The organism is uncultured Porphyromonas sp., from assembly GCF_938023125.1.
Lineage (GTDB): Bacteria > Bacteroidota > Bacteroidia > Bacteroidales > Porphyromonadaceae > Porphyromonas.
Genome location: NZ_CALHDW010000015.1, coordinates 1 through 57,671, shown reverse-complemented (window position 1 = coordinate 57,671; position 57,671 = coordinate 1). Strand labels below are relative to the sequence as shown.

Genomic DNA, 57,671 nt, shown 5'->3' with positions numbered 1-57,671 from the left:
TCCTTGCTAGTACTCTACACGGCCCTCTCCCTCATACCCTAAACAGAAAAGGGAAAAGGATGAAGAATTTGAGGGTTAGCCTAGAGAAAACCCCTTTACCCTGGAGAGCGGTATGAAAAACTACTCCAAGGTAAAGGGGCTCTCAATCTAGACGATGCCATATGGGCACGAAAGAGATTACATATAATACTTCTCAGCTCCCTCGCCCTCTATAGGTACATCCCACGATTCTTTATAGAGATCCTCTATATCCTCTCGGGACATTCCGTACTCGGCAGCGAGGTCATTAAGATATTCCTCCAACGTTTTAGGATCATCAGAGGGGCGCTTTGTCACCACTCGAATGGGGATCGTCAGCTCAAAAACCGAGAGTGCAGAAAAAGCCTCCTCCCAAGCATACGCAGAGCGGTAAGAGCCATTGGGTTTCTTCTTTTTAGGAGTTGCAAAGCGCACCATACGGAGGTGGAGATCGTAAGAGAGATGCTTATCACGGAGCCCGATAAAAGGATTACTCTCTTTGAGAGACTCCGGATCATCAAAGTAGCCCTTTAGTCCCAACTGCTTACGAGAGAGCTCTACCTTATAGTCTTCACCGGGATGGCGATACCCGAACATACGATCTTCCGGATGAGTATCGCGATAGACAAACTTCGCTCCCACCTTTTCGAAAGTCGTATTCACGAGAGGCCCCTCAACCTTACTCCCCGGGATATATTTACGGATATTGTCTACCGTGATGAAGAGTTGGAAGAGATCCTCAGCCCCCTCCTTCACAAACATATTATTGACACGCTTACCCTCCTTATCGTAGCAAGTAAGCTCCAGGGACCAAATCACGTTCGACTTCCAACGGACGGGGTTGTTTCCTCCTGCTATGCTATAGCTCTTGCCATCGGCATTGAGTTTGAAATCAATCTTTTGTACCCCCTTGTCGGGGAAATCAATATTGAGATAGGAAGGATCCCCATGGAACTCTGCCCCATGCAAGTGACCACAATGCATCTCAATGCTGATCTTATCGGGCAAAACAAAGCTCGACATATTGGGCTTAGGATCGTTGCTACAACTAGAGATCCCTAGAGAGAAAGCTACCGACAATAAAAGAGTCGCAAAAACAGATCTCCTCATATTGCGTTTCTATCACTTAGTTATTGTAGGTCTATTGGGATGTACAACTCAAGATCGCGTGTACCCATAGTGCGAGCAGGTTGATCGAAGGGATAAAAAGAGTTTGTCGTTCGGTTAATCTTAGTCGAGGGAGGCAATACGTGTACCAGCACCACGTTCAAGAAAAAGTGATTCGGAGTGGCATCGGGATGTACATAGAAGGCACCCTCTAGCCCAATCGGGTTACGCTTCCCCTCAAGTTGTAGCGTCTCGGCATACTTATAAGTAATGGTACTTGGTATCGTGTTATAGGTTTTCTTTGCTTCGTCTTTAAGCTCTCTACTTATAAAAAAGAACTGGTGTAGAGCTGCCTGCTCTGGGGTAATGTATTGAGCATTGATATCGGAGCCGGAGGCATTACGCAGCACAATTTCTAAGTGATACCATTGCCCTCGCTTTAGTGCAAGAGGGGTATGATTTGCCTTCTCATTGGAGAAACTCCATGTAAAAGACGCACCCTTATTCGTAATCTTATCCACAAAGAGGCCCGTTGTATCTGACACCTCACAAGGGGTAAAGACAAAATCGGTACTATAGGGCACCTCATGCCCACGCTCCTTTGCCTGATTTATCGGCTTCTCCGGGGTAATTTTTCCACAAGAACCAAGGGAAAACAGGAGCACAAATAGGGCAGTAGCGAAAGTCGTACAGAGCAGTTTTTTCATTGTCGTATATCTATTTGTTTTGTTATTCTAGAAGTAGTAACCTAGGACAAGTTGCACATCTCGCCCCTTCTCATGGGCAAAGTAGCGAAACCTATTCGTGTACTCTTTGTAGAGGGCATTGAGCAGATTCTCCGCACGCAACGATACCTTCCACGATCTACCTTGACTCATAGTGTGGGTATACTCTGCCGATGCGCCCAATAAATGATAGGCATCAGGCGTCGTGGGTAAGAAGTCTATTGAGGGATCAAACCTCCGTTGTTTTGTCACAAAAACCCAATCCAGACCAAACGAAAGTTGGTCGTGGGGGAAGAGATCGTGGCTCTCCCATTGGATAGACTGGCGGTAGCGATCGGAGGGGATATAGGGTAAATATCCCCCAGATTTGCGTTCTATAGTGCGAATCCACTGCCCTTCAAAAGTATATTCCCAACCCTCAAATGGGCGCAACCTCAGTTGCACATCCCCACCCCAAAAGCGAGCATCAACTTGTCGATAGCGGAAGATGGGAAAAACCCCGGCTACCAACTCCTTCACGGCAATGCCACCCGTATTGGGGTCGTGCTCGGGGCTTGCAAAAATATAGTTGCCAATGGATTGCAAAAAAGCGGTTGCAGAGGCATGTATCCAAGAGTTGGCATAGCGAAGTTCGTTATTCCACTTCCAAGAAGCCTCCGGCTGCAGAGTAGCATCCCCCTCCTCATACGCTGCCGCTCCGTGATGCAAACCTTTGCTGTAGAGCTCATTGACATCGGGGGCTCTCCAAGCCAAACCAAGATTGGAAGAAAAGGTAATTCCCTCTAGAGGACGTACAAGACCCGAGAGCGAAAACGACGGACTATTATAGTGATGCTCCCCTCCATACTCCTCGCCCGAGAGCCCATAGCCTAGGGCATTGAGGTACTTATAGTCGTAACGAGCCCCAAGAGCTACCTCGTAACAGGGGCGCACCCATTTGGTAATGCCATAGCCCCCAAATGTAAGACCGGCGTAATTGGGGATAAGGGGCACTGTACCGGTATTGGTCGTTTTATTCTGTTGCAATTGAGCACTAGAGCCAACGACAAAACGCAAGGGTTGCTCTTTAGAAGATTCCCAAATAGCTTGTGCTCCATGACTTGCTAGTAGAAGCCCCAAAGCAGGTTTATGCGCCAGAGATCCCACTCGTATCTCAAACTCCTGTCGATCATCGTTCTGAAAGTCATATTGCATCCGCAATAGACCACCCTGCTTTAGTTTGTACACCCCCGAGAAACGCACAAGCCAATGCTGTACCTCTTGCTTGGGAGCTGCAATTTTATAGCTGCGCGGGGCGAAGACTTGAGGCTCTCCCAACTCAAATCGCTCCAAGAGATCTTCGAGAGTACCGATGTGCGAACCCGTAAAAATACCGAGTCGAGAAGAATAGTAACTCACGAATAAATCCGCAGAAAAACGAGGACGATCAACGCCAAGCACTCCCGTAAAGCTACCTTCTCTAGCTCCTGTATTATTGAGCACATACTTTGCTGTTTCATAATCTCCGGCTACCGAATAAGCGGCTTGCGTTCGCCAGGTCAATCCCCGAAGAGCCGCTACGCTCCCCGAGAGATCACCATTAACCTCAGCCCCACGGTCGTTAGAAGTTGCAGAGAGTGAGAGTCGCCCCTTCAGAGGATCTCCCCATTTGGGCAGAGGAGCTGTCTCCAATAGAATAACCCCTCCTATGGCTCCTGCCCCATAGCGAATAGACTCAGCTCCCTTGATAACTTCAACACTCGTTGCCGTAGAGATATCCACCTCAGGAGCATGGTCGGCCCCCCATTGCTGACCTTCTTGCCGTACTCCATTATTTATAAGAAGGATGCGACTGCTGTGCATCCCCTGTATTACGGGCTTCATGATAGTTGCTCCACTGCTGATACTACTCATGCCCGGCACCTCCTGCAAGACCTTGGCTAGAGAACTCTTGGCCTCACTACGCAAAGCATTCTCCCCGAGGCGTACAGCAATGGTAGTAGACTCGCTACGCGGCTTATCGCCCAAGACCACCACTTCATCGAGCCGTACAGGTGCAAGATGTACATGTAGCCCTTTGGCATTCGGCTTAATAATGCTCTTATACTCATTGTAGCCAACCATACGAACCAACACCTCGCAACGCTCCTTTTGAGGAAAGGGGAAGGCAACTTTGCCCTCTCCATTTGTAAGGGCGTGCTGCTCCCCTAGCTGCACCAAAGCCCCGGGGATAGGATCTTCGGTTCCCTCCTCCACTACTACAACGGTAAAAGAGGAGGTTTTATCCCCTCTTTGTGCCCACAACAGAGAGGGAACAGCGAGAAAGAGAAGTGTAAAGAGGAGAAGGCGAGACCTCACCAAAAACGAATTGGGAATAGAGATAACGCCCTTTGCTATAGAGAATATCTTGATAAATTCCATCCTATGGGTTACCCTGTTTTATCGGCTTAACTTCAACTAACTTGAACAAAGTCCAACTCAAAAACCAAGTGCAAAGATAAAATTTTATTTTGGAGATTCCGGTATCAAGTGCAACGGTATCAGGGCAACCGCATCAAAAATAGGGCTATCTTTGCAGTATGGCTGTACAAGATTATTTTTCTAAGGTAGAAGATACACGTATTGTGGGTCGTTGCAAGCATAAGTTAAGCAATATTCTAGTTATTGCCCTTGCGAGCTATCTATGAGGAGATGAGGATTATGAGTCCATGCATGAACTTTGCTTAGAGCATGGAGAATCTCTCCGCCCACTGGTTGAGTTAGCCAAAGGATGTCCGAGCGTAGACACCTTCGAAAGATTGCTCCAACGTATTGAGCCTCAGTCTCTCTATGCTTGTCTTCAAGTTTATGGAAAAGAGCTGATTCCCAACTTAGAAGGTAACCATATCGCCATTGGCTGCAAACGTCTGAAAGGCTCGAAAATGCATTTATTCTCTACCTTTGCGGATGCTTCAGTACCGAAAAGATTGACAAAAGATGACTTGTTATGGAAAAAGAAATCCCCATACAAGGGGCTTATAATGGCTCTCTACAGCTAAAATACTTCCCTGCCATCAATTATTCTCTGGTGCAAAATGGGATTGAGCATTGTACCATCTGCACAATAAAAAACCAGGGAAGCGAAGATTGGGAAAACCTACGTATCACCTACGAAGGCAACAGCATACAATCGGGAGAAATAAACATAGCAAGGCTCGCTGCTGGAGAGACTGCAGAAGAAGAAATCAACCTCGATCTAAATCTTGAGGAACTACTACACCTAGAAGAAGCAAAGGAAACCTCTCTAGAAATAGCCCTATACATTGGAAACGAATGTGCTGTAGAGCATCCCTTTAAGCTCCATATCATGGCGTATGACCAGTGGCTTGGCACCTCTTGCATACCCGAAACTATCGCCTCTTTTGTCACTCCCTCTTCTTCTCTCATTGAGCCCATAAAACTTGAGGCAGCACGTTTCTTACAAAAATGGAGCAAAGACTCAGCCATCACCGGGTACCTAACAAAGAATCCCAATCAGGTGCGGCGGCAGGTAGCTGCCATCTACGAGGCTCTCCGATCGCTCGGTATTGTCTACTCTGTTTCACCTACGTCTTTTGAGGTGTTAGGACAACGTATCCGGCTCCCCTACAAGGTAATGCAAATCAAGATCGGCAACTGTATTGAGTTGTCTCTATTGATGGCCTCATGTCTAGAGGCCTGCGGCATACGCCCTTTCATCGTATTTCTAGCAGGACATGCCATGGTAGGAGCTTGGCTCTCAGATGAGGTACAATCGCCACTTATCTCAGACGATTTATCCTTTTTGCTCAAAGGCTGTGCCTCTGGGATCAATGATCTTGTTGTATTGGAGGCTACAGCAATTAGCTCCTCGCAAAACGTAGGTTTTGAAGACGCCGTAGATCATGCGATCAGCACCCTACACGATGGAGGCTCTTTTGAGTTCTTTGTAGATATATTCCGTTGCAGACTCAACAACATACTCCCTCTCCCCACCTACAACAATCAGGGAGAAGTAGTTACCGACTATGTAGGCATCAAACACAAGCACTCTACCCACTTCCTCTACAACCTCGAGCACTACACAGTAGACCCTAATGCTGCATCGCCCCAAAACCTTACACGACAACAAGTATGGGAAAGGAAACTACTCGACACCACTCTTCGCAATAACCTCATCAACCTAAGCTTCGGCAAACGCACCATCCCACTCCTTTCCATTCGTATTGACCTTTGGGAAGATAAATTACAAGCCGGAAAGTACTTCGATATTCTACCCCACCCACAAGTGGAGAATCTTGCTCCAATCCTCTTGGCAGACCTTGAGAGCAATAAACTTTATGCAGACCTCTCCGAGGGGGAAGTTAATGTGCGACTCAAGGAGCTATATCGTGCCTCTCGTACCGCGCTCGAAGAGAACGGCGCCAATGCGCTTTTCATTGCATTTGGCGTTATGGAGTGGTACGAAACCCCTGAAAGTACCAAGCCTCGCTTTGCTCCTTTGCTACTAGTTCCTATTGACATGGTGCGCTCGGGGCGTGGTTATCGCATCCGTATGCGAGACGAAGAGCCCATCCTCAATACTACCCTTGTGGAGCTACTGAAGCAAAACTTCTCCCTCCATATGCTCGAGTTAGATCCACTACCTCAAGACCAATTTGGGGTAGATGTGGTCAAAACGCTCTCCCTTGCTCGCGCTTATATTCGCCAAAAAACTCGTTGGAACGTACACGAGAATGCCCTCATCGGGTACTTCTCTTTTAATAAGTTTGTGATGTGGAATGATATCCACTCCAACTCAGAACTCCTTGCCGAGCACCCTATCGTAAAGGGTCTTTTGCAAAATCATCTTGAAGCCCATGAGGAGACTCCTCCTATTGACGCTCGCAGTGTAGACAAAAGTGTGGCTCCACAGCACTATGCCCTCCCCGTAGAGGTAGATAGCTCACAGCTCGAGGCGATTGTCAATTCAGGACTCGGAAAAAGTTTTATTCTCCATGGTCCCCCAGGCACAGGCAAGTCTCAAACGATTACCAACATGATTGCCAATGCACTCTACCAAGGCAAGAGAGTGCTTTTTGTAGCAGAGAAAATGGCCGCTCTATCTGTGGTACAAAGCCGACTAGAAAAGATTGGTCTTGCGCCATTTTGTCTTGAGCTTCACTCCAACAAAGCTACCAAAACACACTTTTTGGAACAGCTGCAAAAGACCCTAGAGCTCGTGCAAATACAATCTCCTCAAGAGTATGAGGAGACCGCTACACAGCTGTTCTCTCGACGCAAAGAGCTGATCCGACATATAGAGTCTCTACACAAAACTAGAGGTAATGGCTACTCTCTCTACAATGCCATTGTCGCCTTTTCGGAGAATCCTTCTGAGCCTCTTGAAATTCCAAGCGAGGTAGTCACTACCTTAAACAAGGTGCAATTAGAGAATTGGCAAGCAGCTCTTATACGCCTAGATGCCGTGCTCTCCGTCTCGGGTCATCCAGCGCATCATCCCCTCAAACAGCTTATTCTCAACGAAGCTGCTGCGGAGAATCTCCCTCTTGTACGCCAAACACTCACAGAGTACAGCGCAACACTCTCCTCTCTGGAGAGCTGTATCGTGCACTTTGAAGGGCTAACCTACCTCCCCACTCAAACCTCATTTTTAGGGGTTACAGCCCTAGCACTCCTTGCAGAAGCTATGCAAGGTATTAGGTACTACTCCGCAGATCTGGCACAAATAGTGCAAGAAAGCCATAAACTCCAAGCACTACGCTTTGCTCTAAATCACGGAGAAAAGACTCAAGAGCTAGCCCAAAACTTGCAAAAAGAATATAGTCCGCAAGTACTCTCTCTCAATGCAAACGAATTGCAAGAGGAGTGGAAAGGAATACAGGCAAAATGGCTGTTGCCCAGGCTCTTTGCGACCAAATCATTCTTGCGAAAAATGCGAGTATATCGGAGAGACTTCGAGGAGCAACATATTCCTTCGCTTGTGAATCAACTCTCGCAATACAGAGAAGAATTGTCCGCATCACAACTCTTTACTACCCCTTTAGAACCTATTTTTGGCACTATTGGGCATGAAAAGGCAGAAGACTGGGCTGCTATGCAGCAAGCATCAGAGAGTGCCGAGAGGTTGTATCAAGCCCTTCTCTCCTATGCTCCAGCACTAGGCCTAGAGACGTCTTCTGTACTTTCCTTAGCAAATACACAACTAGTACCACTTCTCTCCCATCCCTCCACCGAGTTATCTTCACTCCTAGGGGAGATTGTATCTCTGTATACAAAAGCCAAAGAACTAAGATCGCATGTGGATGCATTCTTCGTACAAGAAAGACTCACAACAGCTCCCCTCTCCCAAGAGATACACGAGATGGAGCAATACCTCCTGCATTACAACGAAATAAAAGATTGGGCACTCTGGTGCAGGGAGCGCCAGCGACTTTCTTCTCTGGGGCTAGGCTTTGCCATCGAAGCTCTTGAGGCAGACGAATCTCTCAACGGACAACGACTCGCAGAGAAGGTGACCAAGGGAGCTCTCAAACAACTCGCAGAAGACATCATTGATCAAGAAGAATCGCTTAGACACTTCAGTGGAGCCATTTTTGAGGATTCAATCAAAAACTACAAACAACTCTCCAGAGAGTTTCAAGAACTTACTCAAAAAGAGCTCTACTGCCGCCTAGCTCACCCCATTGCCAAGCTCTCGGGTGCTGCGGGGAGCAGTAGCGAGGTAGGTATCCTCAAGCGCAATATTGGCAATCATGGACGAGGGACATCCATCAGAAAAATCATTGATCAGATCCCTCACCTCCTACCTAGACTTTGCCCGTGCATGCTTATGAGTCCACTATCTGTAGCCCAATACATTGACCTCAAAGGGGAGAAATTCGATCTTGTTATCTTCGACGAAGCCTCCCAAATGCCAACTAGTGAGGCTGTAGGTGCTATAGCTAGAGGGAAAAGCCTTGTAGTGGTAGGCGATCCCAAACAGATGCCTCCAACAAGTTTCTTTGCACGCAATCAAGTAGATGACGAAGAGGCTGAGGTGGATGACATGGAGAGTATCCTCGATGATTGTATCGCCCTATCCCTCCCCTCTCGCTACCTAACATGGCACTACAGAAGCAAGCACGAGAGCCTTATCGCCTTCAGCAATCGTCTCTACTACGAGGGCAAACTCTATACCTTTCCTTCCGTAGACGACAAAACGTCTAAGGTACAATTTATCCCCATAGAGGGTGTGTATGCTAGAGGTACTACCCGAAGCAACGAAAAAGAGGCTCGTGCTGTGGTAGAAGAAGTAGTGCGTAGACTCCGGAGCAACGAGGAGAAAAGTCTTGGGATTATCGCCTTTAGTCAAGTGCAACAAAACCTAATAGAAGACCTTCTCACCGAACAACTCTACAAAGATCCAGCGCTAGAGGAAAAAGCCTTCCACTCTACAGAGCCTATCTTTATAAAGAATCTAGAAAATGTGCAGGGTGATGAACGAGATGTTATTCTCTTCTCTGTAGGTTACGGACCAGACAAGGAAGGAAAAGTTTCTCTCAACTTTGGTCCTCTCAATAAGCGTGGAGGCGAGAGGCGCCTCAATGTGGCTGTGTCTCGTGCTCGCTACGAAATGATGATCTTCTCATCTCTAAGACCCGAGCAAATTGACCTAAATCGCACAAAAGCAGAAGGGGTGATTGGGCTGAAACGCTTCCTCGAGTTTGCCGGCGGAAGCCCCCTTCCCATTTGCAATCAGACCGAGAATGCACTGCATACTCCCTCTCCACTCCTTGCCCAACTCGCCCAAAAGCTACGCGAGCGAGGCTATACGGTAAATCTACAAATAGGACGTTCTGGATTTCGAATAGACCTCGCCATTGTGCACCCCCAGTTTCCTGACAAGTATATTTTGGGCATTCTTAGCGATGGTGCAGGTTACTATGCAACCAAAACGACCCGAGACCGAGAGATCGTACAACCCTCTGTTCTCTCAATGCTTCACTGGCATATTATGCGAGTATGGACGGTAGATCTATTTGAGCATCCCGAGAGAGTACTCACACGCATCGAAGATCGCATCCAATCCATCCTGTCGGGGAGCGAAGAGGAACAGGCTATACAGACCCTTAAGTCTCCCCTCCCAAAGCAAATTATTACCCCTCCTAAAGAAGAAATTATCGCCTGGAATCACTCCAGAGAAATACCCTATCAGAGTGCAGAAGTAACACCCCCCAATGGGTCTCTTTCCCTAGATACTCTATTACAATCAGGCTCCATTGTTTATCAAGAATTGCACAACATCATTGAGGTAGAACAGCCTATCTGCCTTACCCTTTTGTACAAGAGAATAGCACAAATATGGGGTATCCAAGTATCGGGGAGAATGCAGAAAATGATCCAACAACTCCTCTCCAATGGATTCTTCTTAGACCCAAGATCCTCGGAAAACGAGTACGTGTATTGGCTCAACGAAACCTCTCTCGAGAGTTATATTACCTATCGAGTAGGGAGCGAACGAGAGATTACTGACATTCCCACCCCCGAGATTGCCAATGCTATGCACGCTATTCTAGAGCAACATATGGCCATGCCTCAAGAGGAACTCAAACGTATGACTGGTAAGACTTTGGGCTTTGCTCGCATGGGCAGCCGTATAGATGAGGCCGGAGATAGGGCATTGAAGCTTCTCCTTGCCCAGGGTAAGGCAACGTGCAATGGTACGACCATTTCTCTAAGCTAGCGGAGAAGTCTTGCTTTTACTCCCCTGCTACTCCTTGGGCTGTTGGTGTAAATTCCAGTAGTAAGTGCAACGCAAAGATACACAATTGATCGACTTCTCAAAAGCAAGGAAAGTCCTATTCTTTCATCGCCAAGACCATTGGAGTTGCCAAAAGTACCGTCTCCAGAGAGGTTGCTCAGTGGAGTCCTTTCCCTACTTTTATCAAGCGTTGCACTTGACTCTGATTTCTACACCAGGAAGTCTTCCCCAACATTTATTTTCGCAATCATAGTAAGACTCCCCTAAGTAATGCAAACCATCAGGAGAAACTTCTCTGCCACCACCCAAGAGTTCTTGATATTCTGCGAAGATAAGTTCTTCTTGTTTATGTATCCACTCCATTGATATAAATTATTAATAACCACGAAGGTAGTTACTCTTAATGGAAAACGTTCAGAATCTTCTTAGCATTTGACTTTTGCAGATTCCAATCTCTAGTCCTAAAATCAAAGGTGTTTTTGCGATACTCGAAAAGCATTTTCGGGAACAGGGGATGGCTATTCATCCACAGCGAGTACAAGAGCCGTCAGGCTCTCGGGAGCTGTAAGAGCCAATGTGTCCGCAGCCGCCACCAGGGTTGCTCCCGTAGTAAGCACATCATCAACGAGCAGAAGGCGGCTCCCCTCCGCCGGCACATCACGCGACAGAGAGAATGCCCCTACCATTGAGCGCAAGCGATCCTCACGCCCCAGCATCGTTTGGCTGTGCCTCCCATTCCGTCTGAGAGTCTCTGTTGCAACGGGTATTCCACTTGCCATACTTACCCCTCGAGCTATAGCTTCCGCTTGATTGTAGCCCCTCCGGGCCTCCCTTTTGGGATGTGTAGCAATGGGAATCAATAGGTCATAATGCGCTGGAGAAAGGGCAAAACGATGAGCTAAAACACGCCCAAGGGTAATCCCAAGGGCCCTATTTCTTTGGTACTTGATACTATGTACCACCTCTTGTACCGCATTGTTGCGGCTGAATTGGTAGCCGGCTAGGAGTTGATCAAAAGGAAAAGCTCCCCCTTCTAATCGGTCGGCAGCATGTAATAATTTATCATGATAGAGAGGAAGCGAGAGAAGGCAATCCGGACAAATTCCCTCCATCTCGGGAGCAAGAAGATGGTGGCACACCGGGCAATACTGGGGATAAACGATCTCCAAACAAGCCTTGAGATAGGTCTGCCAACGCCTAGGAGGTACATAACGATAGGTACGGATAGACACAGCTCTTGACTAAAACTCTTTGAGGATAGAGAGTATCTCATCGAGATCAAACCCCCGATTCATTGCCCAAGTAATTACTTTGCGTTGTATTTCATCCGGAGTAGGATCGTCAAGCGAGAGTAGCTTTTTAGTAAGCATCTCTCTCAGCAGACGCGGAGCATCCTCCTCATCCATTACCTCTCGCACGATACGCTCCACAGCACCCTCGGGCAAGTCTCTCTGTAATAACTCTTGCTTAATCTTGAAGGGGCCCCACCCCGAGAAGCGCAACTTATCGGAGGCAAAAGCATGAATAAAACGCTCTTCGTTGATAAAATTATCGGCTTTGAGTTTTTCGATAATAAAGCTATGATCTTCGGCATCAATGCCATGACGCCAAAGCCATTGTGCTACTTCTGCAGGGCAACGTTCTGCACTAGAGCAATAAGAAGAAACCTTGCGGTATAGATTTTCTGGAGTCATTTGGGAGTAAGCGCAGCAGTAAGAAATCTAGATTTCCCCGAGAGATCGGGCAAAAGACTTGCTGAGAGAATATGGGGAGCTTCTGCGAAGATAGCAAGAGTATCCTCTGCAAGAAGAGCATTTAGCTCTAGGTAAACATGAGCAGATGGTTGCATAGAAAGCCGTGCTGCGGCTTGGCATATCGCCCGATAGAAAAGCAGAGGATCTGCCTCCGGAGCAAAGAGGGCAAGGTGTGGCTCATGCTCCAATACATGAGGCTCCATAGTCACTGCCTCGGTAGGCTGGATGTAGGGAGGATTGCTGACGATAATATCCAAGGGCGGAAGAGTCGAAGCCCAAGAGCCCACTTCGAGCATATCCCCACGCAAGAGTTGGGGCGTGGAAGAGCCCAAGCCTGATCGGTCAAAATTTCTCCGAGCGATGGCGGCAGCTTGATCGCTTTTCTCTAGAGCGAAGACCTCCGCTTGGGGCAACATCTGTGCAAGATACAGAGCGATGCAACCGCTCCCCGTACCCAAATCGAGAATGCGCAACCCCTTCTGCCCCCTATGTCGCTCTACGATGGTGGCACAAAGCTCCTCCGTCTCAGGCCGAGGGATCAGCACCCCTGGAGCGACGAAGAGATCGAGCGGACCAAAAGGGGCATGACCCAAAATGTATTGAATAGGTTCGTGGTGCAATAGACGCCCTACAGCCTCCCAACATTGCCCCTCCTGCCCTTCGTCCAAAGGTCTCTCCGTCGCCATAAGGAGCTGGGTACGAGACAAGTGCAAGATTTCTTCTAGAAGAATACGGACAAGTGAATGCGCCTCCTCCCGAGTGTAAAGAGAAGAAAGTCGAGAAAGGGCTTCAGTCTGAATCGAACCTACCGTGTGCATCAACGTTTACGAATAAAGAGGAACGAAATGTGCGCCAACAAAGTAGGGAGGAGCCCAAAATGGCGGCGCATAATAGCAAAACGCTCCCGAAGCGAACGCCAATGCTTCTGATTGGAGAGGCCTCCTGCTAGGTAGTCGACCAAAATAGTTTGAACCTGCCGATTCTCGTGCGAACGCTCAAGCATCCGTAAACACCAGTCATAGTCGGAACTCAATGTATAGGTAAGGTCGTAGGGAAGAGCGATACGACGAGCCACCACAAAGGCTTGATGACAAACCAACATGCCCCGTAAGAAGTCTTTTTTTCGAAGATTATGAGGAGGGCGTAGGCGGCGAAGCCCCAGTTCCTTGCGATCTTCATCCACAATCATAGTGTCTCCATAGACAATATCGGGTGCACTCCCCTGCTCTATTACCTCTACAACTTCTTGCACCGTAGTCTCCCGACGCAGAGAATCCCCGGCATTGAGGAACCAAATATAGTCCCCTGTTGCCCTACAAATCCCCTTATTCATGGCATCGTATAAGCCTCTATCCGGCTCACTTGTGATAAGAGCCTCGGGGCATATGGAGCGCACCAAGTCTAGAGAATTGTCGTGCGAAGCCCCATCCACCACAATGTACTCAATATGGGGATAGGTCTGCCGAGCCACACTCTCAAGCGTGGGTAATAGCGTACTCTCTGCATTGTAACAGATCGTAATAAGGGAGATCTTAATCATACACTACACTAACGCAGATTCCCCGCCGGCTATTGTGAATAAGCGCAAAAAGGCGACTATTCCCCTAATGGAACAAGAAAAAGGACTACAACCTCACACTGGGGGAGAGGTCGTAGCCCTATGGAATAAAAGGGATACTGACTACACTAGCGCACCAACACCTTGCGAGTAATATTCCCTATCTCTACGATATAAGACGAAGAGGGGAGAGCAAAAGTAGCATACCCAGCCACTTCGGCGGCATGTAGACAAACGCCATCGAGCGAGAAGATACGCACCCAAGTGGGCGTATCAACCATAAGATGAACTTTGCCCGAAGCACCCCACACCTTGACAGCGGAAGCCTCAACCTCGTTTACACTAACATCCTTAATACCAATAATCACCGGAGTTGTAATGGCAGCTCCATTGAGCACAAGGCGGTCGCCCTCCATCTTCGCCCCCTCGGGAGAGAGGATGGCACAATCTTCGAATGTAACAGAAGAGCACTTATTTATGGCTCCCTTTGCACCCAAGATTTTAACCTTGGCCTTTTTGAAAACAAGACTACCCGGATAGGAAAGAAGACCGGTAATAGCATTGTCGTCACTCTCAAGATCCACGTCTACACCTTCTTCTATCGTAAGAGTGGCGCCGCTCAAAGCAATGGCGGCACTACCGGTTTTCACTTTGAGGGTTCCCTGCCCCTTGATGAGGGCATTGGTAGAAAATGCCAATCCAAAGTAGGGAGTCTCAATCGTATTGGTACCATTAACCACAATAGTAATATCCGCTAATTTGCTGGCTGCGTTGATACCGGACTCTCCGGCGATTGTCTTGAAAGAGAAATTGTTAAGCGTGAGAATCCGATTTTCTACATCATAGCGAACAGAACCATCCCCGAAGAGATCTTCATAATTTTCGCTCGTAAGCGTCTTTCCTCCTACAAAGAGGTAGTCAATAGTTTTATCTATCAATACTTTTTCCTTGCAGATAGCCCCATTGAGATAAATAACTCCCTTATCTACCTTAGCTCCCTTGGGAGTATGGATATGGCACCCCTCGAATGCGACTTCGCCAAAACCGGACAAAGAGGCTGTACTCCCCTGTAGCTCTACCTTTGCATTCACAAATGACAATTTATTCTTATCGCCTAGGAATCCATATACCCCCTCTGCAACAATAGACGTTCCCCTCACGGTCAATCCCTTGGTTGCCTTAAGGCCTGCTTGCTCCTTAGACTTAACATTAAGAGAACCTTCTCCCCTTATTTCCACATCAGCCTCAAACAGGATAGCATCGCTAGACGTAGCACTCAACGTATTCGCACCCTCTAGAGCGATATACAAATCCGACTTTGCCTCAAGAGCAGGCTTATCCCCGCCCTCTAAAGTAGCATTGCGCAGGAAAAGAGTCTTTGTCTCCGCAGTGTAAGCTACAGTACCATCACCCAATATATCGGCAGCATTGCTAGCATTTACTTTTACCCCTTTTACGGTAATATCGTAGTCTACACCTACCTTTTCTATCACGACTTGTTCCGTGCAGGCCTCTTCACCAAGAACAACAAATCCTTCTACAATCTTAGCATTGGCCGGAGCTGTAATCACACAATCTTCGAGTTTAATATCCTTCAAGTCTGTGATGGAGCCCCTATCTCCTTTAGCCTTTAAAGTAGAAGCTTTGACTACGAGGATTTCGGAGAGCCCCATATCTCCCGTAATACCCCAAGCTCCCTTTACATCCACCGTGCAGCCGCCTTCTATAGTAAGATTAGAATTATCTAGAAAAATAGCAACCGCAGCAGATGCATCATAAGAGAGAGAGCCACTACCCTTAATTACGTTATTAAGGCTAGAGAGCTCAAGGCGTCCACCTTTGGAGGTAATCACATTATCCCCTTTCAATTCGATTATAAAATTGTTTAGCTCAGACGAGGTCTGAATGGGATTTGTAGAGTCATCAATCGCCATCTTTACTCCCTCAAGAGTAAGCGTAAAAGTCGACGCATCATAGCTGATCTTACCCGTCCCATTGCCAATCTCCTTTACAATCTCTTTCATAAGATTGGTAGCATTAGCACTCGTTACTTCCACACCTGCAACAGTTACTCCGAGCGGCTCCTGCGCCCAAATGGAAGTAGTTCCCATTGCTGTAAGAGCCACAATGGTTGCCAAAAGCAGCACAAATCGTCTCTTCATAACAAAGTAAATCTCTTTCATTTCTAATCTATTTTTAGTTCTCAAATTCAAATATTTCTCCCTAAAACAATACCCTCAAGAGACCTCCAATCTGGGGACATCAATACATTATAACATCCCAACAGCGTGAGGAATTATTTTTTCCCCCATCCGAGGCGCAAGAAGGATTGTATACCGAGTACAATATTACAAAAACAATTACTAATCCACGCCGAAAAAGAAGAAAACATAATCTATTATTCTCTCCCGATGAGGGTAAGAAAAAGAAAAGTCTGCCGTTTTACAAGGTCAACCTAATTTGATTGGAGCCAAAGAATCTACGTCACTATCACATAAAAGGAGACTCTACACCATTTTAATCCTTGAGGCAAATCCATAAAATTAATGGGAACGCTATAGAAAATACCAAAGAGCCAAGAACGATATTACACACAACTTCTTTACTATAAGGTTTTGGGGAAACGAACACGAAAGGAGTAGTTCAAAGAGAACAAGAAGAGAAATCAGTGTATTAAATGAGATTGTTTAATACCTTTACGCCATTGATGGAGAAAAGTGTTGTACAATGAAAAGAGAAGTAATGCTATTGCTTTCCGTTATGCTATCTATGCTAACGGCTTTTGCACAAGAACATGTCGGAGGGATGGTTAGTGGTCAAGTTAAATCCACTTCAGGGGAAGAGCTTATCAATGCCATTATTACATTTAAGAATCTCCAAGATTCAACGAAATATCCTACGGTATGTGATGTACAAGGGCGTTACCATCAAGAATTACCTTATGGCGAGTACTCATATATTATTTCTTATATCGGAGAAAATTACACTTCTGAAAAGAATAGGATTTTGGTAAATAAATCGAATATAGAAATCCCGGAAATAAGTATCAATCTTAAAGAGAAAGAGCTGAGTGAGGTTGTTGTAACGGCTAAACGCCCCTTTGTTTCATACAATGGTAGTGTCGCTCGATATAATCTATCCGCAAATCCGGCATCCATCGGAGGAAACATTTTGGATGGTGTAAAGTTGATACCGGGGGTACAAATACAAGAAAGTGGAGGGCTGTCTATTTTTGGGTTCTATAACTTAACAGTGGCCGTTAATCGTCAGGTACTCAGATTATCAAATGAAGAGATACAAGCATATCTTGCATCCTTGAGTGTTACGGACGTAGAAGCGGTGGAGATTATTCGCCATCCGGGACCGGAATATGGTATGCGAGGAGATGCCATTTTGAACATCATCACAAAGAAAAAGCCAAATGAAGGAATCAGTACATTTATATCTATGGATGCTATCTACAGAAAGCTACTATCCGAAAATGCACGTATAAGAATCAACTATAACAAGAAGAATTGGAGGAATTATGTATCCTATCAATTTTTTGATACACGCCATCAAGAGACTCTTACAACCTCCATTGGAGCAGATACAACAACGACCAAGCCTTATAGAGGACATAGTCTTCAAACAGGATTCGAATGGCAAGTATCGCCCAAACAACTGATTGAAGCAAGGGGGCATTTATCTCTTTCTAAAGAGAATATTGACTACAATCACACGAATAGGATTGATATGAATCGAAAAGTAGCTACTTTGAATTTGTATCATACCTTGTCTGAGAAGAATTGGGATTGGAAAAACTATGCAGATTACACATTTAGTAGTAATGGTCGGAATTATTTTTATGGTAACACAAGCAATAATTCATTACAAGATAGATTCCATTATCTCCGCATAGCGTCCGACGTTGTCTATTGGCCTACTCCGACATTGGGAGTTCTAATCGGAGGAAGTCAAAATAACATGTGGTTTGTAACTAAATCGCCAATGAAGGCTGAGCTCCTGAACAATGCTTATGATGAAAGTAATACTTCTGCCTATCTTACTCTACGTTATCGTAAGGGAGATATTGATGCATATGGAGGTGTTCAATTCAATCATGATCAACAGAAAGGCGTTGCTCAAGAAACAATAAGTCACTTTGATAATACACATCATTGGCAACCCTATTTCAGTTTTGCTTATGATATATCACGCAATCACCGAATATCCACCTCATTACAAACCTACTACCAACGCCCTTCTTTCCGAGATTTGATGCCTTACGCCTCCTATTCCGGATTCTTACACAGATTGGGAAATCCCAAACTCAAGAATAGCACGAGGTATAATCTTTCCCTCAATTACGCCTACATGAAAGCTGCTACATTAGAAATAAATCTATCTAATGAAAAGTATCCAATAATCGAATACCTAACACCATATAATGGAGGTTATGCCCTAACTAAAACAAATCTAGATTATAGTCGGTATCTACGAATTGTAGCAGGAGCTCCAATCCCAATTATCTACAAAGAGGCTGGATTGCAATGGATAGCATCTACTTACCTTGCTTATCATGTACAACAGGACAAAGGGGAAGTAAATGCCCTAGATTACAATCGTACATTCACAGCTTATTACGCACAACACAAACAATCATTAAATCTTCCATCTCAGTGGTATTTCGACGCTCAAGTTACCTACTATAGCCCTCTCTTCTTGGGAGTATATAAAACCGAGAAACAGTGGTGGATAAACTTTTCCATTAGTAAACGTATCCAAAACTGGAAGTTCTCTCTCAATGGATATGATATACTGAATACGAATATAGCCAAAGGTGAAATAGTAGGTATGAAAAGTCCTATCTCCTTTGTCCAAAACTGGCATAGCCCTAAAATCACTTTTAGTATAAGTTGTACTTTGGGTCACAAGAGTCTCAAAACGTCCGATCGTAAAAATATAAATAGCGAATCTCGTCTTAGTCAATCTGCCAATGAGGGGATAAATCTACAACAATAGATGATGGTCACGGGCTATTGCATATAGAAAAGATATGATGATATAGGATAGCTTCCGACAAAACACAGCTCATTATTCTATCCCGATGAGGGCAAGAAAATAGGTGGCGTTACCCCAAAAATGGAGTAACGCCACCTATTTTTCTGAAAACTCTAGGCCTAATTCGCCCTAAAACTCACTTGTAAAATGGAACTTGATCTCGGGGAAGTCTTGTTGAGCCATCTGTAATACATAACCGGAGTCCGCCAAGAAAACATCTCGTCCCTCTCTATCGTACGCCATGTACTGTGCCTTACGTTTTTTGAAATTGGCAAGCACTGCGGCATCACTACTCTCTATCCAACATGCTTTGTATAAGTGGATAGGCTCCCAACGACACTCCGCACCATACTCATGCAAGAGGCGATACTTGATCACTTCGAACTGGAGCTGCCCCACTGTACCAATGATGCGACGACCATTAAACTGATTGATAAAGAGCTGTGCAACCCCCTCGCCCATCAACTGATCCACGCCCTTGATAAGCTGTTTTTGCTTCATGGGGTCGGCATTCTCAATGTATTGGAAAAGCTCCGGGGAGAAACTTGGTAACCCTCGGAAGTGTAGCGACTCACCCTCTGTCAGCGTATCACCAATCTTAAAGTTACCGGTATCGGGCAATCCCACAATATCTCCGGCATAGGCATCATCCACAATTTCTTTCTTCTGTGCCATAAAGGCGGTAGGGGAAGAAAAGCGAAATTGCTTATCGAGACGGATGTGACGATAGTATTTATTGCGTTCAAAACGCCCCGAACAAACCTTGACAAACGCGATACAACTGCGGTGATTAGGATCCATATTGGCATGGATCTTGAAAACAAATCCGGAGAAAGGCTCCTCACGAGGCTCCACAATGCGCTCTTCTGCTTCTGTGGGTTGTGGCGACGGAGCAATGCATACAAAACAATCGAGTAGCTCTCTAATACCAAAGTTATTGAGAGCAGAGCCGAAGAAAACAGGAGCTAATCGACCCGACAAATACTCATCTGAAGCGAACTCGGGATAGACACCCTGAACCAATTCAAGTTCATTACGAAGTTGATCGGAAGAAGCCTTCCCTATGTACCCCTCTACCTCAGGAGTAGATATATCTTTGATGGAGTGGATATCGTCGGAGACATGCTGCTTATCGCTTTTGAAGAGACAAAGCTCTTGAGAGAATAGGTTATACACACCCTGGAAACGCTCTCCCATACCAATGGGCCAGCTCATCGGGCAAACGTGAATCCCCAACTCTTCTTCTACCTCATCTAGCAACTCAAAGGCATCTCGCCCCTCACGGTCAAGCTTATTGATAAAGACAATAACGGGTGTATGACGCATCCGACAAACCTCCATCAGTCTACGCGTCTGCTTCTCTACCCCTTTGGCACTATCAATTACGATAATAACGCTATCTACCGCCGTAAGGGTACGGAAAGTATCTTCCGCAAAATCCTCGTGCCCCGGAGTGTCTAAGATATTTATCTTATAGTCTCCATATTGGAAGCCCATCACCGAAGTTGCCACGGAGATACCACGTTGCCGCTCAATCTCCATCCAGTCACTAGTGGCCGTTTTGCGGATTTTATTGCTTTTGACAGCGCCTGCTACATGGATCGCCCCCCCGAAGAGAAGGAGTTTCTCTGTGAGGGTTGTCTTACCCGCATCCGGGTGCGAAATGATGGCAAACGTACGCCGTTTGTCAATCTCTTGCTCGAAGGAAGACATATAATATTCCTAGGCTCTCTCGTTGTTACTTTGCGATGCTCACAGAGCGCGTCTCACGTATTACAGTGATCTTAACCTGCCCGGGGTAGGTCATTTCATCTTGTATCTTACGTGCTATCTCATTGCTGAGTTGCTCAATGTCTTTGTCACTAGTCTTATCAGCCCCCACAATTACACGCAATTCGCGACCGGCTTGGATGGCATAAGTTTTAACCACTCCGGGATAGGAGAGCGCGAGCTGTTCAAGGTCATTAAGACGCTTAATATACGCCTCAACGATTTCCCTACGAGCACCTGGGCGAGCACCACTAATAGCGTCACAAACCTGTACGATAGGAGCCAGTAGAGAGGTCATCTCCACTTCGTCGTGGTGAGCACCTACGGCATTAAAGATCTCGGGTTTTTCCTTATACTTTTCGCAGAGCTTCATCCCTAGGATAGCGTGCGATAGTTCGGGTTCGTCGTCGGGTACTTTACCAATATCGTGGAGTAGACCTGCACGCTTCGCCTTCTTGGGGTTAAGCCCTAGCTCGCTTGCCATGATGGCACAGAGGTTGGCAGTCTCACGAGAGTGCTGCAACAAATTCTGACCATAGGAAGAGCGATATTTCATCTTCCCGATAAGGCGTACCAACTCGGGATGAATCCCGTGTACCCCAAGGTCTATCACGGTACGTTTCCCCGTCTCGATAATTTCCTCTTCTACCTGCTTACGCACCTTAGCCACCACCTCTTCAATACGGGCTGGGTGGATACGTCCATCTTGTACCAGCTGGTGCAAAGCAAGGCGTGCTATCTCACGACGTACGGGGTCGAAGCCCGAGAGCACAATCGCTTCCGGGGTATCATCCACAATAATCTCGATACCCGTAGCTGCCTCAAGAGCGCGAATATTACGTCCTTCACGACCAATAATTCGCCCCTTTATCTCGTCATTATCAATATGGAATACACTTACAGAGTTTTCGATAGCTGTCTCTGTAGCTACCCTCTGGATAGACTGTACAACGATGCGTTTTGCCTCCTTATTGGCAGTCATCTTAGCCTCTTCTACAATCTCATTAACGTATGCCGTAGCCTCGTCTTGCGCCTCGGCGCGCATAGTCTCAATGAGTTGCTCCTTTGCCTCAGTAGCACTAAGCCCTCCGATATGCTCCAACTGGTTGCGTTGCTGAGCAATGAGCTCGTTCAATTCTTCTTGACGATGCTCTACTACATCCTGCTGTGCAGTAAGCATCTCGCGCACCGCATCTAGCTCGCCATTCTTCTTCTCTAGCTCGCACTGACGCTCATTGAGGTCCTCCTCACGGCGTTTTAGTTTGGTGTGGCGGCTGTCGAATGCACTATTTCGCTGCTTCGTCTCACGCTCCAGTTCCTCCTTCAAGCCTTGGAACTTTTGCTTGAGCTCTTTCATCTTTTCTTTCTCTAGAGCGTCTACATCTCGCCTTGCATCTTTGCGAAGACGCTCTATTTCTCTCTTTGCTTCGGCCAACTTTGCCTTGTAGAGGTTGTCTGCCTTACGGCGAATCAATAGCCAACCTACTACAGATCCTACAACGAGGAGGGCAATGGCTCCAATTACATATCCCATAATCTGTCTCTCTTTGTCCTAACTCGAAAAGGGACTCTCTCCCTCTTAGCAAGCCAGTTTGTTTACTTTGCCTCCATGACTTTTCTTCTCCAAAAAAGAAGAGAGGCGCATGATTTCCTCACCCTACGACAGAGAAAAATCTCCCTCTCTGTGAAGGACATTCCAACTTAACACAAAGACTATCGGATATTGGGATAAAAAGAATAGAAGCACTCGCCTAAGGCACAATTAGGAGCCATTTGCTCCGCATCCCCTTAGCAAGATCCGCCTCTCTGCACTACTAGAGTGAAGGCAAATCGTCTACGAGGGTTTTGTACTGCTCCAAGAGCATTTCGGCATCAGTACACAACCTAGCCAAGGACTCTTCGGTATCGGAGTGATCGGCTCGTTGGGTCGTAAGATCCAACAAATAAGCGGTCTCCAGCAACGCCATAAGACGCGGTTGCTCCGTGATCTGCTCCATACTCCCTCCATAGAGACGACGGTAATGAAGGATACGATCCGTAGCAAAATCAGCAGCTCTGCGGTATCCACCATCTTGGGAGACGGGGATTTTCTTGAGATTAAGCTCTACACTATCCACTATAATCCTCGCCTTCATCGTCGGTTCGGACTCTGTAGCTACGCTCGAGCTCTTACGCTGCACAATAGGTTTTTGAGACATACTTTTTCCTTTTTATGTGTATGCTACACATGCTCTCTCGTCCTACGTATCGCTTCCTTTAAGCCGTTCTCTTCCATCATAGGGACACTTCCCTCAACTCTCGGAGAGGCTCCTTCTTCTCCGGCTTCTTATTCTGTCTCCAAAAGGCGTAGGGCCTCTTGGATGTTTTTTTTCAACCCTACAAGACGCTGACGAGCATCTGCCCAATCTTTGTCTTGTGCAATAATCATCCGAGCTGTAAGCAAAGCGTTATTCTTTTGCTGCTCCGTAGTCAAGCTCTCCTCCAGTCTCAAACGCTCCCCTTCAAGGTACTTCACCCGAGCCTGTAGCTCCGAAATGTACACCTGTTGGCGTTCCAAAAGCTGCGAGAGACCTCCAAAAGCACGCTCCAGCCGCTGCAAATACTCTGCTTCCTGCCTAGTCATTGCTAAGTCTTCTTACGGCAAAGATACAAAAAAGATGGAATTGGCAGGTGAAAAGTCCCCACCAAAGGATCCCTATGTGACAGAAAAAGGAGATAGCTATGAAGCAACCTCCGAATTTATAGTCTTCCAAAAGGCAGCCGGGGAAAGCAACACTGCTAACTCCTCTAATAAGAAATGAATAAAGAAACTTACAAACTTTCTCACCAGCGGAACCTCAATCCGCCTAAGAGAAAGGTATAAAAGTCCCCCTATTCACTTTACAAGGGTGGAATAAAATGATGAAAAATCGATCGAATGGGGCTCCAAGAGCAAAAAGCGTTGAGGAAAAGTTGGGGCTCTCTGAGTAGCCCCTAGAAAAAGAACTCCTCTCCCTATGGCAAGAGACCACAAGGAGAGGAGATTTTCTTATTAAGAGGGACCGATTAACCGAGCTGTGCAATAGCACGCTCAATGCGTCGGATGCTTTCTTCTCGCCCAAGCAGGTAGATAATCTCGTTAATATGAGGCCCCTTGGGAGCCCCAACAAGCGCTAGGCGAAGGGCATTCATCACCCCTCCCATACTATACTCTTTGGTCTGAATGAAACTATTGAGAGCCTCTCCCAATGCCTCGCTTTCGAAGGCGGGTTGAGCATTCAATAGATCGATAATTTCACGCATTTGGAGTGAAGACTCTGCCTTCCAACGCTTCTTCACCGTTTTTTCGTCGTACTCTTCGGGCGCCAAGAAGAAGAAATAGGTCTCATCCCAAAGCTGAGGAATCAATTGAACTCGGTCTCGCACCACGCTGAGGATGCTCTCGAGATTGGCAGGTACGGCTACATGATGCTGCTCCAAAATAGGAGTAAATAGAGTGGCAATATGCTCAATAGGCGCCTCCTGCAAGTAGCGATGATTGAACCACTTGCCCTTCTCGAAATCGAATTTAGCCCCCGACTTACTGCACTTATCGAGCGAGAAAGCCTCTATCAACTCCTCCCGAGTCATCACTTCTCGGTTATCTCCGGGATTCCACCCCAAGAGGGCAAGGAAATTGACAACAGCCTCGGGCAGGTAACCACTCTCACGGTACCCCATGGAAATGGCCTTACTCTCGGGGTCGTGCCACTCGAGAGGGAATACGGGGAAGCCCAATCGATCGCCATCTCGCTTGCTGAGCTTACCATTCCCTTCGGGCTTGAGCAAGAGGGCAAGGTGAGCAAATTGGGGCATTGTATCTTCCCAACCCAACGCTCTATAGAGGAGCTTGTGCAAGGGGGCACTAGGTAACCACTCTTCCCCTCGTATCACATGAGTAATACCCATTAGGTGGTCGTCCACAATATTGGCAAGGTGATAGGTAGGCAGGTCATCGCTACTCTTGTAGAGCACCTTGTCGTCTATAATTGATGAATTGATACGTACCTCGCCACGGATTAGGTCGTTTACCACGACTTCTTCTCCGGGCTCGATCTTGATACGTACTACGTAGGGTACTCCCGCCTCTTCCAAAGCTCGGACCTCTGCCTCACTAAGGACAAGATCGTTTTTCATGCTATTGCGGGTAGTGGCATCGTACTGGAAGTTGGGGATGGCATTACGGGCGGCCTCTAGCTCCTCGGCCGTATCGTAGGCCTTATAAGCCTTCCCCTCGCGCAATAGTTGGGCTACGTACTCGCGATAAATATCTCGGCGTTCGCTCTGGCGATAGGGGCCACACTCACCCCCTACACCTACACCTTCATCTATCTCTATCCCAAGCCAATTAAGTGCTTCCAATATATAGGCCTCGGCACCCGGTACAAAACGCTTGCTATCCGTATCCTCAATACGTAGTAGCATATCGCCACCAAAATGACGAGCAAACAGGTAATTATACAAAGCTGTACGCACCCCTCCGATATGGAGTGGCCCCGTAGGACTGGGTGCAAACCGCACACGTGGCTTTTGGGAGGTTGAAGTCATATTCTATTCTTTCTCTAGTGTATTGTGTATTCTTTTCTATGCTCAATAGCACAACAAAAGTAGCTATTTGTCGGGGATCTCCCAAGGGAAGATGCCCATTCTTCTGCTACTTAGTAGGAGTAGCTCCTAACTAAAAACAAAGAGAGGGTGCACTTTAGAAAAATGCGCCCTCTCTTCTCTTTTTGGTAATTTCTATAGCCTCATAGAAGAGGTGTTGAGAGTCCGATTAACGGCTCTGCTGACCTCCCGGCTGACGTGCCGAGTAGCTGATGTTGAGCGCGTCGGCACGGCGAAGTTGATACTTAATATCCGATATAATCTTCATCTTCGTATCGGCATCAGCTTTGATAGAGATGGTCATAAGCTTCTTACGCTCATCTTGTATCTTGGCCTCTTCTTGCTTTACAAAGTCATAGACAAGCTCCGTATTCTGGATAATTTTGTCGTTAATTTGAATGCAAGAGTTATTACCGAACTTTGCGCGATAGGCTGCAATGGGCTTACCTACGTAGAGGTAAGACACGAGCGACTTCTCTTCGAGCTTTGTAAGCTCTGTAGCGCGAGGAAGATTGCTGTACTCTACCTTGGCTGTTACTTCGCGGATGCTCGTAACCATCATGATAAAGAACAGGAATGCAAAGATAAGGTCGGGGAGAGAGGAAGTGTTGAGTTCCGGCATCTCACGTCCGCCATTTTTACTGAATTTTCCCATTACTATCTTCCTTACTAATTACTTGAGGTTCGACAAAGGCATTTCGGAGAGGTGCATCGGGTACACATCAAGAACCATCTTTTGCTTATCGGTACTGAGCTCTTCGTAGGGAGTATTGAACTTCGCACGAGCGTACTCATCCCAGATTTCGTTGTAAGCCTTGAGGATCTCATTTTGTACATTGATGAACATCTGATAACTCGTTTCTACCTCATTCTTAAGAGAGATCGCATAGCTAAGAGTTGTGGTCTCAACCATACCGAGCCCAGGGATCTCACGAGTTTCCTTTTCGGGCAACTCAGGACTGTTATGGGGGTTCACCACAAATTCTTTTACACGCTCTTTAAGATCTTCGATAGAGATAAGCTGAGTACTCTCGCCACCTGCCGTCTTACGCAGTACGGCAATCTGGTCCTTACGATTAACGAGCAACTGCATGATGTTGCGGTCGTTAATCTCTATATCATCATGTTGTTCTTCTTTGGGCACAAGCGGCGGGAGACGGCGCTTAATACCCTTATCCGTATCCATTGAAGTAGTTATCAAAAAGAAGATCAGAAGAATAAAAGAGATATCGGCCATAGACGAACCATTAATGCCTGGTACTTTCTTTTTAGACTTAGCCATGCTCTTATTACTGATTTAATTTGATAATTACTTCTTTAGTAGACTGCGGCGGATTGCTCCCCAAATGATCAAAACAAGAGTTGCTGCAATAAGTGCATAACTGCTGTAAAGCACCATATCGGCGGTTTTGAGCCAGCCCGCAGTAAGATACTTCTGAGAGTCTTCGTTTACAGAGCTCATAGCGGCGGGGTCTCCATTGCCAATAGCGTACGTGATAACGAGTAGCAATATAAGAGCCACCAAACCAACAAGACCGGTAAGAGCCTTCTTTGGGTTCTGCTTAAAACTTCTGAAGAAGCCGCTTATGGCAAAACACAAGGTAACCACTAGGGTTAAGCCTGTGAGTATGTATACCCATCCGAGGAATGCTCCCGTAAGCTCATAGGCCTTATTCGTCCCCTCCATGTGCGAACCACCCATAAAGAAGGCAACACACATTAGAACTGAGACAACCAGGAGAGCGAGGAACGTCCAACTGGATATCTTTCTAGATTTTGTTACAGACATAACTACTAATGGGGGTAATTACTTTTTAATATTGTACTTGATAACCAAGTCGAGGAGTGAGATAGAAGCGTCTTCCATCTTGTTGAGGATAGACTCTACCTTGCTGAGGATGTAGTTGTAGAAAAGCTGAAGGATAAGAGCTACGATAAGACCGAAGATGGTCGTAATAAGAGCAACCTTCATACCACCGGCAACAACCGTCGGGCTGATGTCACCCACCTTTTCGATCTTGTCGAAGGCCATAACCATACCAACTACAGTACCGAGGAACCCGAGAGAGGGAGCCATGGCAATGAAGAGAGTAATCCAAGAGAGGTTCTTTTCGAGAAGACCACCTTGTACCCCACCGTATGACGTGATAGAGCGTTCAACGATGTCAATGCCTTGATCCATACGCATAAGACCTTGGTAAGCAATAGAAGCTACAGGACCACGAGTCTCACGAGCAATTTTCTTAGCACCCTCTACATCACCACGAGCAAGAGCATCTTCGATACCCTTGAGTAGCTTATCTACGTTAGTGTCTGAGAGGTTGAGGTAAATGATACGCTCCATACAGAGAGCGAGACCAAGGATGAGGGCGAGAGCAATAATGGCCATAAAGTCGGCACCCCCTTCGATGAATTTCGTCTTAAGAGCCTGATGGAAGCTAGCTTCTTCGGCAGGAGCTTCGGCAGGAGCTTCAGCAGCTTCTTGGGTTTCCTCTTGATCCGCTACAGCAGGAGCTGCTACTTCTTCAGTGGCAGGAGCCTCGGGAGCTTGTGCGGGTTGGTCTTGAGCCCACGAAGCAGTGGTAATGCTCACTGACAACAAGGCGGTGCAGGCAAGAGTTGCAAATAACTTTTTCATCTTGACGTTGAGATTAAATTGTTCTATCTTTTTAATTTGTTCTATTACACTTTTCCTTTGATGGCGATAATAAGGCGAAGGACTATCCCTTTAGGCTTCATTTCTCGCCCTCAAAGTTCTGCGGAGAGAATGGGATTCGAACCCATGAAACACTTTTGGCGTTTACACACTTTCCAGGCGTGCCTCTTCAACCACTCGAGCATCTCTCCAAACGATTTCCCCCTCATAGCACCTGTACTTTTTATCTTTGATTATCAGATACTTGAGAGAAATTCACGAGTTTTAGGGCACTTCCCCACTCGCATTTCAACCGCAAATCTAATCTTTTCCCCGCAATTAGGGGCTACAATTCGCAAAGAATTATCGACTTCTAAGTCACAAAGAGCGTGATTACCACCCCATCGGAGGACACAAAAGAGACTATCATAGAGGCCCCATTCTACTGCAGGGATCTACTCTCCTTGCGCTCCCCCATCCTCTCTGGCCAACCTCGGTAAAACAGCCATGTCGGGATTGATCGTTTTTCTCCTCGCCAGAAAATAAAAAAATCCTGCCCTGGAAAATTTTATTTCTCGGGCAGAAATGGGCTCCCTTTCCGGGCAAGAAAATTTTCAAAACCAGGCAGAAAATCCCTCGAAAATCAGCTGTCTTTTTTCGGGGCCTCTCTGTAGGGCTGCAAAGTACGAAGCCATTGATCAATCCGTGGTGCAGAGCTATCTACCTCGTCCTTGAGTATCAAGATTCCCTCCATCAACCGAGACTTGGGGAGCTGCTGCGTCAAATGGGGCATCAGCTTGGCGATGCCACTCTTGCCGCTTGTTGCAAAAGGCACCACTACTTTTCCTCGAAAATCATGTTGGGCGATGAAGGTTTTTACTACCCCGGGCAACTGACCAAACCAGATAGGGATACCTAGATAAATCGTATCGTAGGTAGCAAATCGGGGCACCTTTCTCTTGATCTTGGGGTAGACATTATTGTTACGCTCCTCCTTGGCACGGGCCACTACATCACTATACTCGCTGGGATAGGGCTCCGCGGGCTCGATGCGGAAGAGATCGCCTCCCACCTTCCGATGAATCTCCTCGGCGACCTGCTTGGTGACGCCTCCACGGAGCGAAAAGTAGGCCACGAGCACCTTCTTATTTTCTCGGGCCTGGAGATTGGAAAAAGAGAAAAGCATCCCAAGAAGGAGGAACAGGGAGCATTTACGCCCCCAGTGGCTGATTGTCCGGATGGGTAGGGAAGACTTATACATAGGGCATTCTAGTATTAAGAGGTGTATACATTAAGGTATCGTTGTACAATACTTGAGGTATCATAGCGATGGAACACATCGGTACGGCATTGGGCTATTGGGCCTTTTTCGGTGGCACGGAGCACCTCTTCGATCCCCCTGGCCAAGTCAGACACATCACGATAGCGAGCCAAGTAGCCCGTAACTCCATGAGTTATAATCTCGGGGATTCCTCCCACTTCAAACGCAACCGTAGGACACTCCATGGCGGCCGCCTCTATGATGGTATTGGGTAGATTCTCCTCAAGAGAGGGTGTTACATATAGGTTGGCAGCAGCATAATGGAGCGCCATATCACTTGCCGATAGGTATCCCACACACGTACACTCGATGGGAGCGAGCGACGAAAGCAACTCGGGATGAGATATCTTCCCAAAGAGAAGGGCGAGAGGCTTCTGCTCCTGAGCATAGGGCGTTGCATAGAAAATCTGAAGAGCCTTGAGCATCTCGGCAAAACCCTTGCGGGGATCGTCGGTACGAGCTGCCCCAAAAAGGAGTATAGGTCTATCCACCGGCAGCCCCAGCTGCATGCGAGCCTGCTCCCGGGGGATAGGGGTAAACGTCTTGGAGTCGAAGACATTGGGGATCGCCTCCACACGGCAATCCTGCGTTAGCAATGACTGACGAGCCTCGCCTGCAATCCATTCGCTACACCCCACAAAAGCGGGGGATAACTCTTGATAGAGAGCCTGCTTAGCACGGAAGAACCTCTGTGCCGGATCGAAGAAAGGAATCCCGGGTTGCAACTGGGGACAGTCATGACACCCCCGAGGCTCAGCAAAACGGCGGCAGTCTCGAGCGTGATGGCAGATAGAGGTAAAAGCCCACTCATCGTGAAGGGTGAAGAGTACTTTTTTCTTCAGTTGCAGCAGATCACGGAGGGATGAGAGCCCAAGAAAGCCCTGATTGATCCAATGAATATGGATAACATCCGCCTCAAGAATAAGGGGATGGTGCTTAAGAGAAAAACCGGCAATCGGCAAGGATACATCGAAAACGTGAGCCCGACGAAAGCCTTGAGCCACCCATGCGGCACCTACCTCAAGAGCTTTTTTCCATTGCGCAATCCCCCGAGAGTAAACGCTATCGCTCCGTAAAGCATGAATAGCAGGCTCCCGATGCGAAGCATGGAGTACAAGCATGAAGGCTTCGAGGCCGGCCTCACGCTGTGCCATCATGAGACGCCGCGCTGCAATAGCGGCTCCACCCGCACTATCGCTGGTACAGAGATGAACTACTTGCAAAGGGCGTGAAGTTGTGGGCATATAGCAGAGGGCAAAAGAGAGTCTCTAGGGAATCAAACAGAACGAGCCGCTCTCGCCTTGAGGGCCGGGGATAGGGCGGCTGTATAGCGCAAGAAGGTATCGAAAAGCACCATTTTGGCACTAACATTCCCTCGCACATGGCGTATCGCACTCTCGGTGGTACGGTATATCGACTCGATATTGTCGGGCGTAATAACCTCGTCTAGGGCTATAAAGATGGCTTGCTCCCGATCTGTGGAAAACTGAGCAGCTGCCCCCATAAAATTGCTCGTAAAGCTAAGCCGGAAACACTCCTCGAAGTAAACCAAAGCGGCAACAATCCATTCCCGCCCCTCACTGTCCATCTTTTCACTCAACTTGCGGAGTGCAACCACATCCTTACGCACGATGTCGCCGATCAGTTGTCCGAAGCATTCGGTGTATTTGGCAAGGGTCGTATTATTCGAAAGTATCTGACGAGCACGGAGCAGTATACCATCACTACGGAGGGCTGCACGCAATAGATCTCGCTCCTGAGCCTGCGGAAAAAAGGGCTGCAGCCCCGCTCTGAGCTCCTCCTGGGTGAGGGGAAGCAGCTCGAAACGCTGCATACGACTCACGATTGTCTCTAAGAGCTGCTCCGTAGCAAAGCACACGGATACGATTATTGTCTTGTCGGGCGGCTCTTCCATCAGCTTGAGGAGTTTGTTGGCAGCCGCCTCATTCATACGATCGGGTTGGTAGATAATTACCATACGATAGCCCCCTTCGCTCGAGGCAATGCTCAGTTTATTCTCAAGAGCGATGGCGTCCTTGCTGTAAATCACGGGCTGTTGCTTACCGGCATTGAGGTAGCGAAGCCAAGTCTCGTGATCGAAATAGGCTCCCTCCTTGGCAAACATTTCTCGCCACTGAGACAAGAAGTTATCCGAAGGGGTCTCTATGTCCGTAGCATTGACAACAGGGAAGATGTAATGAACATCGGGGTACGAAAGCTGCGAAAGCATCTTGCAATGAGGGCATACCCCACAGCTATCCCCATCGTGAGGATCCGAACAGTTGAGGTACTGTATCCAGGCTAGAGCAAGCCCTACACCGGGCATCCCATCCTCCATATCGAAAAGGATATTGTGAGGGATGTGCCCCGTAGCACTAATTCTCCGAAGTTCTTCTTTGAGCGACTCGTAGCCTATTATATCTCTAAACTGCATAGTAGTACAGTGGCTTTTTGGTGCCAACTTTTATTTGCTCGGCTCTACGAAGGTACAAACTCTCACGCAACAAAAGTGTTTTCGCTCGAGAATGGGAGCCAAATCCGCCACAAGAGATGGAGAGAAATCAACCCCTAAAATAAAAGAAGAGAGTGTACCAAAGAGAAGTTTTACCTCCTCTTGATACACACTCTCCTATTGGATTGGGAAGGGAACCGAGCTCCCTCCTTAGTGCAACATTAGCGCACCCGAATTGACTTACCGGGGCGAAGAGTTGCCTTTGCAGTCATATTATTGAGCTTGCAAAGCTTAGCCACTGTGGTGCCATGTCGCTTGGCAATCGAAGAGAGGCTATCACCTTCTTTGATGCGATGCGTCTGAGGCGCTTTTTCCTTAGCACGCTCACGGCTATTAGCAGACTGCTTGTACTCTGTTGCTTTTTCTTTGTTGTTCGTAAAAAGCTCTCCGTAGCTGGGTCCGGCATGATCCGTACTACCACGACGGAATACATAGGTATCTCGCTGTAGTACGCCTAGGGAGAAATCTACAATCTGTGTAGGATTGATAGGAATCCCCATAAAGCGGAACTCAAGATGCAAATGCGGCCCTGTAGAGCGACCCGTAGAGCCACCTAGACCAATTACATCACCGGCTTTTACTACCTGATCGCGATGCACCAACTGACGGCTAAGGTGACCATAAACGGTTTCTAAGCCATTGGGGTGACGGATTACGATGTAGTATCCGTAGCCTTTTCCTTCGTAGTCGCGGATACGTACCTTACCACTAAAGGCTGCACGCACAGAGTCTCCGGTATGGAGAGCGAGGTCTACACCTCGGTGGTTGCGGCCGAAACGTGCGCGGTAACCATAATTAGAAGAGACCTGTAGTTTGCCGCTGAGAGGCATTACAAAACCTTCACAATTGATTTCGTAACTAGAGGGGATCTCTGCCGAATGCTTACCGGCAAAAGGGTTGACATATGAGCTCCAGCTATCCACTCCGTAGAGGTCGATGGCTGGTGCTTCAAGGGCTTCGCGGGCATCTTCGATCTCGCGCATGTTCTTTTTTGCCTTGACTTTGTCAACTCCCTTAACACCATCTGCATAAAGCGTTGGCATCTCTGTGGAATCTGCACTGTTGGACGAAATTCCTTTTTTGCTCTTGGTTGTCGCAACCGCTGTAGTGCGTGCTGACTTCCTCTTCCTGGGCTTCTTTCTATCAATAGAATAAGCCTCAAGAGGCAAGCTAAGTAGAGCTACAAAACCCACCAAAAGTAGGGATCGAGCGGTTGTTAGCTTCGTTCTTTTCATTCTGTTCTTACTTAGTTCATACTTGGCATTCAAGGAGCGCTCCTCCTATTCTGCCCTATTTGTCCGATCGCAAATGTAATAGATTCTGCTGAGAAGTCCGCAAAAATGAGAAGAAAAATGGGGAAAAGAGGTGTCTTTTTAATTCTACTTAACACAAGACAACAGTTCGCACACTACTATCCAATAGCGCCCCAAGACTTACTCTTAGGATATATTCTCTCCAATTCTTCTGCCAAAGTGGCCATATCCGCTCCCTCCAAAGAGGCATCTTGCTCAAGGATTTCTCTCACCGTCTGAGCGGCAGCGTAGAGGATATTAAGGTCTTTCGACGGCTCGGCAATGCGCAACCCCGAGAGGTCACCACTCTGACGCGTTCCCTCAATATCCCCGGCCCCTCGTAGTTTGAGGTCTTCTTCTGCAATAAAAAAGCCATCGTTGGAGCTGCACATCGCCTCGATTCTTTTCACGGCAACGGGAGTGATGGTGCGCTTAGAGAGCAACAAACAGTAGCTTTGCTCGGCTCCACGCCCCACTCTACCACGGAGCTGATGCAACTGAGCCAGACCAAAACGATCGGCATTCTCAATCACCATCACAGAGGCATTAGGCACATTTACCCCCACTTCTATCACGGTGGTAGAGAGCAAAATAGGGATCTCACCCGAGACAAATTGCTCCATACGCTGCTGCTTCTCTTGGGGCTTTAGCTTGCCATGCACCCACGTTACATTGCGGTCGCCAAAGCGATAACGATATTGCTCATAGCCTGTCTCCAAATTTTTGTAGTCGGAGTCTTCTGTCCCCTCTATCATAGGATAGACCACATAGATCTGCCTACCGGCAAACAACTCCTGCTCCACCAATCGAAAAACCTCTTCGGAAAAGTCATCGAAATAGTGGCGTGTGGTGATGGGTTTACGCCCCGGGGGCAATTCGTCGATCACCGAAATATCCAGATCCCCATAGAGCGTCATGGCAAGGGTGCGTGGGATGGGTGTTGCACTCATAATCAGCACATGGGGAAGCAAGTCGAGGCTTTTCTCCCAAAGGCGAGCACGCTGCACCACGCCAAAACGATGCTGCTCATCAATGATGGCAAGAGCAAGATGCGCAAATTTCACCCGCTCTTCGAGGAGGGCATGAGTACCGACTAGCAAACGCAAAGACCCTTGAGCAAGAGAGGCCAAGATAGTGTCTCGCTCTCGCTGCGGTGTGCTACCCGTAAGAAGAGCCACCTCTATACCAAGAGGGGCTAGCTGACTACACAACGTATCGTAGTGCTGCTGAGCGAGTATTTCCGTAGGGGCCATCATGCAAGCCTGCCAACCATTGTCCAAAGCCAAAAGCATGGCAAAAGTGGCAACAAGAGTCTTGCCACAGCCTACATCTCCCTGCAGAAGGCGATTCATTTGTAGCCCACTCTGCGTATCGTGCCGGATCTCCCTAAGCACCCGTTTTTGGGCTTGTGTGAGGTCATAAGGGAGGCTCGAATAGTAAGAATTGAAGTACTCCCCCACCTGATCGAAGAGGTAGCCTTTGAATTGGGACTTACGTGCACTCTTGGTGAGCTGCAGCGATAGTTGCAAGAAAAATAGTTCGTCAAACTTCAGCCTCTGCACAGCTTTCTCCAGCGTTGCCTCGTCTTTGGGGAAGTGAATCGCCTGGAGTGCCTGCGATAGCGGGATTAAACCCCAACGGTTTCTAACCCTCTCGGGCAATGTTTCCTTGATATACAGATGGGCGATTTGGCTCAATCTCCCGATGGCATTGCGCAGATTCTTACTATCCAATCCCGAGCGTTTCATCTTTTCTGAGGTGTGATAGACAGATAGCAGCCCACCGGCCACTTGGCTTGCACGCTCAATGGGAGTAACCTCAGGATGAACAATATTATAATAATGGCCAAAAGCCTTAGGACGGCCATAGACGATGTACTCTCGTCCTGCGGGGAATTGCTCCGAGATGTAGTCCGATCCCTTAAACCACACGAGCTCGATAGAGCCCGTAGCATCCCTAAAAGAGGCTTTCAATCGAGTCTTTCGACCAAATCCCTCAAGTACATAATCGGAGATTACCCCCCGAAGTTGCACCTCGCCTCCCCCATCTCGCAGTTCTCGCACAGTGAGTATGCGGCTACGATCTACATAGCGGAAAGGGAACGTGTAGAGAAGGTCGCGAAACGTATAGACCCCTAATTCGCTCTGCAGCAGCTTACTCTTACGCTCCCCTATGCCAGGAAGATACTCAATAGCAGTCTGTAGATAGTCCTTATTCATGGCAAAAAGGGCTTAGAGGGCAGAGGGAAAAGAGAAAGTCTTAGTGATTCGATGGTGAGTTAAGAGCCTGACGGAGATAAAGGAGGTCGTGGGGATGGGTGATTTTTTTATTCTCGGGATTAGACTCGACAAGCTCAATAGGCGTATCAAACAGAGCCTCATACACAGAAGCATCGTCCGTAAAATTCGCACCACCATCCGCTTGTTTATAGGCTGTACGAAGGCGCTCAAGATGGAATACCTGAGGGGTCTGTACTGCTACAAACTGAGTGCGATCCACCGACTTTGAGCCCACCAAGGGCTCGAGGTGTCGTATAGAATCCGTAAGAGGCAGATAGGGGATTGCTGCTCCAGAGGCCGCAGCAGCCGTGAGAAGAGCCTCTATTGTCTCTCCCGAAATGAGGGGACGCACAGCATCGTGCACCCCAACAAGGGCATCGGGATCCACAGCGAGAGACTCTATGGCATTGCGCACGGAGAGAAAGCGAGTAGCCCCGCCCTCTACGACTTTGTGCTCAAGATCAAAAGACTTCTCCCGACAAAGTTGCTGCCAATACTCCCGGTAATCCTGAGGAAGGGGCAGGGTAATACTCTCGGCGTAGGGTGCAATGGCACGTAGAGTATGCATCAAAATAGGAAGCCCCTCTACCTCCACAAATTGTTTGGGAAGAGGGCCTCCGAATCTCAGTCCCACCCCACCGGCAGGAATCACGAAGTGACACTTTGGCATACTCCGACGAGCAAAGACTATTTCTCTCGGATAAAGATATTGATGGGAATACCCGAGAAATCCCAATTCTTACGAATCTGATTTTCTAGGAATCGCTTGTAGGGATCTTTTACCCACTGGGGGAGGTTCGCATAGAATGCAAACGAAGGCACCGCTGTGGGCAACTGAGTTACGTACTTGATCTTGATGTATTTACCCTTCCACGATGGGGGTGGTGTCTCCTCTATAATAGGCAACAACACCTCGTTTAATTCGTGAGTTGGGATGCGCTTCGAGCGGCGTTGGTACACGGCGTTTGCCACCTCCAACACCTTAAATATACGCTGCTTGGTGAGAGCACTGATAAAGAGAATGGGAAAGTCGGAGAAGGGAGCAAGACGCGAGCGAATAGCCTCCTCAAAGACACGAATTGCCTCATTGGTTTTATTCTCTACGAGGTCCCACTTATTAACGCAGACTACCAATCCCTTGCTATTGCGCATCACAAGGGAGAGAATATTGACATCTTGGCTCTCAATTCCTCGTGTTGCGTCAATCATAGCGATACAGATATCACTATTTTCGATAGCACGTATCGAGCGGATCACCGAGTAGTACTCAAGGTCTTCTTGTACCTTACCTCTTTTGCGAATCCCTGCGGTATCTACGAGATAGAAGCTGAAACCAAACTTATTATACTCCGTATAGATAGAGTCTCGCGTAGTACCGGCCACATTGGTTACAATGTTTCGCTCCTCCCCTATAAAGGCATTAATGAGCGAAGACTTACCGGCATTGGGGCGACCTACCACGGCAAAGCGAGGGAGTTCCTTCTCGGTTTCACTCTCCTTTTGCTCGGGGAGCGAGTTTACGATAGCATCCAAAAGATCCCCTGTACCGGAGCCATTGATGGCACTAATAGCATAGGGATCTCCCAAACCTAGAGCATAAAACTCGGCACTTTGGTAGCCGATCTCGAATGTATCTGCCTTATTAGCAACCAGAAGAATGGGCTTCCTAGAACGACGAAGTAGCCCGGCCACCTCCCGATCCAAGTCGGTCATCCCGGCCATTACGTCCACAACAAAGAGTATTACATCAGCCTCTTCTATGGCTATCTGTACCTGCTTATTTATCTCGGACTCGAACACATCCTCACTGCCGGAGACCCATCCACCCGTATCAACGATGGAAAACTCGTGCCCCGTCCAGCTGGTATGCCCATACTGACGGTCGCGCGTTGTACCTGATATCTCCGTTACAATAGCTTGTCGGCTCCCTACCAATCGGTTGAAGAGTGTGCTCTTCCCTACGTTGGGGCGACCTACTATGGCTACTAAATTACTCATATATCGATATTATACCTTGCTCACTTTGAGCGAGTTTTCTTTCTTTGGAAAAGGAGATTTTAGTCTAGCGAATAGCCAAACTCCGATAGATCGCGATCATTTTGTCGCCAATCTTTCTCCACACGTACGATAAGCTCTAAGCGAATGTGCTTATCGAAAAATTTCTCCAGAGGGCGACGAGCTGCAATGCCGAGCTTCTTAATCGCAACCCCTTTATGCCCTATGATGATACCCTTTTGGCTCTCCCGCTCCACCATAATAACGGCCCTGATGTCAATACGATGAGAGGATTCTTTGAACTCTTCCACCACCACCTCTACGGCATAAGGCACCTCTTGGGTGTAGTAGAGGAGGATTTTCTCTCGAATGATCTCTGAGACAAAAAAACGCGCCGGGCGATCGGTGAGCGCATCTTTCTCAAAATAGGGAGGAGCAATGGGGAGAAGCTCCTCAATACGCTTCTTAAGAGGCTGTACATTGAAGCGATTGGTGGCAGAGATGGGGAGTATTTCGGCTTTGGGAAGAAGCGTATGCCACTCCTCAACTAGCTCTTCGAGATGTTTTTGATCGGTAAGGTCGATTTTATTTATTACAAGGAGAATAGGACACTCGAGGCGCCCCACGGCTTGTAAGAAATCTAGATTCTTCTCCCGGCGCTCCACTACATCAGTCACGTAGATGAGCACATCAGCATCAGTCAGCGCCTGATCGGAGAAGGCACGCATACGCTCCTGTAGCTTATAATTGGGCTTAAGCACCCCGGGAGTATCTGAGTAAACCACCTGCATATCGGGCGTATTGACAATGCCCAATATGCGGTGGCGAGTAGTCTGAGCTTTGGATGTAATGATAGAGAGACGCTCCCCTACAAGATAATTAAGAAGCGTAGACTTCCCTACGTTGGGATTACCTACGATATTAACAAACCCTGAGCGATAGCCCTGAGGATGCTCAGCGAGGGGTGAGAACGTACTATCCATCATTTGAATGCAAAGCCTCTAGCAATATTATTAGTCTTCCTTAGAATCGTACCCCCACTTGAGGTATACAGCTCCCCAAGTATAGCCGGCACCAAAAGAAGTAAGTATGAGGTTATCCCCTTTGCGCAACTTCTTCTCCCACTCCCACAAACAGATGGGGATAGTGGCAGAACTGGTATTGCCATACTTCTCGATATTGATCATGATTTTTTCTTGAGGCACCTTAAGGTAACGCCCCACCATGTCTATAATACGACGATTAGCTTGGTGGGGAACAACCCATGTAACATCGTTATTGGAGAGATTGTTACGCTTCATAAGTTGCTCACAAACGTCCGACATGCCATTTACAGCATACTTAAACACGTGGCTACCTTCTTGGTAAACGAAGTGCTCACGGCGAGCTACAGTCTCAGCGGTTGCCGGGCTGGCAGAGCCACCTGACTTCATGATAAGGTGAGGACGCCCTACCCCATCGGTATGGAATATAGAGTCCATTACCCCCACGGGTTCTTCTGTTGCCTCTAGGAGTACGCAACCGGCTCCATCACCGAAGAGGGCACAAGTCTGGCGGTCTGTATAGTCTACAGCGGCAGACATTTTCTCTGTTGCCACAATGACAAGACGCTTACAACGTCCGGCGCGAATATAGTTAGCCCCCGTCTCTAGAGCATAAAGCCAGCTCGGGCACGCAGAGACAAGGTCGAATGTAAACGCATTGGCACAACCACTATCGTGCGCTACAATAGACGAGGTTGGCGGGAAGTGATAGTCTGCCGTATTGGTCGCAAGGAATACCCCCTCTACGCTTAGAGGATCTATATGGAAACGCTCTAGCATTCCCTTTACAGCCTCAGTAGCCATATAGGAAGCTCCTTTTGAAGGATCTCTCAGGATACGACGTTCTTTGATGCCCACCCGAGTCATGATCCACTCATCGCTGGTGTCGACCATCTTTTCTATATCTGCGTTGGTCAACTTATCCTCAGGCAGATAAGCCCCTACTGCAGTAATGGTCGCGTAGATTTGATTCATCATTGTAGTCTGTTTATGCGTTATATATTTCAATTTGTAGCACTAATGATCAGTGGGAGAGTACTCTCCCCGAGGGAATTCGCCCCTCCTCATTCTTCCGAAAAGAGAGTGTATCCGCTTTCCAAGCACTAAGGTAGTAAAAATAGGGCAAACCACTCGTCTACAAGAGATCTAGTAAGACCCAACGGATCGGTGAGAATACAAAAACTTCGAGGTATATGCAGGGGCCTATGGCATAGTGCCTACATCATTACCTCGAAGTCTCCTTTTCTCTCTCTTAGTAAGCCCCAAAATGCAAATGACCAACACTGCTAGGGGCAAAGATACCGAGAGAGCGACACCTAAAAAAGTTGCTTATTCTTCACTCTTGGCGATAGCGAGTTTACCTCTGTAGTAACCGCACTCGCCACACACCGTATGGTAGATGTGCCAAGCACCGCATTGGGGGCACTTTGCAAGGGTAGGCATAGCTGCCTTATCGTGAGTTCTGCGCTTGAGAGTTCTGGTTTTCGATTGTCTACGTTTAGGATGTGCCATTGTTTGATTCCTTTATATTCTTACTTATTTATTATTTGTCGAATTGTATTTGCTCGAGGTCTGACCAACGAGGATCTTTGGCGTTCTGCTGCTGATGGAGAAAAAAGGTCTCTACCTCTTCGCTGCAAGCACCTTCTTCGTGCACTTTGCGCATAGGCATGGCCAAAACCACCAACTGCCAAAGAATCTCGTCTAAGCCCATCTCCGGCTCGTTGCGCGACACCATAAAGTCGCTATCGGAGATCTCCTTTGTCTCTGCTCCAAGAGCAAAATTCATTGGGAAGACAGCCTCAATCTCCGTATCAAGGGGCGCATTACAGCGGTCGCAAAGCGTACGAACCGTGCCCTCTAGCACGAAGTCGATCTCAAAATTATCTCCACTACGCGTCCCCTCCAGCGTTACTTTTACGTCTCCCCCAAAGATGTCGAACCCCTCGATAGCTGCGAGAAAGGAATCATCTAGGGTATAGACAATATCAAACTCACCATCGGGTAACCCTCTAAGGCTAAGTATGTAACGCGCTTCTACCATGCTTCTATTCTAGCGTCTTATTGCAAACGGGCACCTAGATGCTCGTCAAACTTTCCCTGCAAAGTTAGTGCTTTTTCCGATAACCTTGCATAACAAACGGTCCCCAACCTCTCTGTTTCCACTTTCTCAGTACACCAAAAGCACATCGGGTGCCTTCTGTTGGCTCAGAGGGGTGGCGGAGAAGAAGAGTGGGCCTTACCTCTTATAAAAAAAGAAGGAGCACAAATGCCACTCCGCTATAGAGTGTCACAGTACTCCTCTTAGTGAGGTTCGTGGCGGAATCGAACCGCCGTAGACGGTTTTGCAGACCGGTGCCTAACCACTTGGCTAACGAACCATCTCTCGGTGAGAGCACGAACGCAAAGGTCTCCCCCGTTTCGTGGCACAAAGGTAATAATAAACTTTGAATGTACAACCCCTCTGGCTAATTTTGAAAAGAAAATCACCCAGAACCGAAGTCTCTTTCTGGGTAGAAAGTTTTTATTTTTAGGCCTATTCCAAATCTTTTTTCACCCAGTATCCCCCCCCTCTTTTCTGCCTAGAACTCTTGTTAATTCACGCTTGGCTGATTATCAAGCTCCCCACCTCAGAAAGAAAACCAAATCAATAACAACAACCCACAACAAGTATTCAAAAATAGCGCATAAGAGAAAAAATTCCTACTTTTGCACCAAAAGAAGCCGACAAAATCGGGATTCAAATACAAAATCGTTCCCATTCTTGACAAAAGCACAAGATGGGAATAACATAGTATATAGACAATTATGAATGGTAAGACAGAAGTAAAGAAGGCTCCTTTTTGGCGCAGAGCCTTTTATCTCTACTACGATGGGTTTCGCTCCATGAGTCGCACCTCTAAGGTTTTGTGGACTCTTGCCCTAATCAAATTGTTTATCATGTTTGCCATCTTACGCCCCTTTTTCTTCCCACGCGTTGTGGAGCAGCAGGGGGACAAAGAGCAGCAAGCCAACTTTGTTATGGAGCAAATCACGCACGAGAAGTAACCCTTCTTTGGGGAGACTGAAAGAGAAGGAAATAATATAATAACGATATGGAAATTGAAGCATTACTTACTTGGTCGAGGGCACAATTTGCCCTCACGGCCTGCTATCACTGGATCTTTGTGCCACTCACCCTGGGGCTAGGTATTATCATGTCTCTAGCGGAGACAAAGTACTATCGCACACGCAAACCGGAGTGGAAGCTCTGGGCTCAGTTTTGGCAAAAGCTCTTTGGTATCAACTTCGCCATTGGTGTAGCTACGGGTATTATCCTAGAGTTTGAGTTCGGGACCAACTGGTCGAACTATAGCTGGCTCGTGGGCGACATCTTCGGAGCGCCCCTTGCCATTGAGGGTATTTTGGCCTTCTTTATGGAAGCAACCTTCATTGCCGTTATGTTCTTCGGATGGAACAAGGTAACCCCTCGCTTCCACCTCGCCTCTACATGGCTCACCGTGATTGGGGCTACCCTATCGGCAGTTTGGATTCTTATCGCCAACTCATGGATGCAAGATCCTCAAGGGGTGGTTTTCAACCCTGCGACGGTACGCAGCGAGATGGCGGACTTCTGGGCGGTGGCTCTCTCCTCTACTGCCATCAATAAGTTCTGGCATACAGTTACCTCTTCTTGGCTACTCGGCTCTATATTTGCCCTTGCCATATGTGCCTACTATATGCTCCGCAAGGATAAAAAGCACCATGAGTTTGCGCTTGCCAATGCTCGCATAATAGCACCCTTTGGGCTTATCGCCGCTCTCCTTACGGCCTTCACGGGCGATACAAGCGCAGTGAATGTGGCCGAGCGTCAACCTATGAAACTAGCCGCCATGGAGGGTCTCTACAATGGCGGCATGAACACTCCGGAGGGAAAATCTCTCGAAGGCGGAGCCTCTCTTAGCCTATTTGGCCTCCCCAAGAGTGAGGTACCGGCCGAAGGAGAAGAGGCTTTCCACTTTAATATAAAGGTACCCAAGATGCTTTCTCTTATGGCTACCCACACGCCCGATGGCTATGTCCCCGGCATTAACAACTTGCTAGATGGGGGATATTACCTCCCCGATGGCTCTATTGCCCTCAGCGCTGAAGAAAAGATGGAACGCGGGCGCACTGCTCTTGCGGCCCTTACTCAGTACCACGAAGCTATGAAGGCCGGAGACCAAACCGAGATGGATGCTCAAAACAAGATCATTCAGGAGAACTTCCCCTACTTCGGCTATGGGCACATCAACGACCGCAGTGAGCTCATCCCCAATGTTCCCATGAACTACTTCTCATTCCGTATAATGGTAGGGTGTGGGCTCCTCTTTATCCTCGTGCTCCTGTTTGCCACTATTTTCGCACGCAAGCCCGAGAAGTACAGCAAGATGCGCTGGTTCCATATGCTAACCATCGTATGCCTTCCCCTAGTTTACCTCGCAAGCCAATCCGGATGGATTGTAGCCGAACTCGGACGCCAGCCTTGGACCATCCAAGACATCCTCCCCGTACGAGCTGCAGTATCCTCAATAGAGGCTTCTAGCGTAATGATCACATTTGCTCTCTTTGCCCTACTCTTTACGGTACTCCTAGTGGCAGAGATCAATATCATGGTGAAATCAGTAAAAGAAGGTCCCGCACAACACGGCACCTCCCCCGAAGAAACTAATCAATAATCCCCTATAAGCAAAAGAAAAGAGACTATGGACTATTCATTTTTTCAACACTATTGGTGGCTACTCGTCTCGCTGTTAGGGGCGTTGCTTGTATTCTTGCTTTTCGTGCAGGGAGGTCAAACCTTCATTTGGCCTTGGCAAAAAGACGTCACACTACAGAAGATGATCATTAACTCCACAGGGCGAAAATGGGAGTTTACCCTTACGACCCTTGTAACCTTTGGTGGAGCCTTCTTCGCCTCCTTCCCCCTCTTCTACTCCACTAGCTTTGGCGGAGCCTACTGGGTTTGGATGCTCATACTCTTCTGCTTTGTTATCCAAGCCGTATCCTACGAATACCAGTCAAAGCATGGTAACGTATGGGGTAAAAAGACCTTCCATACCTTCCTTGTACTTAATGGTATTTTGGCGCCTGTATTGCTTGGAGCTGCGGTATCAACCCTATTTACCGGAGGGAACTTCCTCGTAGACAAGTCGGTGATCTATAATTTCACTCAAGCTGCGGGCCCCATCTCTGCATGGCAACCCTATCATGGCATCCAGCTACACGGATTGGAAGCCGTGCTCAACCCATGGAACCTCGTGTTGGGTATTGCCGTACTCTTCTTGGCTCGTACTACAGCCCTTCTCTACTTCATCAATAGCATCGACGATGAGGCTCTCCAAACCAAAGCTAAGAAGGCACTCCTTCCTAACGCCCTCATCTTTGTGGTGTTCTTTGTAGCTTACGTTGTCTTCCTACTGACGACAACCGGATATACCGAAGACCCAACCTCGGGCGTTATCAGCCTCGAAAATTATAAGTATCTGCATAACCTCTTGGCTATGCCCATCGTACTTATCGTTTTCTTGATAGGGGTTGTACTCGTGCTTGCAGGCATTGCTCTAACCCTCTTTAAGCCCGCATTCCGCAAAGGTATTTGGGTAGAAGGCGTAGGGGTTGTACTTGCTGTTCTTGGATTACTACTCGTTGCAGGATGGAACAATACTGCCTACTATCCCTCCCTCTTCGATATGCAAAGCTCCCTAACCTTGCGCAATAGTTCTTCAAGCCCTTACACCCTACAAGCGATGAGCATTGTATCTCTATTGATACCCTTTGTGCTCGCTTATATCTTCTATGCTTGGCGCTCTATTGACAAGAAAAAGATGACTCGTAAGGAGATCGAAGATAGTCACCATACTTACTAACTTTACCTCCTCCGTAATTCTAAGCCCTGCCCAGAGAGATCTCTCTAGGCAGGGCTTTCTTATATCCCTCTATATCGCTCTCTCCTTCAGCCTCCGCTTGATACAACAAGGGCTCTATAGAATAAGCGTCCTCCACAGACACACTCTATGAGGGAATAAAAAAAGCTCCCTTTGAAAAAGGGAGCCCTAAACAAAAAAAAACATGAAACGCGCACAAAACGCGCAGCAAATGTGTAGCGAGACCCGGGATTGAACCGGGGACCTCATGATTATGAATCATGCGCTCTAACCAGCTGAGCTATCTCGCCATCTACTCTCCATCTATTTGGAAGGGAGCGGAGCTAAAGCCTCTACTTCAAGCCACTCTCTCAGAAAGCAGTGCAAAGGTACTACTTATTTTCTTTTCCTGCAACACCTAAAGGAAAATTCTCGTCCAAAAGAGAAAGCCTTCCCCTTATTGGCCGGGGCTCTCCTCCAATCCATGAGAAAGAAGAGCCTACTCTCCCCCGGAGAGAAAGGGCTACATGCAGGAGAAGGGGCCCCACAACCGGAGGCGAAGAAGGGCTAAGAAAAGCCCTCAAAGGTGCTCTAACGATAACCGGAAAGCTCTATTACCTCAAGATCTCGCAACTGCTCTCCGTCCACCACCAGACGAACTAAGGTGCGCACGGGCTGCCATCCTTGTATCCCGGCCGCCCCGGGATTGATATGCAGGAGGTTATTCTTGCGATCGGGCATCACCTTGAGAATATGACTGTGACCGCTGAGAAACAGATGAGGTTGAGTACGGGCGATCAGCTCTTTGGCTGCGGCCGTATATCGCCCCGGGTAGCCTCCGATATGGATGAGAGCAATGCGCACCCTTTCTATCGTTACGGAGAGCGTTTCGGGGAAGCGGTGCCGAGTTTCGCTATCGTCTATATTTCCATAGACAGCACGGAGAGGCGCAATGTCTTGCAAGCGCTCAGCAAGCAGAAGGGAGCCTATATCTCCACAATGAAAGATAGCCTCGCACTCCCCTAAATAATGAGCGTAACGCTCATCCCAATAGCCGTGCGTATCGGAGAGAATTCCTATTCTCGTCATGATGGTCTGGATAAAAGAAATCCGCCCCACACACCTTCCCTTAGTCAGAAGGCATTGCGGAGGCGGATTGTTAGTACCTCTGGGGGATGTCCCCTTTAGAGAGAGATTTTCTTATTCTATGCTTAGAAGAACTTGGCGCGATTGTCCACAATATCCATGTCACGCATGAGCTGTTGGAAAGCTCTATAACCAAGACCTTGACCCAAAGCACGACGTTGCTGATTGAGTTGTGCCTCCTGAGACTGACCTACGGGAGTCTTAATCTCACGAAGAGGCTGCACTACCATCACCTCAGTACCCGAGCGGAATGGCTTAGAGATTGCGCTGATAGCCGTAGTCATAGCGTGTGCACTCAACATAGGCGTAACGGCGCCACGAGCTACCAAACTTACGCTGGGGATCGTATCTACAGTAGCCTGCATAGCCACAGCATATCCATTGAGATCGGCAATCTTCTTTCCTTCCAAATCGCTTGCAAGTTTGTCTCCACGCTTCCTCATAGTCAGATAGTCGCGGATATCTTCCTTCACATCCTCAAAAGGTTGTGTACCTGCAGGCACCTGCTCTTTTACCGTAGCAACAACGAGGTTGGCATCGCCACAACGAAATACTTTCTCATTTACCTCACCGGCCTTTGCCTTCAAGAGCCAGCTTACGACTTCGCGAGAAGAAGGAATGTTAGCAAGGTTAATAGAGATAGGTTCTACACGAGCATCGCGCACTACTTCGAGCCCCTTTGCTTCGGCTTCCTTGGCCATCTCATCAAAAGACTTGCCGCTAGCCAAGATATTGTTGATCGTAGAATACTTTTCGCTAAAAGTGTTTTCGCTAAAGGTAATAGGCAAGTTGATATAAGCAATCTTGTACTTAGTTGCTTCGGGCATTGCCTTAGCCACCTGCATAATAACCTTGGTTGCTCCTAGCGTAGAGGTGAAAGCACGCCCTACAGGCACCTTGTAAAGGGTGTCAAGTTTTTGCATAGTAGCCATAGCTTCTGTGAGCGTTGTATCCGGCATACCCATGCGATCTTGGAAGATGATATAACCACCTTGAGCCTTGGTCTGAGGGTCTACAGAGTAGCGTGTAGCCATGTCTGCAAAAGCAGCTCCACCGTTGATAGCACCGACGATACTGTCTGCCTTAGTAGCATTCAGAGAGTCAAGTACAATGATACGAGCTTGAACACCAGCAGGAGCCGACTTCTTTGCCATCACCTTTACGAGTGAATAGCTATCGTTTTCTATAGTAGGAGTATTAACAGCACCCACCTCGGCAGACTCAATAAAATCTACGAGAGAAGAGGGCATTTGGATCTCACGAAGCTCTTTCCCGGACATGTAATACTCAGGAGCGAAAGCCTCAGAGTGACTGCGAGCAACCATGCTGGCATCGCTTGCTGCGAGGAGGCTTGCACGAGTCTTATTCATAGAAGCTAAAGCATCGGAGTAGTCTTTGGCACTGGGGCGAATAGCTACATTGATGTACTCAACACGGGTGAAAGGATACTTCTGGATAAACATGCGAGGATGCTTATTGTAGTACTCACGAACCTCTTCATCGGTGGCACGCACCGTAGTGTCGGTAAGGATGGTACTAGGAGTACGCACCACAGCCACATCACGAGAGGGTACATCCGAAAGGAATTGGGCATCCACCTTGTTGATGGCATAGCTACGAGTCATGATCGCATTGAACTTAGAGCCCAAACGCTCATTACGTAGCGAGCGAAGGAGTGCATCCCAACTATTCTTGATCATTCGCATTTGCCCTTGTTGCTCCGCAGGGAGTTGGGCGATTTGACTGTCTGTAATTTGTTCGAGGAACATCTGCACAGCATTGCGATCGCTGGGGTTAATACCCATCTGCGAGATAAACTGCTGCGCTTGGTATGCGGGGGAAACGCCATCACCTAATACAAGGGCGATCAACTCTTCGGGAGTAACCTTTAGACCTAGGGCACCAGCCTCTTTCTCTAGGGCAATGCTCTGGATGTACTCTTCGGCAAGCTGATTATTGAGTTGCATACGCTGTTCATCCGTAAGATGATTGCCACTAGCTTCAGCAGCCTCTTGCAGCTCTTGCAACCGTTGGTGATAGTCTTCTGCCTTGATCTTTTCGCCGTCAATCTTGAGGGCATAGTTGTTACTCATCTGGAAGAGGGTTCCGCCGGAACGCAATCCGTCTCCAACAATAAACGCAAGGAGGGCAACCCCGATAACGACAATCAGGAGCCCGGCTCGGTTACGAATCTTCTGTAATGTAGCCATATATGTACTATATCTTTTATTCTTCGTTAATTGCTACCTATTCAAAGCGCAAAGGTAAGAAACAAATGCGAACCTAGGTATTCCCAACTCGGTTTTTAGGGTAAAATTTATAGGGGAAGCAGGTGATTTAATTTCAAATATAGGCCTAAACTTCTTCTAAAATCAGTCTAATTACTAGGAGTGAAGCAGGCTAAAAGTGGCAACAAATTGGGTATCAGCATCTATCGGGTGGAGCGGAAGGATCCCTCTAAGCAGCTTTGCGTCAGCATCAAAGCGAGAGGGATTCGCAACTTCCGAGGCTTGAGACCATGCGAGAGCATCCCCTTTTTTAGCAAACGAAGCTATTTGATAACGATAACGAGCCTCAGGCATTCCCAAACGCTCATAGAGCCGGTGTGCCAATAATCCCATAGTGGAGCGCACATTGACCTCGACGGCAGGATGCAACAAGACCTCACCACGCACCCCTCGATAGGTGAGCATATCCACCCCCACAGCTCCTCGATAATGGGGGGCAACTCTCCGCTGCAAGAAATCTCGATGTACCGCTATCACCGCCTCGAGTTGCGGCTCCCCCACTACAGAAGCCAACTTCTGCCAAAGGATCCGAGGGTGACACACCTCATTATATAGGTATCGGCATCTCTCCGTAACGAAGTGCGACAAGCCCACGAAATCTACTCGTCCCTCTTCGTCTATTTGGTACTCGGCAGCCCAATCTTCCAGTTTATCAAGCAGGGGCTCTAGACTGACTACTCCATTTTTTCGCCGCTGAGCCATGAGGGCTTGACGGCTCTCTTGGGACAACGGCAAGACGTAAGGTAGCACCCCTCGACCCGAAGAAGAAAAAGGGAGCTTTGCCAAAATAGTCCCAGGAGCCAGCGAAAGACAAGCCTCCTCCAGCTCCTCGTCGGTATAACAAAATCGGGGTATAATTTTAGGGGGGACAGGTAACTCTTGTAATAACTCCACTGACAAACTCCGATCGTATAACTCAGAGGGGTAAGGACGAGAGTACGAGTCGGGGATATCCAACAGGGGGAAACCCGAGCGAAATTGCGAAAAGAGAGGACAAAGGGTAGGCTCCGGCCCCCAAAGGGAGAGGCGCAAAGGGTGATGAATTGTCCTCCCCAAATCCACCTCTTCTGCCCCAAACACATGGGCAAGAGGGATGGGAATTTCTTTTGAGAATCGGGGGGTATTACAAGGCAACCAAACCCAATCCTGCTCAGGGTTAGGGGCAATCCAAGCAGGAAGATAGGCAAGGTCGCGCCTCATCTGCCGAATGATGCGAGGGGGCGTATAGCTCACACTCCTCTGATGCGCTAGGGCAACTTCATTACCGCAATTAAAGTAAAAAAGTTGTCCACAGAGAGGATTCTTTCTATCCTCTTTCGGCGGCATTACCTCAGCCATTACCTCTCTAGTAAGATGGAATAAACCCTCTATTTTCGACCATAATCTGCCGGTATCTCGCCCCAAACTTCCGTCTTCCACTTAAGCAGCGGCACACGCACTTCGGGGGGATTTTGGGCGAGCCAGACTTCGGCCCTCCGTATCAGATCGAGGGCAAAGGTGCTCTTCTCGCTCGGTTTGAGGGTGGTCTTGCATTTCCCAGTCCGCACCCAAGCCATAGCCGTACGGCTATCACTATAAATAGGTGTACGTACGCCTTGCCGACGGCAGAGTGCCATAGCGTGTACAATGGCTAGAAACTCGGCAATATTATTCGTTCCAAAAAATTGTTGAGAAGCAAAGATTACTTCATGCGAATCCGCATTCACCCCTCGGTATTCACACATGCCCGGATTGCCAGACGAGGCTCCATCCACAGCAATGCTCGGGAATACGGGATAATCCGCACCCGACCTGCCACCCTTTGCTCTCGCCCCCAAAGACGAGGGCAGTGGGGAGCCGGCATAAGCACGCTGGGCCTCTAGCTCCGTGGAGAAAGACTTGTACTTTGCCCCGGTGAAGCCCTCAACTTGCTCTTTACACTCCCTCCAAGAGGCGTAGACACCGGGGGTCTTACCGACCCATACGACGTAAAACTTTTTTGCCATCCCCCCCTCTAGAGGTTACCAAAAATATCCCCATAGACACTCGAATCGTGGATGTACTCGAAGTCCGCTTTGCTCTGAGCTTCGCTCTCATCCATCTCCTGCAACTGAGCCCTATAGGGCGTGGTCTCGCCTCCACGGCCGGACTTATCGAGAAGTTGTATCAGATAGGTTAGGATATTCTTTCCCACAATACCATCCTCTACATAGCCTTGTAGCAGTTGGATCGCTTGGGAGAGATTGCCCGACAGCTCCTCAATATGCCCCAGACCGCAACATGCATCTTCATTGAAAGGGTCCTTATCAAGAGCGGCACGATAGGCCGTTTGTGCCGCCGGGTAGTCCCCTTTGGCGAGGGCAATATCAGCTTCATAGAGATGAAAACGCTCCTCCTCGGGGAAAGCACGGAAGGCTTCGCGAAGAAATTCTGTCGCCTCATCCCATTGCTCAAGAGCCACTAAAGCCTTGGTTTTATAGAGCGAAGAGGTGGGTTCTTCGTCGTGTAAATCGATGGCTTTTGTCGCTTCGTCCACCGCATTTTTCCACTCCTTCTGAGCTATATAATTGGCGGCCAAAAGACGATGCAAGAGGGCAAGGTCTTTCTCCTCCTCAGTGAGGGCAAGAGCCGTTTTGAGGTCTTCTATAGCCTTGTCGTACTGCTCCTCTTCGTACTCGGCTTTCGCTCTATAGATACGTGTTGCAAGGTGGGTTGGCACCTCTTCTACGAGTAGATCGAGATGCTTGAGAGCTTGGCTTGTAGCCCCTATCTTCATCAACGTCTCGGCAAGATAGTAGCGAGTCTCGAACTCAGGTCGAAGCTCCAAAGCCTTGCCAAATGCCTTAATAGCAAAGGAATATTCCCCTATCTTGCTCGCCCGAAGGGCATCAAACTTGAGTACATCTGCGTCTCGCTCTGCCTGCGGAGAGGTCGTCTCTACGGAGGTGGCAGGCGACTCTTCTTTGGGAGTTGCCCCCGAAGAGGGTTTACCAAAAAGGCTCTTAAATAGTTTCATAAACTGGGAGGGATGGTACAAAAAGAGGAGAAATCAAAGCCTCTGCAAAGCTACTGCTCGGGACTTTAATTGCTCCTCTACTCTTATTTATTTGAATGGATTATTCAGGCTCACGCATGTTGGTGAAGACGTTTTGTACGTCTTCGTCTTCTTCGATCTTCTCGATGAGTTTGTTTACTTTTTCCGCATCTTCCGCAGTTACATCTCGGTAATCGTTGGGGATACGAACGAAGTCTACAGAAGAGATCTCAAAGCCGGCACCTTCTAGATAACTCTGGAGCGCCGCATTTTGTGCAAACTCACCATAAACAATGAGTTCGCCATCTTCCTCTTCTATTTCGTCCTCTACGCCAAAGTCGATAAGCTCAAGGGCTAGCTCTTCCAGGTCCACCCCCTCTTTTGCCACAAGGTGGAAGACGCACTTATGATCGAAGAGAAACTCAAGGCTCCCCGTGGTACCCAAGCTACCGCCATGCTTATTGAAGTAGCTACGAATGTTGGCAACCGTACGAGTAGTATTATCTGTGGCCGTCTCTACAAAGATGGCAATACCGCTGGGGCCATAGCCTTCGTAGTTTACTTCTTTATAGTCCGTAAAGTCTTTGTCGGTCGCCTTTTTGATGGCACGTTCGACATTATCTTTGGGCATATTTTCCTTCTTCGCCGTCTGCATCAAAACGCGTAGGCGCGGATTGGTATCAGGGTCGGGCCCGCCACTCTTCACGGCCATGGTGATCTCTTTTCCCAACTTGGTAAAAACGCGAGCCATATTGCCCCAACGCTTCATTTTGCGTGCTTTACGATATTCAAACGCTCTTCCCATATAGTATGATTCGTGCTATTATTATTTCTTTCTTTGTCTCTATTCTTTCTATGCTTAGCGTAGCTCGGCTCCCAACTCTTTCTCAAGAAGGGTGCGGACGCGCTGCATCGTTTTTTCGATTTGCTTATCGGTGAGGGTAGCCGTGGCATCCTGCAAATAAAAACTCACAGCATAGCTCTTCTTTCCTTCGGGGAGATTCTTGCCCGTGTAGACGTCGAAAAGCTCTACCTTCTTCAGTAGCTTCTGCTCTGCCTTACGAGCCACTTCTTCCACTTGTGCAAAGGTAACTTCTTGCCCCAATAGGAGTGCAAAGTCTCTCTTTACAATGGGATACTTGACAATCTCTTGCGCCAGGAGGGATTTTTCTCTCCCTGCTTCCATCAAGAACTCTCGATCGAACTCAGCATAGTAGACCGGCACGGAGATATCGAAACGGCGGAGTAATTCAGGCTTAATCTCTCCCATCCACACAATCGTATGCTTCTTCTTTCCCGGGATTTGGTATGCCAAGAAATCGGAGAAGATATCGTTGCTTCCCATCTCTAGGTGTAGGGAGGAGAGGGGGATATTAAGGCGACAAAGGATGTTTTCCACATCGGCTTTGAGGCGGTACACATCCATAGGTTGCTCTTTGGGTGCAAGCCAATTGGTACCCCCATACGAGCCCGAGAGCCAAAGGCCAAACATGGCACGTTCGGAGTAGCTGCTGAGCACATCACGAGAGGGCTCATCCCCAAGAGACTCTTGCGGCATAGCCTTATGACGATAGCAGTTGCCCCACTCAAAGAAGGCGCAACTCTGCTGCTTATTATTAAAATTGCGAGCAATAGCCTCCAACCCGCCAAAGAGAAGTGTCTCACGCAATACGCCAAGCTCCTGACTAAGCGGATTGAGAAGATGCACCAGTTGCTCGGCAGGATAGGTCTCCAACCCTGTGTAATACTTCTCTGCCGTGAGGGAGTTGGAGAGGATCTCTTGGTAGCCGGCCCCTACCAGTTGCTCACTCAAAAGGAGCTCGGTATGGTAGTCTTTGTCCACCTTGCTTCGGGTGGAGAGATTAGCTCGAATGTAGCCCTTGAGAGGCACTTCGTTGTAGCCATAGATACGGAGCACCTCCTCTATCACATCCACCTCCCGACGTACATCGATGCGGTAAACCGGCAGATTGAGGAGCCAACCATCGGGCCATTCCTCTTGTACCGTTATATCTAGAGATTGTAAGATGCGAAGCACCTCTTCGTCGGGGATCTCGGCTCCGATAGTTTGGGTAAGGCGTGCTCTCCGTAGCGAACATACAGGATGCTCTACCGGCATTTGTCGGCAATCGATAACCTCGCCAACCACTTTTCCGCCGGCTAGCTCTTGCAGAAGAGCTACAGCTCGGCGCAAAGCATACGACGTGGCTGCAGGGTCTAACCCACGCTCGAAGCGGAACGAACTATCCGTATTGAGGGCGTGTGCACGTGCCGCCTTACGCACACTGGTACTATTGAAGTTGGCACTCTCTATAAAAATGCGCGTGGTAGTATCAGCGACTCCACTCTCGGCACCGCCAAAAATCCCTGCCATGCAAAGGGGGTTGTGCCGGGCATCGCAAATCATGATCTCACGACCATTCAGTTTGCGCTCTACACCGTCAAGGGTGGTAAATGAGGTACCTTCGGGGAGTTTTTCTATATGAATTTCCCCTCCTGCAACCTTATCTGCATCAAAGAAATGGAGCGGTTGCCCTACTTCGTGAAGGACAAAATTGGAAATATCCACCAAAAGACTAATCGGGCGAACACCGATAGCCGTAAGACGCTCACGCAACCACTTAGGACTCTCGCCATTGGTCAAGCCCTCCATCGTTACACCTTGGTAGCGAGGGCACTCCTCGGGAGCTACATCCACAGCAACCGTGACGGGCTTACCCCCTTGTTGGCTGCTAAGCACACGATCAGCCTCGGGCAGCTTAGCCTCTTGGGGGCTGCCATGCCGTGTAAGGTAGGCAGCAAGATCTCTCGCCACCCCAAAGTGCGAAGTGGCATCTATGCGGTTGGGGGTAATATCTACCTCGAGGCAGTAGTCGCTCTCTAGTCCGAAATACTTAGCTGCCGGAGTGCCGACAATGGCCGTTTCGGGCAATACCATAATGCCGCTAGAGTCCGTGCCAACGCCAATTCCCACTTCGGAACAAATCATTCCAAAGCTCTCCTCTCCACGCAGTTTCGACTTCTTGATCACGAAACTCTCCTCTCCACTATAGAGAGTGGTACCTATAGTTGCTACAATTACATGCTGACCCGAAGCTACATTGGGAGCCCCGCAGACAATCTTGAGAGGCTCTTCGCCCCCTACATCTACGGTTGTACAATGCAAATGATCGGAGTTGGGGTGCATTTCGCAGGTCTCTACACGTCCTACGACAAGCCCCTCTAAGCCACCCTTAATGCTATCTACTTTTTCTACACTCCCGGTCTCGAGACCAATGGAAGTGAGAGCATCGGCTACTTCCTCGGGCGACATAGTAGCCACCTGAGGGAGGTAATCGCAAAGCCACTTATAGGAGATATTCATATATCTATTACGTATAAATGCCACCACGCTGGATAGGCGGCAAACTATGATTTACACACTAGAGCACCACCAACCTAGAGGGGGAAAACCTACCAAGAAGAGGTGCTTTGCTCTGCAAAAGTACGGCTTTTCGCTGTAATGCTATCGCCTAAGGGCAAATACTTCTCTTGGCAGAGAAAAGAAATGCTTAGAGGGGAGCTTTGATGCCAATTGAGTACCTTTGAGAGCGATATGGCAGCAACACATTCAAACAACTCCATACTACGCGAGAGCATCCGCTTGGTAGGCTCGGGGGCCGCAGGTCAGGTGGTTGCCCTTTTGTTGCTCGCCGTAATTGGTCGCCAGTACAATCAAGAGACAATGGGCATTTTGGGGAGTTTTCTCTCTTGGGGAGGCCTTCTCGCCATTGCATCCGGAGCCCGCTACGAACAGGGCATCGTAGTAGCCAATGCCGAAGACGAGGCTCACACGCTCTACCACCTTGCCCTGCGCATTTCTCTTATTTTCACCCTAATACTCCTCCCCGTAGCCCTTGTAATTGGCTATGCCAACCCCTCTCTTACTCCTCTCGGGAGCAGTATCTACGCCCTTCCTTTCTTTGTCTTACTCTCCACTTGGTACAACGCATCTGCTCTGTGGGAACTGCGGCACAAAAGATACAAGATACTCGCCAAAATGCAGTTCATTAAGGGTGTGGGAAACAATCTCCTAAAGGCAGTATTCGGATTCGTAGCAGCCACGATTGGCTCTCTTATCACGGCTCAAATACTCTCCCTCGTCGCCACCTTCCCCCTTTTCTTCAGGTCACTAAAAAGGGGATCTAAAGCTCCTAAAATCACCTCCCTCGGGTCGGTTGCCAAGAAATATAGAGGATTCCCACGCTATGGTATTGTGCAAGCACTCATCGATAATCTACTCGGGAGCCTCCTCGTGCTGATGCTCCCTCTCCGCTACGGATTGGCAGAGGTAGGGTACCTTACTATGGCCATTATGCTGGCAAGACGCCCCCTACAACTCGTGGCAGAGAACCTATCGAATGTCTACTTCCAACGCCTTAGCGAATGCGTATCCCAACGCCTACCCATCAGGCATCTAGCATATAAGCTGCTACGCAATACCCTAATCATGAGCATCCCCACAGCGCTACTCCTAGCCCAAGTGGCACCCTACCTGGTCAGCCTGGTTGTAGGAGACAAGTGGCTCTCCTCAGCCCATATTGTAGTATGGATGCTCCCCATGTGCATCCCCAACTTCCTCAACTCAATACTCAACACACTACCCGACATTTTTGCACATCAAAGGCAGAATATGTGGGCGCAAGTGGTCATGCTCGTACTCGACGTAGCAGTAATTGCTCTCGGATTTACGCTCTTCGACTTCGATCGCTTTGTCCCCTTCTTCTACCTCTTTATAGCTCTAGAGCAGGTGGGCTATCTGCTTTTCTTACTCCGATTTGTTTGGCATTATGAACGAACCCTTGGTGACCCCACAGCAGGCAACTAGCGTAGCTCGGGGGGAGGCTTTCCGCACGACGGACAGCGCATTTCTCTCCTCCGAAGGCATCATACAGCACTTCTCCACGGCACGGAGTGAGCAAGACTACCTCCAAAGAGCCGCCGAGCTCAACGGCTCGTGGTACTATATATCCAACAGCCAACCCACCCCGTCGCATGATATTTTTGCTTTTGTAGATCATCGCTCTACCCTCTCCCTTTACTATCGGATTGAGGGCAGCGCAATTCGCTTTAGCGATAATGGGTTCGACCTAATCCACCCCAACGAGGCCCGAATAGAGACGCCGCCCACTACCCTTCTCTTCTTCTCGCAATGGGGATTCACCCCCGAAGACAGCACACTGCACCCCGATATTAAAAGAATCCCCGCGGGATGCGGCATACACTTCTCTCCCTCAACCGGAAAAGTGACAACCCTACGCTACGACACTTCGCTCTACGAAGGCTCCCGACTTGAGGGGATTGAGTACGAAGAAGCCAAGCGACTCTTCCGTGAGCGACTCTCGTGTGCTATGGATCGCATGGCTCAGCGGCTAGAGAGTCATCCCGTGGTGCTCCCCCTAACAGCAGGCCGCGACTCAAGGCTCATTGCCCTTGCCCTCAAAGAACGGGACATTACCTCCGTATCCACCTGCACCTATGGCGCTAGCGAAGGGATACACGAAGTACAGCGGGCCCGCACGATTGCTCAAAAACTCGGCTTCCCTCATCATTTCATCTCCACCCTACCCACAGGATACGACAAGCGGGGCTATACCCAAGATGCCGAAGCTATCAAGTACCTAAAGTACATAAGTGGACTTGGCTCGGGCTACTTCTTTGCCGAGTACACCACAGCGCAACAAATGGCGCAACGCTACCCGGGATCCGTGGTCCTACCCGGGCATAATGGAGATATTATAGGGGGAGATAATCTACATCTGCGCTTTGTAGAGGGAGCCACACGCCTAGAGACCAACGCCTATCTAATGTGCTTTCACGAGAATGGGAATCGCCGGCTTGAGCGTAACGAGGTCGCCCAATTAGCCGACCTACATCAAGCGCTCCTCGCAAGTTATCCCCAGGACAAAACCGCAATCGAACTCTTTGAGATCTTCCGCAACCGAGAGCTGATGCCCAAGTACTATATCAATTCATCTCGAGGCTGGCGTTACTTTGGGCTATATGTTTGGATGCCCTTCCTCGACAAAGATCTGTGCCAATTCATGCACAGCCTACCCGCCCCCTACCGCATCGGCAAGCGACTCTACGAAGAGGTTTCTACGGAGCTATTCCGCGAGGCAGGCATCTCGTTTGCCGATGACTTCTCGGCCTACCAACAATGGCAAAAACCGGCATTCCGAGTAAAACAACTGCTCCGCCCCTTCTTCGTCTATCAACATGCCCGTAGGCGTCGCCCCCTCTTCCCCAAGGGAGACCTCATGGGATTCCGACAGCTGATGGCGGGAGATCTTCTCAAAGAGGTGCAGCAAAAAGTGCCTTGGCGCCCCACTACCATCAATGGACTCTCCTTTGCTTGGTGGTTGCAGTACAATAATTGCCTTCCCAAAGACTGACCGCTAATTTCCCTTCCGGCACAGGCTGAAAAAAGAAAATTTCTAGGGCAAAAGTGTACTCCATTTTTGCCTGAAATTCTTTTTGTTTTAGGGCAGAAAAGGAGTTGGGTTTTGGCTGCTTTTCTGAGAGGGGGCACTCCGCCACTCATCCAAGTACGGCAAACACCCCACACAAAGCATCCCTCACAGAGTCCCTCCCCCACGAGACAGAAAACGCCCCATCGGGCAAGATGGCTGCGCCTTGCCCCATCCTAACCCCTAAAAAATCAGAGAGAAGAAGAGAGATAGCCGCCTATAAATCAAACCATCCAGCACGATAGGCCTATTTCCCTTGAGAGAGGAATAGGCAAAAGCATTGTGTATACAACATTTTATTGTACCTTTGCAGGGCTAAAGGTGCAAGGAGCACCCACATCCGTCTCTAGGATGTTTGGCAAATGGTCCTATAGCTCAGTTGGTTAGAGCACCTGACTCATAATCAGGGAGTCCTTGGTTCAAGCCCAAGTGGGAC

The 57,671-nt window shown here is 48.3% G+C and carries 42 protein-coding genes, 3 tRNA genes and 2 pseudogenes; 9 read left to right on the top strand and 38 right to left on the bottom strand.

The features are described from left to right. Positions 1–177: 177 nt before the first annotated feature. Genes Q0090_RS04580 through Q0090_RS04570 form a run of 3 tightly spaced genes read right to left on the bottom strand, consistent with a single transcriptional unit; the run spans position 178 to position 4,250 of the window. The gene (locus Q0090_RS04580) at positions 178–1,128 is read right to left on the bottom strand and encodes a hypothetical protein (protein WP_297947881.1); all 951 of its coding nucleotides are present in this window, start codon (positions 1,126–1,128) and stop codon (positions 178–180) included. A gap of 20 nt (positions 1,129–1,148) precedes the next feature. After that, complete coding sequence (locus Q0090_RS04575) at positions 1,149–1,832, bottom strand: hypothetical protein (RefSeq protein WP_297947879.1); 684 nt, start codon at positions 1,830–1,832, stop codon at positions 1,149–1,151. A gap of 27 nt (positions 1,833–1,859) precedes the next feature. Continuing rightward, positions 1,860–4,250 carry a TonB-dependent receptor gene (locus Q0090_RS04570; RefSeq protein WP_297947877.1) on the bottom strand — a complete coding sequence of 797 codons (2,391 nt, stop codon included), beginning with the start codon at positions 4,248–4,250 and terminating at the stop codon, positions 1,860–1,862. A gap of 158 nt (positions 4,251–4,408) precedes the next feature. On the opposite strand from Q0090_RS04570, the pseudogene Q0090_RS04565 reads away from it, so the two are divergent. The 3 genes and pseudogenes from Q0090_RS04565 to Q0090_RS07995 form a co-directional block, all read left to right on the top strand. Continuing rightward, positions 4,409–4,750: pseudogene (locus Q0090_RS04565) on the top strand (transposase family protein); the annotation flags it as partial. 65 nt (positions 4,751–4,815) lie between these two features. Further along, a complete protein-coding gene (locus tag Q0090_RS04560; RefSeq protein ID WP_297947875.1) occupies positions 4,816–10,551 on the top strand; it encodes a DUF4011 domain-containing protein in 5,736 nt (1,911 codons plus the stop codon). A gap of 110 nt (positions 10,552–10,661) precedes the next feature. Continuing rightward, a pseudogene (locus Q0090_RS07995) lies at positions 10,662–10,769 on the top strand (helix-turn-helix domain-containing protein); the annotation flags it as partial. Between the two features lie 318 nt (positions 10,770–11,087). Here Q0090_RS07995 and Q0090_RS04555 read toward each other — a convergent pair. From Q0090_RS04555 to Q0090_RS04535, 5 genes are all read right to left on the bottom strand, one after another. After that, complete coding sequence (locus Q0090_RS04555; RefSeq protein WP_297947872.1) at positions 11,088–11,801, bottom strand: ComF family protein; 714 nt, start codon at positions 11,799–11,801, stop codon at positions 11,088–11,090. A gap of 9 nt (positions 11,802–11,810) precedes the next feature. Beyond that, positions 11,811–12,263 carry a regulatory protein RecX gene (locus Q0090_RS04550; RefSeq protein WP_297947870.1) on the bottom strand — a complete coding sequence of 151 codons (453 nt, stop codon included), beginning with the start codon at positions 12,261–12,263 and terminating at the stop codon, positions 11,811–11,813. Continuing rightward, positions 12,260–13,141, bottom strand: a complete 882-nt coding sequence (gene prmC, locus Q0090_RS04545; protein WP_297947868.1) for a peptide chain release factor N(5)-glutamine methyltransferase — start codon at positions 13,139–13,141, stop codon at positions 12,260–12,262. The genes Q0090_RS04550 and prmC overlap by 4 nt, the downstream gene beginning before the upstream one ends. Continuing rightward, positions 13,141–13,863: a glycosyltransferase family 2 protein gene (locus Q0090_RS04540; RefSeq protein ID WP_297947867.1), complete on the bottom strand. Its 723-nt coding sequence runs from the start codon at positions 13,861–13,863 to the stop codon at positions 13,141–13,143. Before Q0090_RS04540 ends, prmC begins: the two co-directional genes overlap by 1 nt. 146 nt (positions 13,864–14,009) lie before the next feature. Then, complete coding sequence (locus tag Q0090_RS04535) at positions 14,010–16,043, bottom strand: hypothetical protein (RefSeq protein ID WP_297947865.1); 2,034 nt, start codon at positions 16,041–16,043, stop codon at positions 14,010–14,012. Positions 16,044–16,608: 565 nt separating this feature from the next. On the opposite strand from Q0090_RS04535, the gene Q0090_RS04530 reads away from it, so the two are divergent. Beyond that, positions 16,609–18,885 carry an outer membrane beta-barrel protein gene (locus Q0090_RS04530; protein WP_297947864.1) on the top strand — a complete coding sequence of 759 codons (2,277 nt, stop codon included), beginning with the start codon at positions 16,609–16,611 and terminating at the stop codon, positions 18,883–18,885. A gap of 168 nt (positions 18,886–19,053) precedes the next feature. Here the strand turns inward: Q0090_RS04530 and Q0090_RS04525 are convergent, their stop codons facing one another. The 22 genes from Q0090_RS04525 to Q0090_RS04420 all read right to left on the bottom strand — a co-directional run bounded on the left by Q0090_RS04525 (position 19,054) and on the right by Q0090_RS04420 (position 40,775). Next, positions 19,054–20,637 (bottom strand): peptide chain release factor 3, encoded by a 1,584-nt coding sequence (locus tag Q0090_RS04525; protein WP_297947862.1) that lies wholly within the window; start codon positions 20,635–20,637, stop codon positions 19,054–19,056. 25 nt (positions 20,638–20,662) lie between these two features. After that, positions 20,663–22,228 (bottom strand): ribonuclease Y, encoded by a 1,566-nt coding sequence (gene rny, locus Q0090_RS04520; protein WP_297947861.1) that lies wholly within the window; start codon positions 22,226–22,228, stop codon positions 20,663–20,665. 280 nt (positions 22,229–22,508) lie between these two features. Next, positions 22,509–22,892, bottom strand: coding sequence for a hypothetical protein (locus Q0090_RS04515; protein ID WP_297947859.1), 384 nt, complete (start codon positions 22,890–22,892; stop codon positions 22,509–22,511). 128 nt (positions 22,893–23,020) lie between these two features. Further along, a complete protein-coding gene (locus Q0090_RS04510) occupies positions 23,021–23,317 on the bottom strand; it encodes a hypothetical protein (protein WP_276775482.1) in 297 nt (98 codons plus the stop codon). A gap of 422 nt (positions 23,318–23,739) precedes the next feature. Then, the gene (gene gltX, locus Q0090_RS04505) at positions 23,740–25,260 is read right to left on the bottom strand and encodes a glutamate--tRNA ligase (RefSeq protein ID WP_297947857.1); all 1,521 of its coding nucleotides are present in this window, start codon (positions 25,258–25,260) and stop codon (positions 23,740–23,742) included. 226 nt (positions 25,261–25,486) lie between these two features. Beyond that, positions 25,487–25,972 (bottom strand): biopolymer transporter ExbD, encoded by a 486-nt coding sequence (locus Q0090_RS04500; protein ID WP_004335097.1) that lies wholly within the window; start codon positions 25,970–25,972, stop codon positions 25,487–25,489. 18 nt (positions 25,973–25,990) lie between these two features. After that, a complete protein-coding gene (locus Q0090_RS04495) occupies positions 25,991–26,599 on the bottom strand; it encodes a biopolymer transporter ExbD (protein ID WP_297947853.1) in 609 nt (202 codons plus the stop codon). Between the two features lie 27 nt (positions 26,600–26,626). Beyond that, positions 26,627–27,106, bottom strand: coding sequence for a hypothetical protein (locus tag Q0090_RS04490; protein ID WP_297947852.1), 480 nt, complete (start codon positions 27,104–27,106; stop codon positions 26,627–26,629). Positions 27,107–27,124: 18 nt separating this feature from the next. Further along, complete coding sequence (locus tag Q0090_RS04485) at positions 27,125–27,955, bottom strand: MotA/TolQ/ExbB proton channel family protein (protein WP_297947850.1); 831 nt, start codon at positions 27,953–27,955, stop codon at positions 27,125–27,127. A gap of 121 nt (positions 27,956–28,076) precedes the next feature. Next, positions 28,077–28,164: transfer RNA gene (locus tag Q0090_RS04480), tRNA-Ser, on the bottom strand. A gap of 431 nt (positions 28,165–28,595) precedes the next feature. Beyond that, on the bottom strand, positions 28,596–29,213 hold the full coding sequence (locus Q0090_RS04475; RefSeq protein ID WP_297947848.1) for a flavodoxin: 618 nt from the start codon (positions 29,211–29,213) through the stop codon (positions 28,596–28,598). A 14-nt stretch (positions 29,214–29,227) separates the two neighbouring features. After that, positions 29,228–30,517: a glycosyltransferase gene (locus Q0090_RS04470; protein ID WP_297947846.1), complete on the bottom strand. Its 1,290-nt coding sequence runs from the start codon at positions 30,515–30,517 to the stop codon at positions 29,228–29,230. A gap of 32 nt (positions 30,518–30,549) precedes the next feature. After that, complete coding sequence (locus Q0090_RS04465; protein WP_297947844.1) at positions 30,550–31,707, bottom strand: hypothetical protein; 1,158 nt, start codon at positions 31,705–31,707, stop codon at positions 30,550–30,552. Positions 31,708–31,946: 239 nt separating this feature from the next. After that, complete coding sequence (locus Q0090_RS04460) at positions 31,947–33,020, bottom strand: peptidoglycan DD-metalloendopeptidase family protein (RefSeq protein WP_297947842.1); 1,074 nt, start codon at positions 33,018–33,020, stop codon at positions 31,947–31,949. 176 nt (positions 33,021–33,196) lie between these two features. Then, on the bottom strand, positions 33,197–35,296 hold the full coding sequence (recG, locus tag Q0090_RS04455; RefSeq protein WP_297947840.1) for an ATP-dependent DNA helicase RecG: 2,100 nt from the start codon (positions 35,294–35,296) through the stop codon (positions 33,197–33,199). Positions 35,297–35,336: 40 nt separating this feature from the next. Further along, a complete protein-coding gene (locus tag Q0090_RS04450) occupies positions 35,337–36,026 on the bottom strand; it encodes an IspD/TarI family cytidylyltransferase (protein WP_297947838.1) in 690 nt (229 codons plus the stop codon). Positions 36,027–36,043: 17 nt separating this feature from the next. Further along, positions 36,044–37,354, bottom strand: coding sequence for a ribosome biogenesis GTPase Der (gene der / locus Q0090_RS04445; protein ID WP_297947836.1), 1,311 nt, complete (start codon positions 37,352–37,354; stop codon positions 36,044–36,046). Between the two features lie 59 nt (positions 37,355–37,413). Next, positions 37,414–38,337, bottom strand: a complete 924-nt coding sequence (gene era / locus Q0090_RS04440) for a GTPase Era (protein WP_297947834.1) — start codon at positions 38,335–38,337, stop codon at positions 37,414–37,416. 27 nt (positions 38,338–38,364) lie between these two features. Next, a complete protein-coding gene (locus Q0090_RS04435; RefSeq protein WP_297947889.1) occupies positions 38,365–39,369 on the bottom strand; it encodes a beta-ketoacyl-ACP synthase III in 1,005 nt (334 codons plus the stop codon). 354 nt (positions 39,370–39,723) lie between these two features. Continuing rightward, a complete protein-coding gene (gene rpmF / locus Q0090_RS04430) occupies positions 39,724–39,906 on the bottom strand; it encodes a 50S ribosomal protein L32 (protein ID WP_083797856.1) in 183 nt (60 codons plus the stop codon). A gap of 31 nt (positions 39,907–39,937) precedes the next feature. Next, positions 39,938–40,438 carry a DUF177 domain-containing protein gene (locus tag Q0090_RS04425; RefSeq protein ID WP_297947832.1) on the bottom strand — a complete coding sequence of 167 codons (501 nt, stop codon included), beginning with the start codon at positions 40,436–40,438 and terminating at the stop codon, positions 39,938–39,940. A 266-nt stretch (positions 40,439–40,704) separates the two neighbouring features. After that, a tRNA-Cys gene (locus Q0090_RS04420) sits at positions 40,705–40,775 on the bottom strand. A 427-nt stretch (positions 40,776–41,202) separates the two neighbouring features. Between Q0090_RS04420 and Q0090_RS04415 the strand changes: the two genes are divergently transcribed. From Q0090_RS04415 to Q0090_RS04405, 3 genes are read left to right on the top strand one after another with little or no spacing between them, the layout of a single operon-like run. Beyond that, on the top strand, positions 41,203–41,442 hold the full coding sequence (locus tag Q0090_RS04415) for a DUF4492 domain-containing protein (protein WP_297947831.1): 240 nt from the start codon (positions 41,203–41,205) through the stop codon (positions 41,440–41,442). 47 nt (positions 41,443–41,489) lie between these two features. Then, positions 41,490–43,091: a cytochrome ubiquinol oxidase subunit I gene (locus Q0090_RS04410; RefSeq protein WP_297947829.1), complete on the top strand. Its 1,602-nt coding sequence runs from the start codon at positions 41,490–41,492 to the stop codon at positions 43,089–43,091. 27 nt (positions 43,092–43,118) lie between these two features. Further along, positions 43,119–44,282 carry a cytochrome d ubiquinol oxidase subunit II gene (locus Q0090_RS04405; RefSeq protein ID WP_297947827.1) on the top strand — a complete coding sequence of 388 codons (1,164 nt, stop codon included), beginning with the start codon at positions 43,119–43,121 and terminating at the stop codon, positions 44,280–44,282. 234 nt (positions 44,283–44,516) lie between these two features. Here Q0090_RS04405 and Q0090_RS04400 read toward each other — a convergent pair. The 8 genes from Q0090_RS04400 to pheT all read right to left on the bottom strand — a co-directional run bounded on the left by Q0090_RS04400 (position 44,517) and on the right by pheT (position 54,090). Continuing rightward, positions 44,517–44,590 (bottom strand) — tRNA-Met (locus Q0090_RS04400). 280 nt (positions 44,591–44,870) lie between these two features. After that, positions 44,871–45,368, bottom strand: coding sequence for a metallophosphoesterase family protein (locus Q0090_RS04395; protein WP_297947825.1), 498 nt, complete (start codon positions 45,366–45,368; stop codon positions 44,871–44,873). A gap of 122 nt (positions 45,369–45,490) precedes the next feature. Continuing rightward, entirely contained in the window at positions 45,491–47,635 is a 2,145-nt protein-coding gene (locus tag Q0090_RS04390) for a peptidylprolyl isomerase (RefSeq protein WP_297947824.1), read from the bottom strand. A gap of 174 nt (positions 47,636–47,809) precedes the next feature. Then, complete coding sequence (locus tag Q0090_RS04385) at positions 47,810–49,051, bottom strand: hypothetical protein (RefSeq protein ID WP_297947822.1); 1,242 nt, start codon at positions 49,049–49,051, stop codon at positions 47,810–47,812. A 29-nt stretch (positions 49,052–49,080) separates the two neighbouring features. Then, positions 49,081–49,698, bottom strand: coding sequence for a ribonuclease H family protein (locus tag Q0090_RS04380; protein ID WP_297947820.1), 618 nt, complete (start codon positions 49,696–49,698; stop codon positions 49,081–49,083). Positions 49,699–49,706: 8 nt separating this feature from the next. Next, positions 49,707–50,708, bottom strand: a complete 1,002-nt coding sequence (locus Q0090_RS04375) for a tetratricopeptide repeat protein (protein WP_297947819.1) — start codon at positions 50,706–50,708, stop codon at positions 49,707–49,709. A 100-nt stretch (positions 50,709–50,808) separates the two neighbouring features. Beyond that, positions 50,809–51,531: a YebC/PmpR family DNA-binding transcriptional regulator gene (locus Q0090_RS04370; RefSeq protein ID WP_297947816.1), complete on the bottom strand. Its 723-nt coding sequence runs from the start codon at positions 51,529–51,531 to the stop codon at positions 50,809–50,811. A gap of 54 nt (positions 51,532–51,585) precedes the next feature. Continuing rightward, on the bottom strand, positions 51,586–54,090 hold the full coding sequence (pheT, locus tag Q0090_RS04365; protein WP_297947814.1) for a phenylalanine--tRNA ligase subunit beta: 2,505 nt from the start codon (positions 54,088–54,090) through the stop codon (positions 51,586–51,588). 231 nt (positions 54,091–54,321) lie between these two features. Between pheT and Q0090_RS04360 the strand changes: the two genes are divergently transcribed. Both Q0090_RS04360 and Q0090_RS04355 read left to right on the top strand, forming a co-directional pair. Continuing rightward, complete coding sequence (locus Q0090_RS04360) at positions 54,322–55,593, top strand: oligosaccharide flippase family protein (protein ID WP_297947812.1); 1,272 nt, start codon at positions 54,322–54,324, stop codon at positions 55,591–55,593. Further along, the gene (locus tag Q0090_RS04355) at positions 55,556–57,160 is read left to right on the top strand and encodes an asparagine synthase C-terminal domain-containing protein (protein ID WP_297947809.1); all 1,605 of its coding nucleotides are present in this window, start codon (positions 55,556–55,558) and stop codon (positions 57,158–57,160) included. The genes Q0090_RS04360 and Q0090_RS04355 overlap by 38 nt, the downstream gene beginning before the upstream one ends. The last annotated feature ends 511 nt before the right edge of the window (positions 57,161–57,671 follow it).

Coding starts and splice junctions, on each gene's coding strand:
- Q0090_RS04580 (WP_297947881.1), bottom strand. CDS start 1,128: ATGAGGAGATCTGTTTTTGCGACTCTTTTATTGTCGGTAGCTTTCTCT.
- Q0090_RS04575 (WP_297947879.1), bottom strand. CDS start 1,832: ATGAAAAAACTGCTCTGTACGACTTTCGCTACTGCCCTATTTGTGCTC.
- Q0090_RS04570 (WP_297947877.1), bottom strand. CDS start 4,250: ATGGAATTTATCAAGATATTCTCTATAGCAAAGGGCGTTATCTCTATT.
- Q0090_RS04560 (WP_297947875.1), top strand. CDS start 4,816: ATGGAAAAAGAAATCCCCATACAAGGGGCTTATAATGGCTCTCTACAG.
- Q0090_RS04550 (WP_297947870.1), bottom strand. CDS start 12,263: ATGACTCCAGAAAATCTATACCGCAAGGTTTCTTCTTATTGCTCTAGT.
- prmC (WP_297947868.1), bottom strand. CDS start 13,141: ATGCACACGGTAGGTTCGATTCAGACTGAAGCCCTTTCTCGACTTTCT.
- Q0090_RS04540 (WP_297947867.1), bottom strand. CDS start 13,863: ATGATTAAGATCTCCCTTATTACGATCTGTTACAATGCAGAGAGTACG.
- Q0090_RS04535 (WP_297947865.1), bottom strand. CDS start 16,043: ATGAAGAGACGATTTGTGCTGCTTTTGGCAACCATTGTGGCTCTTACA.
- Q0090_RS04530 (WP_297947864.1), top strand. CDS start 16,609: ATGAAAAGAGAAGTAATGCTATTGCTTTCCGTTATGCTATCTATGCTA.
- Q0090_RS04525 (WP_297947862.1), bottom strand. CDS start 20,637: ATGTCTTCCTTCGAGCAAGAGATTGACAAACGGCGTACGTTTGCCATC.
- rny (WP_297947861.1), bottom strand. CDS start 22,228: ATGGGATATGTAATTGGAGCCATTGCCCTCCTCGTTGTAGGATCTGTA.
- Q0090_RS04515 (WP_297947859.1), bottom strand. CDS start 22,892: ATGTCTCAAAAACCTATTGTGCAGCGTAAGAGCTCGAGCGTAGCTACA.
- Q0090_RS04510 (WP_276775482.1), bottom strand. CDS start 23,317: ATGACTAGGCAGGAAGCAGAGTATTTGCAGCGGCTGGAGCGTGCTTTT.
- gltX (WP_297947857.1), bottom strand. CDS start 25,260: ATGACTTCAACCTCCCAAAAGCCACGTGTGCGGTTTGCACCCAGTCCT.
- Q0090_RS04500 (WP_004335097.1), bottom strand. CDS start 25,972: ATGGGAAAATTCAGTAAAAATGGCGGACGTGAGATGCCGGAACTCAAC.
- Q0090_RS04495 (WP_297947853.1), bottom strand. CDS start 26,599: ATGGCTAAGTCTAAAAAGAAAGTACCAGGCATTAATGGTTCGTCTATG.
- Q0090_RS04490 (WP_297947852.1), bottom strand. CDS start 27,106: ATGTCTGTAACAAAATCTAGAAAGATATCCAGTTGGACGTTCCTCGCT.
- Q0090_RS04485 (WP_297947850.1), bottom strand. CDS start 27,955: ATGAAAAAGTTATTTGCAACTCTTGCCTGCACCGCCTTGTTGTCAGTG.
- Q0090_RS04475 (WP_297947848.1), bottom strand. CDS start 29,213: ATGTATAAGTCTTCCCTACCCATCCGGACAATCAGCCACTGGGGGCGT.
- Q0090_RS04470 (WP_297947846.1), bottom strand. CDS start 30,517: ATGCCCACAACTTCACGCCCTTTGCAAGTAGTTCATCTCTGTACCAGC.
- Q0090_RS04465 (WP_297947844.1), bottom strand. CDS start 31,707: ATGCAGTTTAGAGATATAATAGGCTACGAGTCGCTCAAAGAAGAACTT.
- Q0090_RS04460 (WP_297947842.1), bottom strand. CDS start 33,020: ATGAAAAGAACGAAGCTAACAACCGCTCGATCCCTACTTTTGGTGGGT.
- recG (WP_297947840.1), bottom strand. CDS start 35,296: ATGAATAAGGACTATCTACAGACTGCTATTGAGTATCTTCCTGGCATA.
- Q0090_RS04450 (WP_297947838.1), bottom strand. CDS start 36,026: ATGCCAAAGTGTCACTTCGTGATTCCTGCCGGTGGGGTGGGACTGAGA.
- der (WP_297947836.1), bottom strand. CDS start 37,354: ATGAGTAATTTAGTAGCCATAGTAGGTCGCCCCAACGTAGGGAAGAGC.
- era (WP_297947834.1), bottom strand. CDS start 38,337: ATGATGGATAGTACGTTCTCACCCCTCGCTGAGCATCCTCAGGGCTAT.
- Q0090_RS04435 (WP_297947889.1), bottom strand. CDS start 39,369: ATGAATCAAATCTACGCGACCATTACTGCAGTAGGGGCTTATCTGCCT.
- rpmF (WP_083797856.1), bottom strand. CDS start 39,906: ATGGCACATCCTAAACGTAGACAATCGAAAACCAGAACTCTCAAGCGC.
- Q0090_RS04425 (WP_297947832.1), bottom strand. CDS start 40,438: ATGGTAGAAGCGCGTTACATACTTAGCCTTAGAGGGTTACCCGATGGT.
- Q0090_RS04415 (WP_297947831.1), top strand. CDS start 41,203: ATGAATGGTAAGACAGAAGTAAAGAAGGCTCCTTTTTGGCGCAGAGCC.
- Q0090_RS04410 (WP_297947829.1), top strand. CDS start 41,490: ATGGAAATTGAAGCATTACTTACTTGGTCGAGGGCACAATTTGCCCTC.
- Q0090_RS04405 (WP_297947827.1), top strand. CDS start 43,119: ATGGACTATTCATTTTTTCAACACTATTGGTGGCTACTCGTCTCGCTG.
- Q0090_RS04395 (WP_297947825.1), bottom strand. CDS start 45,368: ATGACGAGAATAGGAATTCTCTCCGATACGCACGGCTATTGGGATGAG.
- Q0090_RS04390 (WP_297947824.1), bottom strand. CDS start 47,635: ATGGCTACATTACAGAAGATTCGTAACCGAGCCGGGCTCCTGATTGTC.
- Q0090_RS04385 (WP_297947822.1), bottom strand. CDS start 49,051: ATGGCTGAGGTAATGCCGCCGAAAGAGGATAGAAAGAATCCTCTCTGT.
- Q0090_RS04380 (WP_297947820.1), bottom strand. CDS start 49,698: ATGGCAAAAAAGTTTTACGTCGTATGGGTCGGTAAGACCCCCGGTGTC.
- Q0090_RS04375 (WP_297947819.1), bottom strand. CDS start 50,708: ATGAAACTATTTAAGAGCCTTTTTGGTAAACCCTCTTCGGGGGCAACT.
- Q0090_RS04370 (WP_297947816.1), bottom strand. CDS start 51,531: ATGGGAAGAGCGTTTGAATATCGTAAAGCACGCAAAATGAAGCGTTGG.
- pheT (WP_297947814.1), bottom strand. CDS start 54,090: ATGAATATCTCCTATAAGTGGCTTTGCGATTACCTCCCTCAGGTGGCT.
- Q0090_RS04360 (WP_297947812.1), top strand. CDS start 54,322: ATGGCAGCAACACATTCAAACAACTCCATACTACGCGAGAGCATCCGC.
- Q0090_RS04355 (WP_297947809.1), top strand. CDS start 55,556: ATGAACGAACCCTTGGTGACCCCACAGCAGGCAACTAGCGTAGCTCGG.